We start from the raw sequence: 56,403 nt of genomic DNA on the forward strand, positions 1-56,403 counted from the left end.
GTCTTCGATGGTGCGCACGCGGCGATCCATCATTTCCGTCATGAAGGCCATGCCGAGGCCGATCAGCAAGCCCAGCACGCCGGCGATGGCGGTATACAGCACGGGCTGCGGCGAAGTCGGCTTGATGGGAGCCGTGGCAGGCGTCAGCACCGAGATGTTGGTCTGGCGCGCCTGGCTTTCGAGGCTGGTCTGGGTGAGGCGAGCAGTTACCGCGTCGTAGGCTTTCTGCGCAGAGGCAACGTCGGCCAGCAGCACGGCTGCGTCGTCGCGCTGGCGGCGCATTTCGAGCAGGTGGGCCTTCTGGATCTCGATCAATTGGCGCAGTTGCGCGGCCTTGTCGGTACCGACGTTTTCGCTGGTAGTGAATCCGCTGGCGATATGGGCGGTTTCGGCAGCGAGCTTTTGTTTCAGCATGTTGAGCTCGGCTTCCATGCGCTTGTATTGCGGATGGTTCTTGCCGTAGTTGCCCGCGGCGTCCTGCAGTTTGGCCTCGGCCCGGTCGATGTCGGCCTTGAGGTTGAGGATCAGCGCATTCTGCTGCACCTCGGGCAGCGTGCTGGCGTTGCCGCCGGAGCGCTGCTTGCTGCGTGCGTCTGCCATCACCAGTTCCGCCGCTGTGAGCTGGGCGGTGAGGTCGGCCAGCTTGGCGGTTTCGGCGTCCAGCCGCTCGTCGGTGATCACCATGCCGTGCTTTTGCTGGTAGGCGGAAAGCTTGGCCTGCGCTTTTTCGAGGTCGGCGCGCAAGTCCTTGCCCTGGTCCTTGAACCAGGTGGCGTATTCATGGGCCGGCTCGGTCTTGAGGTCGAGGTTGGTTTCTACATAGGCCTGGGCGAAGGCGTTGGCGACGGCGGCGGAGAAACCGGGGTCGGGCGACGAATAGCTGATCATGATGACGTTGCTATCGCGCGAGGGCTTGGCCTTCATGTCCTTTTGCAGCAAGTCCCCCAGCCATTGGGTTAGTTGACCTTCGCCGCCGGTGTCTTCCATCCACTTTTGGCGTACGGCCGGGTTCTGGTCGAGCTTGAGAATCTTGATCACCTTCTGCACCACGCGCTCGCTGTTGATCACGTCGATCTGCGTGGGCAGGTAGCTCATATCGGCGTTGTACATGGCGATCTGGGCGAGCGGATCTTGCGAACGCATGTCGACGATGAGGTCGGTCTCGGCGCTGTAGCGCGGCGGTAGCATCAGGCTGACGCCCAGGGTGATGCCCATGATGGCGAGCATCGTCAGCAGCGTTATCTTGTAGCGCGCCTTGAGGATCATTAGCATCTGTTGCAGGTTCATGCTGGCCCCTTGGAGGTGGTTTTAGACATAGCAGTCATTCGACGGCGGTTAGAACAGGCTTTCGTCGACGTAGATCACGTCGTTGGCCTGCACCGGATCGTTCGGTTTGATCTTGATAGCGGTGAGATTGCCGTCCGCACCCTTGCGATAGATCTTCATGCCGCGTTCGGTGCCGCGCAGCGTGGGGCCGCCAGCCATGGCGAGCGCCTGCTGCACCGACATGCCGCGCTGGATACGGAACGAGCCGGGACGCTGGGTTTCGCCGTAGATGTAGTAAACGGGCGCTTCGGGCACGTAGATCACATCCCCGGCCGCGACATCGATGTCGTCGTCGGGCTTGTTCTTGAGGAACATGCTGGGCACGTCGACTTCCTTCCGGAAATGCTGGCCGTTACGCCAGCCGGTGATGATGACGGTATCGGAGCCGCCGCCCACGCCGCCTACGCCGTTGATGATGCCGCCAGCGTTAGCCAGCATTTCAGACAGGCGCGTGTTGAAGGTTTCAAGCGGGAAGCGTCCTGGACGATTCACTGCGCCCAGCACCGCAACCTGGTTGCCGCGCACCTGGACCAACACGATGTTGACCTGCGGTTGCTGCACGAAGCCGCCTTTCTTCAAGGCGTCGGCAATGGCTTTTTCCGCCTCGGGGATGGGCATGCCGCCCACCTTGACGCTACCGATGAGCGGGTAGGTGATGGTGCCGCTTTCAGAAACGCGAGTGTCCAGCGTTAAGTCCGGATTCTGGAACACCAGGACGCGGATGGAGTCACCCGGCCCCAGGGTGTAGTCGCCCTGGTCCATCTTGTTGCGCTGCTGGCTTGATGGCTGGTCTTGCATGGCGAGGTCGTTCTGGGCCTGGGCGGCTGGCACGAGGGCAGCGGACAGGCACAGCATGAGGATGGGGGTCATGGCATGGGTTTTCATAGCGGACTCCGTACGGTCGTTGTTACAGGCGTGGGGCTGCTGGCGATGGAAAATGGCTGGTCGTCTGGTGATGCGGCGGGCATACTCATTTCAGCCCCGCGATGGCCTTTTCCACGTTCATGGTTTCGGACTTGGGTTGTTGATTGGTCGGCTGCGCGCTTGCCGGTCCGGCGGCAGGCGGGGATTTTTCAGCCTCGGCCATTTCCGGCGGCTGAGTGCTGGCTTGATTGGTCGACATGGCGGCGAAATCGCCTAGGTATTCGATCTTGGCTGCTGTCTTGAGACGCTCCAGGTCGTTGTTGATGGCGACCTTGGCCTGCTCGTTGGCGAGATAGCGCGGAATCTTCTCCAGCGCAGTCTTTTCGTCCACCGGGGCAGCCTGGGACGATTCCAGGTGCATCACTACCGCAGAGTTGGGCGTCGGTTCGAAGATGCCGGTCTGGCCGTCCTTGAAGGCAGCGAGCTGCGGCAGCACGCTAAGTGGAATCTGCTCTGCGGCACGCGTGCCGGAATGCATGGTGAAGGCGATGTTCTGCTTCTTCAGCCAGGCGGCGATGTCTTCCATGCTCTTGCCCTGGGCGAAGGTCTTGAGTTCGTTCACCGGCGGGTTGGGAGTCTCCAGCGCGATTTCCTGCAACTTATAGACATGACGGTCGGAGAACAGCTCGGGATGGCTCTGGTAGAACTTCCTGGCTTCGTCCTCGGAGGGCTTGGGCAGCCCGGCTACGAGGCGATTCAAATAGGCGCGGGTGAGGATTTCACGGCGTGCCTCGTCGATCTGCATCATCACTTCGGGCGAGCGGTCTATTTTCTGGGCTTCAGCTTGTTGCACTGCCAGCTGCTGATTGACCAGCTTGGCCAAAACGTCCTTCTTCACCTTGTCCACGCTATCGACGGGCACATTGGGAATGTGCGCCAGTGCGTTGTTGACCTGATGGATGGAAATCTCGTCATTGTTGACCTTGGCGACGACCTGGGTCGCCGGTTTCTTGTTCTCGCTACAGGCTGTCATCACGAGGAGTAGAGCCAGTGGGAGCACTTTGCGCAAATTCTGGGCAGGTGAAGCAAGATTCTGTGTTTTCATGGACTTACCAATCGCAGTAGTGGCAAAGAATGGTGACGTTGTACGCCGCCGGTAGGGCTTTCTCTGTTCGATACCGCACACTCTTGTGCCTCTGCCTGAGGCGCGGGTGGGCGGTAGAGCATGAGCCGTGGCTGCTTTATCCCACGGCTGGGCTTGGGATATCTGTGCGGTAGCGTACGGAGGGTGGAAGGGGCGGGGTTTAGCCTGCGAACGTGGCGAATGGAGCACTCTATTTGTGTCTATCGCCGCGACTTGTTCCTGCCTGATTGGAGTCATTAATGAACGTCTTGTTGCCCGTTATTCTTTGCGGCGGCTCCGGCACCCGCCTGTGGCCGCTCTCGCGCGAGAAGCATCCCAAGCAACTCCTCATGCTGGGGGGCGACAATCACACCATGCTGCAGTCCACTGCCCTCCGCATTACCTGCGACGCCATGCCCGATGGTTGGAAGCTGGAGCATCCCCTTGTGGTCGGCCAGGAGGAATGCCGTTTCATGACCGCCGAGCAATTGCGCCAGGTGGACATGACGGCGTCGCGCATCTTGCTAGAGCCGGTCGGCCGCAACACTGCGCCTGCGCTGACCTTGGCTGCCCTGGCAGCGGTGGAGGATGGCAACGATCCTGTGCTGGTCGCCATGCCGGCCGACCATGTAATGCTGCATCCGGAAGTCTTCTGCGAAACGCTGGCGCAAGGTCTTCCGCTTGCCATGGCAGGGCGGGTGATGACCTTCGGCATCGTGCCGACTGCGCCTGAAACCGGCTACGGCTACATCCGCTGCGGCAAACCGATTAACGCAACGCCAGCACAGGAAATCATGAGCTTCGTGGAAAAACCGGATATCGAGACGGCACGGCGCTACGTGGCGGACGGCAACTATTTATGGAATAGCGGTATCTTCATGATGAAGGCTTCGACCTGGCTCAAGCAGATGGACCGTTTCCGCCCGGATATCCTTGCCGCCTGCATGATGGCGATGGCGCAAAGCACGACCGACCATGATTTCACGCGCATCGACAAAGAGGCCTTCGTCGATTGTCCGTCGGATTCCATCGACTATGCGGTGATGGAACGGCTGGTGAGCGCGGATGAAGATGCTATCGGCGCCGTGCTTTCCTTGGATGCCGGTTGGTCGGATGTCGGTGCCTGGAGCGCCCTCTGGGAAATCGGTGACAAAGACAAGGAGGGCAACGTGCTGGCAGGCGATGTGTTGGCGATGGATACGCGCAATTCCCTGGTCCGCGCCGAAAACCGCATGGTGGCCTGCATCGGCATGGACGACACCGTGGTGGTTGAAACTGCTGATGCCGTCCTGGTCGCGCATCGCGATCACCTGCACTTGGTGAAGGACGCGGTCGCGCAGCTCAAATCCGCAGGCCGACCCGAATGCGATGCGCACCGCAAGGTGCAGCGTCCTTGGGGCTATTACGACAGCCTGGACGGCGGCATGCGTTTCCAGGTCAAGCGTATCGTGGTGAGCCCCGGCGCCTGCCTGTCGCTACAAATGCATCACCATCGTGCCGAACACTGGGTGGTGGTCACCGGTACTGCCCGCGTCACCCGCGGCGACGAAAAATTCCTGCTCACCGAAAACCAGTCCACCTACATTCCGCTGGGCACCGTGCATCGTCTGGAAAACCCCGGCGTGGTACCGCTGGAGATCATCGAGGTGCAGTCGGGCACCTACCTGGGCGAGGACGACATCGTGCGCTTCGAGGATTTCTACGGCCGCGACGAGCGCTTGAGCGAACTGATGAGCATGGCGGCGACGACTTCGGTTTCTTCCACGGTGCATCACTGATTTACAGGCATGCCGAGGCTGCATCTACGCGCCACGGCATGTACCCAGACGTCCCCCATTCGGCGCTCCGGCGCCGTTTTTTTGACTGCGACTAGGCTAGAATGGCGCCAAGATTTTCTTGCCTGTTTTTCGAATAAGACTTATCCATGAGTGAATCCGATACGTCCGCGCTTTCGTTGCAGGTACTCGGCCTGTTTCGCATCATTTTCAAATCGTCGAACAAGCATTTCGAAGCCATCGAGAAGGCTGTCGGCTTCAGCGGGGCGCAACTGTGGACGCTATCCGAAATTGCACAGGCGGACGGCATCAAGGTCTCTCATCTTGCTCGGGTCATGTCGCTCCACCAATCCACGGTGAGCAACCTGATCGTTAAGCTGGAAGAACGCCAACTGGTGGACCGGGTGCGTGATGAGAAAGACCGTCGCTCAGTGCGCTTGAAGGCCACCTCCACAGGCCTGGCCGTGCTCGGGCGAGCGCCTGCGCCACTGCGTGGCTTACTACCCGATGCGCTGATGCGGATGCAGCCGGAGCAGTTGGCGGCGCTCAAGACGGCATTGGATACGGTACTGGACCTCATGGAAATCAAGACTGAACGTTATGCCCGCGAGCCGCTCGGCGAGCCTATCACGCTCGATAAATCCTAATCGCGGTTGATCTATGCGCTCGATAAAGCACGGTGTTTACAGCGAAGACTTCAAAGCGAACTTGCAGGCGGCATAAAGCCGGAAGGATCCGAGCCGCCTGATTCGGCGCTTGCGATCTGGTTTACTGCATCCTGCAAACGGCTCACGTCGCTGCCGAGCTGATACAAGCCTTTGCTACTGCTCAGCCAGTGATGGAAGCGCGACTCGTACTCATGCTCGAAAATCAGGTAAAACGGCGTGTGCCGGGCAAGGTTTCTGAAAAAGTGTCCCACTTCTTCGACCACGCTTCCGTAGCTGCCGGCAAATTGCCGATCGACCACCATCACCACGCAACTGTAATCCAGAGATTGACTGCTTTTGCCGACAGCGGTCGAGATCGTCATGGCATCGCATGACCATTTCAAAACCATGAAGTGATGCTGCAACAAGGTGGCAAGTACGCAACTGTCTGAGACGACCAGTGCATATAAGGACATCGTGCACCCCCGATTCCGCGGCAGCCTTGCATAAACTTGCCGCGGGAAAATAAACCCGATTATTCAGAATGTTTGGCTTGATAGTATTGTGCAAATGTAATTGTGGCAAACCGGCCTAGCTTGAGATCGCGGTTATTTCGAGCTTATTCGACTGATTAAAAAAGACTTATGGGCGTTGAAAAAATTACGCTCTTGTGTCTAACGGGCCTTATGTACGCTAGCCGATAGCAGCAGTCTAGCTGTGAGGTAATCTCGCCAAGCTTGAGCTAATCCACTGGAAGGAGGCCATCGTGACGCGGCTGGAACTTTTAAAAAACACTTATCAGCGAGCAGGCCTGGGACGAGTGGAGCGCGAGGGCTCGCAGATCATCAATGAACTGGGCGAACTGATTGCAGACACCTACGAAGCCGAGCCTGCCGACATCGCCGAGTTTTTGGCGGCAGCGATCAATCTGATGCCGCATCTGATCGAGGTGGCGGAAATCGAGCAGGCCAATCTCAAGGATGAAACGCGTCCTGAGGTGATTGCCGCAGTGGGCGCGTTAAGTGCCGTGGACGTACAGCACAAGGCGGTTGGGTGAAGGGTGAAATATCAGTTCCATGTGTCGAGTGCGGCGAGGATGGCCGGATAATCGTATTGGGCGACTAAGCCTTGCAGGCGCTCGCCCAGTGCTGGCGAGCTTTGGGCGATGGCATCCAGGGCAGTGGCGATACGGGCCGTTTCCAGACTGAGCAATGCCTCTTTCAAACGATGACGTAGCGCCGCATCGAGTCCGGCGAGTTCCTCAGCCGTAATGGGCGGTACGATTTCAGGCGTGTCGTCATTTTCATAGCGGTATTGCAGGCCGAGCTGGCGTGCGAGACAGGCGTAGATTTCCTCAAGCCGGTAGGGCTTGCTGACGAAGTCGTCCATGCCTGCACTTTTGGCTTCTTCCTGCTGTTGTTCGAGGACCGAGGCCGTCACCGCGACGATCTTCACCGCATCGCCACCGGGCAGTGCACGGATGAGCCGCGTGGCCTCGATACCGTCCATGACCGGCATCTGGCGATCCATCCAGATGAGGTGAGGATGCCACTCGCTGAACATTTTCACGCATTCCTCGCCGTTGACGGCCAGCTTGGTGGGTAAGCCGAGATCCTGCATCAGCGTGATGAGCAGCAGCTGGTTGTCTTCCTGGTCCTCGGCGATGAGTATGCGGTACTCGGGCTGCCCCGCGGTCACGCCCACTATTTCCGTTTCGCTGGCTGTGTGGCTTGCCAGCGAATGCACCGGAGCGCCGGCAAGCGGTAGTTCCACACTGAATACCGAACCTGCCCCCAATGAGCTGCTGACCTTGATCGTGCCTCCCATGAGGGTCACGAATTGGCGGGTAATGGAGAGTCCGAGCCCTGTACCTTTTCGTGTACCTTGCTCGCCGAGCTGGACGAAGGGGTCGAAAATACGCTTCTGATCCTCCGGCGCGATACCGATGCCAGTGTCTTCTACTTCAATCAGGAGCCGGCCGTCGGCATGGGTGTTCAGTCGCAGCGTTACGTGGCCGGTTGAGGTGTACTTGATAGCATTGCCGAGCAGGTTGATGAGGATCTGGCGGATACGTGCTTCGTCGCCGGTGGCGAAGCGCGGAAAACGGGAAGCCTGGTCGACTTCGAGCCTTAGCCCCTTTTGCGCGGCTTTGATGCGCATCATGTCGGTGACGTCGCGCACCAGGTTGCCGAGGTCAAATCCACTGGATTCCAGCTCGATATGGCCGGTGTCGATGTTCGACATTTCCAGCACGTCATTGATGAGGTTAAGCAAGTGCTCGCCGCTGCGATTGATGATGTTTACGTACTCGTGCTGCTCGGGCGGCAAATGCCCGGTTTTGCTCATGAGGTCGGAAAAACCGAGGATAGCGTTGAGCGGCGTGCGCAACTCGTGGCTCATGTTGGCGAGGAACACGCTCTTGGCGCGGTTGGCCGCTTCGGCTGCATCCTTTGCCAGCTCGAGTTCGGCGGTGCGCTCGCTCACCGTCACCTCAAGGCTTTCACGGTAATGCTTGAGCTCTTCTTCGGCGCGCTTCCGTTCGCTGATGTCGCGGCTGATGGAGAGGTTGTAGACCTCGCCGTCGAATTCGAAATAATTCGCCGTGATCTCCACCGGGAACGTAGTGCCGTCGCGTCTTTTATGTACGGATTCGAACTGCATCCTGCGGCGCTTGATCAATTCCGGCCAGAACTGGTCCCACCGCTCCTGGTTCCATTCCGGGTCGATGTCGTAGACGCCCATGCCCCCGGTCAATTCCTCGCGGCTGTAGCCGAGATTACGAACGGCGCTGAGACTGGCGTAGAGAAAATGGGTGTCGTTATGCCCGAGGAGCAGGATACTTTCGCCGACTTCGTCCAGGGCAAAGCTCAGCAGGCGTAATTGATGCTCGATCTTGGCCTGCTCGGTAATGTCCGTGAACATGCCGAGGGAGCCAATGAACTCGCCTTTTTCGTCGAAAATAGGGGTGGCCGAGGCGCGTACCAGAACCACCTTGCCTGACTTGTGCAAGAAGCGCCGCTGGTAGTTTTCGGAAATGCCTTTGCTACGGTTGTGCATGCGCTGCAGATGGTCCGGCATCTCGGCGACCACGACGAAATCGGACAAGGCATGACCCAGCATTTCCTCCGGGCTGTAACCCAGCAGCGCTGCCATGCGGGCATTGACGAATGCGATGGTGAATCCGGTATCGACCAGACAAACACCTTCGGTCGTGGTATCCACGATGCGCCGATAACGCGCCTCACTATTGCGTAGCGCTTCTTCGGCACTACGGCGCTCTGCGACTTCTTCCTGTAAGTGTCGGTAGGAGCGGTCGCGTTCGGCCGTAAGCGTGGCCACGGTCATGACGGTGATGACGAGCGAAGCAAAAAACCATTGTAGCGATTGCAGACTTTGTTCCTGGCTTTCCAGCGCAAACAGGCCGTAGCCGTGAGCCGCGCCGAAAAAGGCAGCGACAGCGGCGATCAGTGTGACCAGTGCACCGCCCGCCGGCCCGAACCGCAAGGCCACCCATAGCAGGATGGGGATAGGCAGGAACTGTACTCCGAGCGGCGGCGAAACATCGTCGAACACGCTTAAACCCGAGGCGAAGGGAACCACCACCAGCAATAGCCCGAGCAAGGCTGCGAATTCCCAACGGCGCCATGTCGGCGCTTGCAGCAAGATGCCGCGCCATTGCCGCCACGTCATGACCAGTGGTACGCACATGCAGTATCCGAAGAAATCGGCAAGGCTCCAACGAATCCAGAGGGGCAGTAGATCGGTTCCCGAGGACAAGGAGCCAAGTGCACCTATCATGCCGCCGCTCAAGGATGCGGTGATGCCCAGCAGCATCATGGCGACCAAATCCCTGACGCGGTCGAAAGTAAGGCTGCGCATGCCGGTCATCTTGAGCAGGCCCAGCAACACGGTAACTTCGAACACGTTGGCAAAGCTGTAGACCAAGGTGTTGGCAAATGGATAGCCAAGGTTCCGTTCGGCGACAACAAAGACGGGGAAGGCGAGCAGCAGGGTGATGAACCGCGCTCTTTTGTGTACGAGTAGCAGTGCCGAGAACAGCAGGGCATTGGCCGGCCAGAAGGCGGAAATGTTGCTGGGATGCAGGGAGAACAAACCGCCGAGAGGCGTAGCGACGAAGACAACGGAAAGTGCAAGGGCAACTTGCACCCAAGTTTTTTGCAGCCACTCGCTTCGCTTTTGCATTGTTACCAGCCTGTCGCCCCTGTAACGACCATCATCACCCGATTGAAACGCGAACTCAATAGGGGCCTGCGCGGATGATTTCCCTTGTCATAAAGCGGGTGGAAATTGCTGCTGGAGATAACGAATCAAAGCTTGCAGGCGCGAAGGCTGATACTTGCGATTGGGATAGACGATATACAGCGGCAGCGGCTCGGTCTGCGCCGTCGGGAAAAGATCGACGAGGCGTCCCGCAGCCAAGTCGCGCTCCACGTCCAGGTGCGACTTGAAGGCGATGCCCGTGCCTTGCAGCGCCCATTGGCGGACTAAAGCGCCATCGTCGGCAGCGCGGTCGCCGTGTACTTGCACAATTCTCTCCCGACCGTCGAGCGTGAGTCGCCAGTCGTTGAATATCTTGCCGCTGCGGTAGAAGCAGATGCAGTTGTGCTGCTGCAATGCCTCGAAGGTTTCCGGGCGACCCATACGGGCGATGTATTCCGGCGAACAGCACACTACGCGCCGGTTGTCGCAAAGTTTGAGGGCGATGAGGCTGGAATCGCGCATGACGCCGTAGCGCAGTACGAGGTCGATCTGGTTGCGGTAGAGGTCCTGGATGGTGTCGGAAAGATGCATCACCACGCGAATCTGGGGGTGCTCGCGCCGGAACGGCTCCAGTTCTTCGTCGAGGCGGTCACGCCCCAGATCCGATGGGGCGCCGAGGTGGATTTCCCCCGAGAGCGCCTCGCGGCCGCGTTTCAAGTTGGCGATGCCTTCTTCCAGTAATTGCGTGGATTGCACGCAGTATTGCAGGAAGTCTTCACCGGCCTGGGTGAGTCGCAAAGAGCGGGTGGAGCGGGCAAACAGCTGGCTGCCCACCTGGCGTTCCAGACGCTTGATGGCCGCGCTGGCGCTTGCCGGCGTTTGGCCAAGCCCGCGAGCGGAGGCACTGATGTTGCCGGTTTCGCTTACGCGGATGAACAGCTTCAGATCGGCGAGATTGATCACAAAGATTTTCTTCAAAAATTATTTGATATTGAATCAAATAATTAGCTTATTAACAATTTTTTGTTGTAGCGGTACAGTTGTCTTCAACAACATCAACTGGAGTTTCATCCATGTCACAGCTCTTTTCGCCTGTTGCTATCGGTAACCTCACCCTCAAGAACCGCATCGTCATTGCCCCCATGTGCCAGTATTCGGCCGTGAACGGCGAGGCCACCGATTGGCACATGATGCATCTCGGCTCGCTTTCGCATTCCGGCGCGGGCATGCTGATCATCGAAGCGACGGCGGTGGAAGCCATCGGCCGCATCTCGCCGGCCGACCTTGGCTTGTGGTCGGATGCCACTGAAGCGGCGCTTGCACGGGTGCTGAAAGCCGTACGTCAGTATTCGGCCATGCCTATCGCTATCCAGCTCGCCCACGCTGGCCGCAAGGCCTCGTGCAATGTGCCATGGCAAGGCGGTGCGCAGATCGCCCCGGATCAGCCAGACGGCTGGCAAACGGTGGGGCCTTCGGCGGTGCCGTTTGGTGCACACGATAATCCCCCAGTCGAGCTGGATCACGCGGGCGTGGATCGTATCAAGGGGGCTTTCGTAGAGGCTGCGCTTCGTGCGCATCGGCTCGGCATCGACGCCATCGAATTGCATGCCGCACACGGTTATTTGCTGCATGAATTTCTCTCGCCGCTCTCCAACCGCCGCACCGACGGATACGGCGGTTCGCTGGAAAACCGCATGCGTTTTCCGCTCGAGGTGTATGACGCCATGCGCGCCGCACTGCCGGCCAGCATGCCCATCGGCGTGCGTATTTCCGGCACCGATTGGGTGGAAGGCGGTTGGGAAGTGGAGCAGAGCGTGGTGTTTGCCAAACATTTGCGCGAACGCGGTTGTGCCTATATCCACGTCTCAAGCGGCGGCCTCTCGCCCGAGCAAAAGATCCCTGTCGGCCCCAATTACCAGGTGCCGCTGGCGCAGCGCATCCGCGAGGCCACGGGGCTCACGACCATCGCCGTCGGCCTCATTACCGAGCCGCAACAGGCGGAAGAACTGATTGCCAACGGCAGCGCCGACATCATCGGCCTGGCCCGTGCCATGTTGTACGACCCGCGTTGGCCCTGGCACGCCGCAGCCGAGTTGGGTGCCCAGGTCGATGCGCCGCCGCAGTTCTGGCGCTCGCAGCCGCATCAACTCAAACACCTGTTTTCGGAAAGCTGATTTTTTAAAGATTCATCGCAAAGGACCACCATGCTGAATTTCGAGTTTTACAATCCCACGCGCATCGTTTTCGGCCAGGGGCGCTACAACGACCTTGACCGGTTGATCCCGCCGCATGCTCGCGTGCTGGTGCTGTTCGGCGGCGAAAGCGCGCGCAAGAACGGCACGCTGGATATGGTGTATCAAGGGCTGGGCAAGCGCCACGTCGAGAGCTTCGGCGGCATCGAGCCTAACCCGACGTATGAAACCTTGATGAAAGCTGTCGAGCAGGTTCGCGCCAACCGGCTGGATTACCTGCTGGCCGTAGGCGGCGGCTCGGTGATCGACGGCACAAAATTCGTCGCCGCTGCCGTGTTTGCGAGCGGTGACCCGTGGGAAATCCTGTTGAGCCACGGTGCCAACGTCAAACAGGCTTTGCCGTTCGGCACCGTGCTGACCTTGCCCGCGACCGGTTCGGAAATGAACAGCGGCTCCGTCATCACGCGCAGTGACATCAAGGCCAAGCTGTTCTTCACCAATGCCTGCGTGTTCCCGCAGTTCTCGCTGCTCGACCCCACACGCAGCTACAGCCTGCCGCCGCGCCAACTCGCCAACGGTATCGTGGATGCCTACACCCACGTCATGGAGCAATATCTGACTTATCCGGTCAACGCGCTAGTGCAGGACCGCTTTGCAGAAGGCCTGCTCTCGACACTGATCGAAATCGGCCCCAGGGTGCTGGCGAACCCGCAGGACTACGATTTGCAGGCCAATTTCATGTGGACGGCAACGTTGGCGCTCAACGGGTTGATTGGCGCCGGCGTGCCGCAGGATTGGGCGACTCACATGATCGGCCACGAACTCACCGCCTTGTACGGATTGGATCATGCCCAGACGCTGGCCATCGTGTTGCCTGCAATGTTGAACGAACGCAAGGCCGATAAGCGCGTCAAACTGATGCAGTATGCGGAGCGGGTGTGGGGGCTCAAGGAAGGGAGCGAGGAAGCTCGTATTGATGCCGCTATTACCAGGACGCGGGAGTTTTTCGAAAGCCTGGGCGTGCAAACCCGGCTTTCCGGCTACGGTATCGATGCAGAGGCGATTCCACCCGTGCTGAAGCAGCTCGAATCCCATGGCATGGTGCACCTGGGCGAACACCGCTCGGTTGATCTTGATGTAAGCCGCAAAGTGCTCGAAGCCTGTTTGTAAGCTATTCCGGTTTGTAAACCAGCCTGCTGGTAAACCATCCTCCGATCCCTGCCGTGTTCATCCCCTTGCATGGCAGGGACGTTTTTTTGAACTAAGCGTAATGGATTCCTTGTTGAAACGTCTCTTCCTTGACATCAGTTTATTGTTCTCGATAGCGGGGTTCACATGGGCTGGGCCTGACCCCAAGGTCATGGTCCTGGACATCCAGCTCAACGATTTGACCGATCTGCCCAACGCACCGGAAGAGCTGGCGCGCGATGCATTTCTTTCCTCGACATTCCGTCAGCGTCTCGCCGACAAGGGGGTTGCGGTGCTGCCGCCAGCGGAATCCCTCAAAACCCTCGCCGCCCAGAATTCCCCCACCTACCTGTTCGACCGCCCGGCTGAAGCCGCCAAATTAGCCGCACCCAGCGGCGCGGACTACGTGATCATTGGCGTGGCGCTCAAGCCCACCTACCTGTTCGTCTATCCACGGCTGTTGCTGATAGACGTGAAGCAGCAAAAAGTGGTGATGCCGACCTACGCCCAACTCGAAAGCTCGTGGACCGACCAGAACACCACGGCGCGCACGGCAGAATATTTGGCGGGGAAGATTGCGGCCAAGGTAAAGGCTCTTGCAGAGCAATAGTCCAAGCGGTTGAAGCACGATGCCGTGAACTCAGACACAACCTTGTCGACTAACAGTGTTGGCAGAGCACCCATGATCTATAAGAAATAATTATCAGAAGAATATTTATAAACAATTAGATTAATCGTTATCGCTCTCATAGTATGGATCCTGTCGCTTCGACGAACACTAATCAATGACATAGGAGATGTGCCATGAGCAACAAGAAATTGACGACCGCCGCAGGTGCGCCGGTCCCCGATAACCAGAACGTGATGACCGCAGGTCCGCGCGGCCCCGTCCTGTTGCAGGACGTATGGTTGCTCGAAAAACTGGCCCACTTCGACCGCGAAGTCATCCCCGAACGCCGCATGCACGCCAAAGGTTCGGGCGCCTATGGCACTTTCACGGTCACAAACGACATCACCCGATACACCCGCGCCAACATTTTTTCGCAGATCGGCAAGCAGACCGAGTTATTCGCCCGTTTCACTACCGTGGCCGGCGAACGCGGTGCGGCGGATGCCGAGCGCGATATCCGCGGTTTTGCCGTGAAGTTCTACACCAAGGAAGGCAACTGGGACTTGGTAGGCAATAACACGCCGGTGTTTTTCTTGCGCGACCCGCTCAAATTCCCCGATTTGAATCACGCCGTGAAGCGCGATCCGCGGACGAACATGCGCAGCGCCCAGAACAACTGGGATTTCTGGACTTCGTTGCCGGAAGCCTTGCACCAGGTCACGATCGTCATGTCGGACCGCGGCATTCCAGCCACTTATCGCCATATGCACGGGTTCGGTTCGCATACGTTCAGCTTCATCAATGCGGCCAACGAGCGCTTCTGGGTCAAGTTTCACTTCAGGACGCATCAAGGCATCAAGAACCTCACGGATGCGGAAGCTGAAGCCATCATCGGCAAGGATCGCGAAAGCCATCAACGTGATTTATTCGAATCCATCGAGAAGGGCGATTACCCCAAATGGACGCTCTACGTGCAGGTAATGCCTGAGAAGGAAGCCAGTCAGGTGCCGTACAACCCCTTCGACCTCACCAAGGTATGGCCGCACAAGGACTACCCGTTGATCGAAGTCGGCGTGATGGAATTAAACCGCAATCCGGAAAACTTCTTCGCCGAAGTCGAGCAATCCGCGTTCAATCCGGCGGCTGTCGTGCCCGGTATCGGCTTCTCGCCGGACCGCATGCTGCAGGCGCGGCTGTTCTCCTACGGCGATGCGCAAAGGTATCGCTTGGGCGTCAATCATCACCAGATTCCGGTGAATGCACCGAAATGTCCGTTCCACAGCTATCACCGCGACGGGGCGATGCGCGTGGACGGTAATCACGGCGGCACGATCGGATACGAGCCCAATAGCAAGGGCGAATGGCAGGAGCAGCCGGATTTCCGCGAGCCGCCATTGTCTGTGGAAGGGGTGGCCGATCACTGGAACCACCGCGAGGATACGGATTACTTCTCGCAGGCCGGCGACTTGTTCCGTCTGATGACGCCGGAAGAACAGCAGACCTTGTTCGACAACACCGCACGTTCCATCGGCGGCGCGTCGGTCGAGGTCCAAAAGCGGCATATCGCCCATTGCACCCAGGCCGATCCGGCTTACGGTGCAGGGGTGGCGAAAGCCCTCGGCATCGCAGTCTGACGTGCAACCAGGAGAACGATCATGAATCGCAATCGATGGGCAGCAGGACTCTGGCGCATGGCGAGCTTGTTTGCCATCTACGGGGCAGCACATGCCGGTGTTTTGAGCGATCTCGAGGGGCGGGAGGAGGAAACTTGGCTTGGCATCGGCTGAACCCGCAAGATTTCATGAGCCGTCTTTGCGCGGCGCATGAGGAGAGGATCATGAATTTCTTGAGCGGCGATTCATGATCCACCCGAATAGTTGATTTAAACGTTCGGGTATAGTGCAACTCATGCAAGCACGGTGCTTGCAGCAACGTCAAAATTTAATAGGAGATCGATCATGTGGACCAAGCCTGAAGTGACTGAAATGCGTTTCGGTTTCGAAGTGACGATGTACGTCTGCAATCGCTAAGCCGAACGCAGCAGCAGGACAAAACGGCAGCCTCGGCTGCCGTTTTTTTATAAGGCACCTCCTCGGGTGCTTTTTTATTTTCACTCGCCGCTCAGCCTCGGCAGAATTTAGGCCGGGTACGCTCCTCAAACGGGTTGGACCTGTTTCGATGAGGAACTGCGCATGGCTGACTCTTACCTGTCGTCGACGACATCTTTTTCCAACATTCGACCATTACCGAGGGACCACCATTACGACAGTACGCTCGCGCTAATGCGCGATCCGTATCGCTATATCGCCCGGCAATGCGACTTGTTGGGCGCCGATATTTTCGAAACCCGGCTGATATTGCACGAAGCCGTTTGCATGCGCGGCGCAGAGGCGGCAGCGCTGTTCTACGACAGTACGGCATTCCAGCGGCAAGGGGCGTTGCCCTTGCGCTTGCAGCGCACGCTGTTCGGCCGCGGCGGGGTGCAGACGATGGATGGCGAGGCGCATCAGCGTCGCAAGCGCCTGTTCCTCGATCTAATGAGCCAGGAAAACATCGACGCCCTGGGCGAGATATTCGAGCAGCAACTGCTGAAAGCCTTTGGCCGCTGGCGAGCCGAGCCGCAGCTCGTGCTGTATGAGGGGCTCAAGGAAGTCCTTACACGTTCGGTCTGCGCCTGGGCCGGCGTGCCCTTGCTGGAAAGCGAGATCGACCTACGCAAGCAACAACTCAGCGCCTTGTACGAAACCGCCGGCGCTATCGGACTCAAGCATTGGCAAGGCCGCTGGGCGCGCGTCAAGGCGGAGCAATGGGCAGCTGACTGGGTTGAACGCGTGAGAGCGGGAACCGATGAAGTGCCGCAAGGTTCACCTTTGCATGCCATTGCCACGCAGTGCAATGCGGAAGGCCGGTTGTTGGATAAGCGCGTGGCGGCCGTCGAAGTCATCAATCTATTGCGTCCAACGGTTGCGGTCGCGGTGTATCTCTTGTTCGAGGCACATGCCCTGGAGCAGCTCCCTGGATTGGAGGCGCGCTTGCTGAATGGCGGAAGCGTGTTCCGGGACGGTTTCGTCAACGAGGTGCGGCGCTTTTATCCGTTTTTCCCCAGTGTGATGGCCGTGGCGAGGCATGACGTTGCGTGGCAGGGCTATGTCATCCCCAAAGGTTGGCGGGCCGTGCTCGATCTCTACGGCACCTGTCACGATCCTCGAATATGGCAGGAGCCGGAAACCTTTCGGCCGGAGCGATTCAAGGACTGGCGCGACAACGGCTTCAGCCTGATTCCGCAGGGCGGCGGGCAGCATGCCGGAGGGCATCGCTGCGCCGGGGAGTGGGTGACGCTGGAATTGATGAAGCGCTTTGCCCGCTTGTTGTGCGAGCGGTTGGAATACGAAGTGCCGCCCCAGGACTTACAACTCGACATGACACATCTGCCGGCCTTGCCGCGAAGTCGCATCATCATCAGGCAGATCGGTCTTCGGAATTAGCCCATTGATGGGGCTTCAAGCCTGAATCCCCTTGACTCCATTGATCGAGAGGGGCTGGCTCAGTAGCTGCGCCGACGCTGGGCGGCAACGGTGTTGCGTTGCTCCAGATGGCGGAAGGTAATGCGCCCCTTGGAAAAATCGTAGGGTGAGAGTTCCAGCGTAATCTTGTCGCCGGCGAGGATGCGGATATGGTTCTTGCGCATTTTGCCTGCGGTATAGGCCACGATTTGGTGCCCGTTGTCGAGCGTGACCCGGTAGCGGGAGTCGGGCAGGATTTCCATCACCACTCCGCCCATTTCAATCAGTTCTTCTTTGGCCATGTTCGGCCTCCTGTCTTCAAGAAAAATAAAAAGCCCGGCGATGCCGGGCTTTCCGGGATTCGACCGGTCAACCGGTACGAATCTAGTGAGATCGTGCAGCGAAATCAGTCTGCTGCGCGAATATTCGAGGCTTGCTGGCCTTTGGGGCCGGTGGTGATGTCAAAGCTCACGCGTTGATTCTCCAGCAGGGTCTTGAACCCTTGGCCTTGAATCGCGGAGAAGTGAGCGAACAAATCCGCTCCGCCACCGTCCGGCGTGACGAATCCGAACCCTTTGGCATCGTTAAACCATTTCACAGTACCTGTAGACATATCTTGCTTCCTTTAAAGATGAAAATAATGGGGGATTGAGCCCCTGGGGGCGAAGATCAAGAAGGCGGGGAGTGAAAGATAAAACCCGAAAAGCCAGGGAACAGACCAAACAACAACGACACGGACTTGAAAAACGCTCCCGGACTATGCGCCTTATTGGACGGATAAGCAAACTATTTCTAGTTGATTTTTAAAATAAATTTTCCATTAAACGTTTCAGTCCTAGACATAAACGTTTCAGTCCTAGACAAATTAGGCCAGCCGCTTCAGGTCAATCCGCCGTGGGCATGGTTTCCGATTGCACCAGGCGCGTTCCAGCCAGGTAAGGCGGTACGAACGGCTTGGCATGTTTTTCGATGGCTGCTTCCATCGATGCCGCACGGGTTCGCGTCAGGTAGTAGTCGCGACGGGCGGCGATGTTGTGCCATTCGTTGTACTTGGCGAGCACGTCGCGGACGTACTGCTGGGTCTCGGGGAAGGGCGGAATCTTGTTGCGGTAGCGCAGCACGGCGCCCTCGCCGGCGTTGTAGGCGGCAAGCGCCAGGTCGAGCCGATTGTCGAAAGTGCGGATGAGGTAGCTCAGGTAAAGCGTGCCGGCTCGCAAATTGGCCTGCGGAGATTTGGCCGGGTCCTTGATACCGTAGCGCGCAGCGGTTTCAGGCAGCACTTGCATGAGGCCGATCGCGCCTTTCAGGGAGAGCGCGGTCGGGTGATAGCGTGACTCCACAAAAATGACTGCATGCACCAGTACCGGGTCGACCCCCGCCTTAACCGCGGCCTTGGCGATTTCACGGGAGAAGGGCTGTGCGTCCAGGCTTTCGGACAGGGGCGGCGGGGTGGGTTCGGTCAATTCCGCGCGAATCGGTTGCGGGGAGGGCTGTGGCATGGGCGCCGGTTCCGCGGGCCGGTACTTGCGGTCCAGCACATAGCTGCTCCCGCTGTCGCGGGCCATCGGTTGGCTGCCGTTCCATTGCAAGCGGTAAGGGGAGGCGGGCTTGGCTTCCGCGGCTACGAGCACGGCCGGCGGGATGCAAGACAAGACGATTCCGGCCCCGAGCACGGCGGCTCGGCGGAAATGGCGGTTTTCAATAGGCATTCCTGTCCCTCAGCACCACAGTCAGGGTGCGCAAGATGATGTAAAGATCGAGTCGCAACGACCAGTTGCGAAGGTAGGCGAGGTCGTATTCGATACGCACCTTCATTTTTTCCAGCGTGTCGGTTTCGCCGCGCCAGCCGTTGACCTGTGCCCAGCCGGTAATGCCGGGCTTGACCTTGTGGCGCAGCATGTAGCCTTTGATCATGGTGCGATAAAGCTCGTTATGGGCCACGGCATGGGGACGCGGGCCGACGATGCTCATGGTGCCTTGCAGCACGTTGAAGAACTGCGGCAATTCGTCCAAGGAGGTTTTGCGCAGGAAGGCGCCGATCGGTGTCAGCCGCTGATCGTTCTTCTGCGCCTGCTGGATGGTGTCGCCGTCCTCGCACACCGTCATGGTGCGGAACTTGTTGACCAGAATCATCTCGCCATTGAGGCCGTAGCGGCGCTGGCGGAAGATGATGGGGCCGGGGGACGTGAGCCAGATGCCCAGCGCAATCGCGATCATGATGGGCGAGATCAAGATCAGGATGAGGATGGACAGCACGATGTCGCTGGCGCGCTTGACGATGCCGTTGGTACCGGTGAAGGGCGTTTCGCACACGGCGATGACAGGCAGATCACCCACCGAGTCCATGCGGCCCTGCATGAGGTCAGTGACGAAAATATCCGGTACGAAATAGATCGAGGCGGTGGTGTCGCTCAACTCGTCCAGGAGCTTCATGATGCGCGGCTGGGTCGCCATGGGCAGGGAGATGTAGATGATCTCGATGCCGAAACGCCGCACGTACTTGGGTATATCGCCGATGCTGCCCAGCAACGGGAAATCGGCGTGGTCGCCGATGCGTTCCTGTTCGCGGTCGTCGAAAAAGCCGGTGAGCTGGGTCGGGTTGTAGGGGTTTTGATGAATTTCCTTGGCAAGTGCCAGGCCGTGTTCGCTCACGCCGGCGATGATGGCGCGCGGTGGTTCGCCCATGAGCGCCAGTGTCGGGGCCAGCTTGCGTAGCAGGATATAGACGCCGATTTGGCTCAGGGGCGCTGCCCACAGCCACATACGGATAGCACGCGGCTCGAATACAGAGAGATAGCCAGTGGCATGCCCGAAGAACAACAGCAGCATCGCCATGACGGCCCAGCCGAATACGATGTTCTGGATCGCTTTCCACGCCGACATATTGAGCCGCATTTTGCCGGGGAGGGTGAGTGAAAACACCAGCAGCGACAACACCAGATATTCTGGTGTCAATTGGCCTTCGACCCACCACGCGATCACCCAGAGAGACAGCGCAAGCGCCAGCGGGTCGAGCAGAGCGACCGCCAGCATGAGTACGTTGTTCCAGCCTAGCGCGGGGCCGGCGGCGCGGCGGAAGCGGATGGGGACGGTATGGCTAGCCATGGTGGTATGCGCCATGACCCATGCCGTCATGGGAATGAAGTAAAGCCGAGGGTATCTCTTCTGACATATGAAAATCCGATAAAACTAAGTCTCAACGGCTTTCAAAGTAGAGGCATTCAGAAACTCAATCTGTTCGCTTCCGAACATTGATGCGACGGGTTTTAACAGGATTGTCATGAATGACGGTGTAAAAAAAGCGGCGCCTAAGCGCCGCCTTTTCAGGACACCATTGATGCAATCAAGCCATGCCGAGCGGCGTGCCCATGGACAGGTTGCCCAGCTGGCGCTTGGCAACGAAACCCAGGAAGCCCAGGCCGAGCAGCATCATGAGATAGGTGCTGGGCTCGGGGACCGGGGCCGTATCGGCGGCATACAGGTAAACACCACCGTTCAGGCCGACGGCATCGCCGGCGACCTTCCAGTAATAGCTGCCTGCCGCCACGTTATTGACCGAGAGGACGCCGTTGGTGCTGCCCCAGTTGGTGGAGCCCAGAAGCGTGTTGGAGCCACCTTGATACAGCGACAGGGTGCCATTGGTGATGTTGTAGAAGGCGCTGCTGCCGTTGATGCCGGGCAGGTAGAGCGAAACAGCGCTGGAAATCGTGTCGCTCGCCTGGCTCAGCGTGAAGTTGAACACGTCGCTGAAGCTTCCGGCATCATGCGTCACGGAATAAGAATTGGCCGCAGTCGGATCTGCGCCCAAGTCATAGGGGAAGCTGGCACCGTTCAGACTAACGGTAGCAGCCTGGGCGCCGCCGAAAATCCCTGCCAGGATTACAGCCGCAACAGCATGCTTGATTTGGAAATTCATTTTTCATCTCCTGAAAAATATGACGATAACTACCCAAGCGAAGAGCTGAATCTCTACGCTCGGATGTATGCTCGGGCTCGGCAGAATTTCCGTCTGTTCGCTATCGAACTTTAGGGCTGAGGCTCAACCATGTATTCCCGTTTGTGATTTGTCTCGGCTTGCAAGAGCCGTTGCGCCGCGAGTGCCGGGTATTTATGATGGGGTTTTCCCCTGAGTTGTCGGCTTTAAACGCGACCATTTCAAATGACAAAAAGATTACTCATCTGGATATTTGCCCTGCTGATGGGCCTCTCCGTATTGCCTGCGTTTGCCTATTGGCAGGACGATGCCCGCGTGGCCGAGGCGCGAACCGTGTTGAGCGATTGGGAACAACGCTTCGTCAATGCAGTGAACACGCCAGAACTGCAATGGGTGCAGCAGGACCTCACCAACAACCAGACCTACAAGAAGCCGCAGCAGGTGCGTAATTTCCCGCGCTATCTTGCCAAGGTGGATTACACCTACCGGCAACTGCAAGACGCTGAGAAGCAATATGAAACCGCGTTGAAGGCAGTCCAGGCAGACAACAGGGATTTTGTAGATCTCGATTACAAACGCAACCAGGAACTCGATACTGCCTTGTCGACCTGGAACGCTCTGGTGCAGGATGTGGGGGAACCGACGGTGAAGGAGGCGAGCGACGCCTATGCTGGTCAAGAAGCGACCTTGAAAATCTTGACCGACTACTAGATAAAGTCGAGGCGGATGAAACAGTAAAAAAGCGGCGCCATCGGCGCCGCTTTTTTTCGGTCGTTAGGCCATGCCCATGCCGAACGAAGCCCCATTGGATGGGGTTTGGTCCAGCCGGCGCTTAGCAACGAAGCCCAGCAAGCCGAGGCCTGCCAGCATCATGGCGTAGGTGCCGGGTTCCGGCACCGGTGCCGTATCGGCAGCATACAGATAAGCACCGCCGTTCAGACCATCGGCCGTCCCGGTCAACTGCCAATAGTAGTTGCCCGCTGCCAGGTTGTTGACGGCCAGTGTACCGTTGCTGCTGCCGAACACCACGGACGCGACCTTGCTGTTGGAACCAGCGGTACCGTCGCCACCCGGGTCGCTGAACAGCGACAAGGTTGCGCCGGTGATGCTGTAGGTGGATGCTGCACCGTTGATGCCGGGCAGGTAGAGCGACACCGCGCTAGCGATGGAATTGCTCATCTGGCTCAGGCTGAAGTTAAACACATCGGAAAAGCTACCCGATGCATGGCTAACACTGTAGGCGTTGGCTGCCGTAGGATCGGAGCCGAGGTTGACGGTTTGGTCCCCGCCGCTCAGGCTGACAGTTGCGGCTTGGGCGCTACCGAATGCCCCAGCCAAGGCTGCGACTGCGACAGCGTGTTTCAAGTTGAATTTCATTTTGGTCTCCTGAAATGAAAGATAAAGCCACATCAGCAACTGGAAAATCCTGGTTGCCTAGGGATGGATTTTCAATTCAAGGGACTTGGGAGTCTGTTCGCTAACGAACTATGTTATGTGCTTTGCCGAACAAAGCCGCGCGCGGCTTTCAGGCATGATTCCCGCAATTTTATTCAGGAGAATTCCCTGTTTCACAATTAAGCGGCCTGGATTTAGATTGCCTGATTTTTTTACTAAAGTATTGCCGGTGTGGCAAATAAACATCACAATGCTGCCGGTTACCCGAGTTAGGGTTACATCTTAAGAACTATTGTTGGACTTTTCTGCTAACACGATGTTAATTTTGGAGAAGTCGTTGAAACCTTTCCCCTAAATTCGAGCGGAATGAATATGTTGCCAACAGCAAATCGCAGTTTCCGACGCACTACCTCTCGCTTGTTGCGAGCCAATCCCAGCCGCATCGCTCTTGCCGTTGCGGCCACCTTGTTGACCCCGATGGCTGCCCTGGCCGATGCCCAGGACCCCTATAACCTCGTCGCTGGCGCCTCGGTGCGCTACGAAGACAACCTTTTCCGGCTTAAAAATGCCACCCAGGCCGAGCAGCAAGTAGGCAATTCCCAGCGCTCCGACTGGATTTATTCGGAATATGCCGGCATCAAGATCGACAAACCTTACGCCATGCAGCGTTTCCAGCTCGACTTGACGGCGTTTCACAACCATAACCAGACGTACCATTTCCTCGATTTCAACGGCGTAAATTATCGCGGCGCTTGGCTGTGGCAATTGACTCCCCACATCAGCGGCGAGTTATCAGCCAGCCAGAATCAATCGATTACGCCGTATTCCGATTTCCGTGGCCGTGATGCAGCTGCGAATCTCGTTCTTAATCGCCGTAGCGTGCAGACCAATGAATCGCGCGTGTTCAACTTCGACGGCGATATCGGCATGGGCATCCACCTGGTTGGCGCCGCCACCGAGAGCCGTTCGCGCAACAGCCAGAACTCCAGGGCTGTGGCCGACTATGTGCAGGATGGGGGGGAACTGGGCGTCAAATACGTTTCAACCGCCAACAATTCCATTACCCTGGTGCGGCGCGAATCCACGGGCGATTACCGCGGCCGTCAGTTGGATTTTACGGGCCAGTTCGATACCGGGTTCAAACAGCATGAAACCGAGGCGCGTCTTTACTGGATGCTGACCGGGAAGTCTGAAATCCTGGCACGTATGGATTACCTCGAACGCGAGCACGATCATTTCTCGGAGCGCGACTTCTCCGGCATGACGGGCAACCTGACCTATCGTTGGACGCCGACGGGCAAGACCCGTGTAGACTTTACGGCGTATCGCAGCCTCAACAGCTTCCAGGAATTCGTGGATAGCTATTACGTGACCGAAGGCATTACCATCATGCCGGTCTGGGCGTACAGCGCCAAGACCAGCTTCCGCCTCAAGTACGACTATAGCGACCGGGATTATCGCGGCGCGATCATTCCGCTGCCGGCCGGTTTCAAGATGCGCGAAGACCGGGTGCAAAGCCTGCTGCTGGAAGCCGACTGGAAGGCCACGCGTACCATTCTCGTGAGCGGCACCGTGCAGCACGAGGAACGCGATTCCAACGTCAGCGGCTTGGGTTACAAAGCTGATGTGGTGGGTGTAAACGCGCAGCTGCTGTTTTAAGCAGTCGCACACCAAAGCAAAAGGCCTGCGTATTCCGCAGGCCTTTTTGTTTTTGATCCAATGCTCAGTATTCCAGGTGCACCCGTAAGCCCAGCACCGAAACCGGACCGCGATCAGCGTTGTAGGCTGGGTTAGCGATGTACTGGTAATCAAGGCTCAGTCCGACGTGATCATTGGGGTTGAAGGCGTAGTAGGTTTCCAGGATTTTTTCGTCGCGATAGTGCGTAAGCTTGCCGTCCCCGATCAGGATGCCGAGTCCGCCGGCATCGAAATAGCGCCGAGCCTCGCTAGATAGGCCGTTGACCGCAACGGCGAGGCCAACCGTATCCTTGGGGCGGTTCCATCGATTGCCCTGCAACGCCAGGCCGCCGGAGATCGAGCGATTGATCTCGGTAAAATCGAAGGCTTCCTTGCTGCCGTCGTTATAGCTCGCACGGGCAAAGGCGCCCAGGCCGGGACCCAGGCTTTGTTCCAGGTTGATTGCCATACCTGGGCGGGAATCGAATTTCCTTGCTGGAGCGACATCCGGTACGCCGCGGATTGAATGTGCAAGGTGCACGGCGTCGTCGTAGCTCGCCATGCGGCCTCTGTTGACGAAGCCCAGCACCTTCAGTTTTCCGTCATGCCCCAGCCAGCGGTGGCGTTCTTCCAGTTCGCCGATCAAGGCGTACTGGCTGAAATCCTTTTCCAGTCGCGGGCTATTGGGTGTCGTGGAAAGATCGAACAGTCCAGCTCTCACCGTCCACCAATCTTGCGTCCATTCCGCCGCTACTCCATAGCTATAGCCCCAGGCATCTGCGGCGTAATCGAAAGCGCCTGCATCGACGATAGACCAATTGAGAAAGTCGCCGCGCGGGTCGTGCGCATAAGCATTGGTATCGAAAATATCGACGACTGAAAATTTCCCTGCCGTCACCACCAGGTTATTTGCTGTCTTGGTGCCAGCGAGTTGATTCGCATCGGCGGGAACGGTCTGAGTTTCCCCGCCCAGATCGACCGTCTGGCGCAAGAATAGACGCTGCCAGCGCCAATAAGGATTTGTTTTGCCGACTTTATACGCTTCTCCGCTGGGAAAACCTGCTACACCCAAAGTGTTGCTAAGGCCGAACCCCTGGTCGATTTCCGGGTTGACGTACAACTCGGCTCCCTGCCATAGGCGTACGCCTGCAAACAAGGTGATGTCGTTGGTGGTCTTGCGGCTGGCCCCGGCGGTCAAACTATTAGGGCCGCTGTAGCGAGTGTGGAAATTGTCGTGCCACTGTGTGACGTCGGTGAATTGTGCGTGCAAACTGAAACGCTCTTCCTGAATGTCACCGTTCTGGGTTTCGGAATGATCCGCCGGCTCAAGCGCTGCGTCGTCGGCCGCAAGCGTCGGAAGTGCAAATGACCATCCCAGGCAGAGCAGGAGACCGCCTGCGAGGCGAATAGGTGTGAGGGATAGAACAGTCATCATGCGCTAATCGGGGCAGCAAAATTCTTCTAATCTGTCACAGCTTCCTGACGTGAAGATGACAAATCAGTATGAGGGGCAGCGTACTGTCGTGATGGACAACAAAAAGGGGCGAATGCCCCTTGTATGAAGTGAACTAGGCTCCCGCTGGATTCCCCATCTTGGCAGTGTGAATGTCTGCCGTTGGATAACCCGGCATTTTCCGGGTGAGGAAGGGCTCATCCGGGTCCTTGCGTGCCAGTCGGACCGAGCGGCGGCGTTCGCGGGCGTCGCTCCAGATATGGGGGGCATAGTCGGAAACGTGATGCATCTTGCCGTCGCGGCTGACGCTGTAGTTGTTGAAGACGATCATCTCGTTGAGGCGTACCTTGGGTGAGATACGGGTGTACTCGAACAACACGCTACGGACCAGTTCAGACCCCGCGCCGATATGGCTCCCATGGCCGATCCAGGCGGGGCCGACAATCTTGCAACCGGCTTCGATGCGCACGCCGGAGCCTAGGTATACCGGGCCCTCGATGGTCGTGCCTTCCCAGTCGATGGAGGTATTGAGGCCGACCCATAAGCCTTCCCGGATTTGCTTGCCCGGCACGTCCATCTCGGCGACTTCGCCCATCAGCACGCGTTGCAGCACCGCCCAGAAATCAGTGATGTTGCCGATGTCGATCCAGTTGAAAAAGCGTTTTTGCGCATAGAAGGGCAGGCCTTTCTTCACCAGCAGCGGGAAGAGGTCGGAGCCGATGTCGAACTGCGTGTTGGACGGGATCAGGTCCAGCACTTGGGGTTCGAAGATATAGATGCCGGTGCTGGCCTGATTGGAGAGCGCGTCCTTCTGCTTCGGTTTTTCCTGGAAAGAGACCACGCGGCCGTCTTCGTCCGAGATTACCACGCCGTAATCCGACACGCGTTCCCAGGGGACTTCCTTGGTAATCACGCTGGCCAGCGCCCCTTTTTGCTTGTGCTCGTAAAGCGCGGAATGGAGGTCGAGGTCGATTAACGCATCGCCGCACAAGACAATCGTAGTGTCATCGAAGAATCCGCCGAAATCCTGGATTTTCTTGAGGCCGCCGGCCGAGCCCATGGGCAGCGGCACGACATCTCCCTCGTCGTTGGTATGGCCCTCGAAGGAGTAGCCGATCTGGATGCCGAAACGTTGGCCGTCGCTGAAATATTCCTCGATCTTCTTATGCAAATGGCTGACGTTGACCATGATCTCGTTGACGCCGTACTTGGCGAGATGCTCCACCAGGTATTCCATCACCGGCTTGCCCAGGATGGGGATCATCGGTTTTGGAAGATCGAAGGTGAGGGGGCGAACACGGGTGCCTTTACCGGCGGCTAATATCATTGCTTTCATCGATCTGTTTCCGTATTGAGTTGCAAGAGAGGACACTGGGTAAACCAAGCGTCCTATGGCGAAGAACCGGAAGCGACGTTGTGCTTGCGCATGCGGTTGGAACTGGGTGCCGGGGCATGCTGCCCGCGATGCTGGCCGTGCGGCGTGCGCTCAGAGTGTGGCTTCTCCAGCACGTTGGCGTAGTACTCGATATCGGCCCGGTAACAGCGGCAGGCGGCTTCGATCAATCCTTCGCGGTCGAGGATGCGGATTTCGCCGCGGCTATAGCTGATGAGGCCTCGCTGCTGCAGGCTGGTTGCGGCCTTGCTGATGCCCACTCGGCGAACCCCCAGCATGTAAGAGAGAAACTCCTGGGTCAGGTGCAGCACGTCGGAATGTGCACGGTCCTGGGTCATCAACAGCCATCGCGCCAAACGTTCTTCCACCAGGTGAAAGCGCATGCAGGTCGTCGCCTGTGCCAATTGCCGCATGACCACATAAGCATAGTTCTGCAACCGCCTCCGCAAAGCCGAGCTGTATTCCAGTTCGCGCTTGAAGAGCGCGTTGCGCATGCGCAACGCTGTGCCTGTGCCCTGGATCATCACATCGAGCAGGGGGACGTCCATGCTCATCAAGAGGGGCGCGCCGACCATGCCTTCGTTGCCTATCATGCCGACCTCGAGCCGGTCTTTACCATGAGTTGAGGCGATGACGGAGGCGAAGCAGTCCAGCGGAAAGTAAACGAACTGGATGCGCTTTTCTGCTTCGTAGATCAGCTGCGGCGCTTCGAGCGTGACGCGCTCGCATCCGGCCAGCATGTGCATCCTGTCTTTACGGGGTAGGGCTGCCAGGAGTCGGTTTTCAATTACGTCGGGTTTAGAAATGACCATCGCGGAAGTCCGTTCGAGTCAGGGTTCGGGCCACCTTAGCACAGCTCAAGCGGCGGTAATGTTGGGTAGCAAACGGTCGAATTCGCGTTTAACGATGGCGTAGCACTCGCAGGCACGGGCTTCCAGACCCTTGCGGTCGAGAATATGGATGTGGCCGCGCGAGTAGCGGATCAGACCGGCATCTTGCAGGTTGCCTGCGGCCTCGGTAATGCCTTCGCGACGCACGCCCAACATGCTGGCAATCAATTCCTGCGTCATGATGAGTTCGCTGGTCGAGATGCGATCCAGGTTAAGCAGCAGCCATCGGCAGAGCTGCTGGTCTACCGTGTGGTGCCGATTGCAAACAGCCGTTTGTGCCATCTGGGTGAGCAGTGCCTGGGTGTAGCGCAAAAACAGGATTTGACTCGCGGGAGAACGGTCGAACTCTTCCTTGAGGATCGAGCCCTTGACGCGATAGGCGTAACCGGCGCTTTTAACCACGGTCTGGTTGGGCATGGAGTCGCCGCCCATGAGCAGGCAGATGCTCGCCATGCCTTCGCGGCCGATCACCGCGATTTCGGCCGTAGCGCCGGTTTCGAGCAAGTAGATCTTGGACAGGATGCAAGTGGTGGGGAAATAGCCGTAGCGCCATTTCGTCCCCGGTTCCTGCAGGACTTGTCCGAGGGACAGCGAAACCAACTCCATCTCGGGTAATAATCGGCCCTGAACGTCGGCCGGAAGCGAAGCCAGCAGATTATTCAGCGTTGGCGGATGAATCCGCCCCAGTGTCGTTTCCGGCACCGGTGTGTGTGCTGCAAGCATCGAGATCTCCTTGTTCTGGAATTTTCCGATCGATACTAGAGTTAAACCTGTTCAGGTTATGTTCGATACCGCGCTTTTTAAAAAGACTCCTAACAAATTACTCGGATAATCATACCTAGTATTTATTTATATCAATAAGTAATTTTTACTTATTTATGTTCTTTAGCATCTTTTATTTAAAACAATAGGTTTTTTAACTACTTTGCATATCCATATCGCATTAATTTACACAAATGCGCGCTTAGTCATTGAATTGATGAAGGTGTGCGCTTCCGTACAGATTGAGATTGGTGAGCGGCGCATAGTGCGCCTCAGGGATATCGCAATGAAGATTTACGGTTCCCCATTTCCGCAGCTAACTCTCAGAAAGGAAGTGTCACATGTCACTAGGAACAATACTGTTGATCATCGTGGTGCTGTTGCTGATCGGAGCGTTCCCTGCATGGCCGTATAGCACGGGTTGGGGTTACGGCCCCAGCGGCGTCCTGGGCCTGGTGTTGCTCATTCTCATCATTATGCTGGTCACAGGGCGATTGTGACGGCTTGAGGAGACGGCAATGAAGGTATTCCAGGAGTATGTTGCCGCGGTTGTTTTGTCGTTCGTGCTGATTGCAGTGGGGGGATGTGCTTCCGAACCCAAGCAGGAAAGCTCGGGCGAATACCTCGACGACGCCGTGATCACGACCAAGGTGAAGGCGGCCATTTTCAACGAACCCAGCTTGAAAGCTTCCGAAATCAAGGTCGTGACCTACAAGGGTGCCGTGCAACTGAGCGGTTTTGTGGGCTCGGCCGCGGCACGCGACAAGGCGGTGGAAGTGGCCAAGACCGTCAAGGGCGTCAAATCCGTCAGTAACGATATGCAACTCAAATAGCAGTCCGTGCGCCTTGTCCCGTCGACGGGGCGCACTCACCAATTTAATCCTGGCAGAACAAAACCAGGAGTCGAATTCAATCCAGGAGGTGCCCATGGCAAACCAGCAGTTGACCGATGTCAAGACCCTGCGTGCAAGGGCGCGCCAGAATATCGAGGAGGGCGCCGTCACTTCTACTTATCAAGCCGACCGCGCCGCAGTGCTCAAGATGCTAAACGATGCGCTCGCGACCGAACTGGTTTGCGCCTTGCGCTATCGCCGCCATTACTTCATGGCCAAGGGATTGGAGTCTAAAAGCGTGGCTGATGAGTTTCTGGTGCATTCCAATCAGGAGCTGGAACACGCGGACCGTATCGCCGAGCGCATCGTCCAGTTGGGCGGCGCTCCCGATCTTGCTCCCGATACTTTGTCGGGCCGCAGCCATGCCGAATATGTGGAGGCGAAAAGCCTCGTAGACATGATCAAGGAAGACCTGGTGGCGGAGCGCATCGCGATCGACAGCTACCGCGAGATGGTGCAGTTCCTGGGCGAAAACGATTCGACCAGCCGTCGGCTGCTCGAGCAAATCCTCGAGGTCGAGGAAGAGCACGCCGAAGAACTCTCGGATTTTCTACAGGATATGTGTTGCAGCTGAGCATGGGGCTCGGCGACTAAACGAGGAGAAAACCATGACATCAAAAATTCCGGTCTGGCTGTTATGCGCGAGCCTGGCATTCGGATTGGCCGCGTGTAACAAGCCTAGCGGCAACAACGCGTCCGACGGAGCCAACCCGTCGTCGGATAAATCCACGGTCACGGCCAAAATGGATGATGCCGGCATCACCGCCAAGGTGAAGTCGGCGCTCATTGCCGATAGCGACGTCAAAGGCTTGCAGATCAACGTCGACACCAGCAATGGTGTCGTCACGCTGAAAGGCGAAGCCGAGAACCAAGCCCAGATCGATAAGGCCGTTGCTATCGCGCAAAAGACGGACGGCGTTTCCAACGTCGTCAACCAGCTAACCATCAAGAAACTGGAGGGAACACCATGAACTGGGACAGAATCGAAGGTAACTGGCGTCAATTCAAAGGTGACGTCAAACAGAAATGGGGCAAGCTGACGGATGATCAGGTGGACGTCATCGACGGCAGCCGCGAAAAACTTGCCGGCAAGATCCAGGAGGTCTACGGCATTACCAAGGACGAAACAGAAAGGCAGATCCGCGAATGGGAATCTTCCCAAGACAGCCGTCTGCATTAGGCCCAAAGCCTGAAAACAGGCAAAAAAAGGCCGGCAAGTTGATTGACTTGCCGGCCACCCCGCTCCCCGCGTTATTTCCTTATTTGATGTAGACCTTGCGCGTTACCTTGGTCAAATTCCCAGCCGCATCGGCCGCAGTTGCCATGATGTAGTGCGTGCTGCCGGAGACCATCCCCGAAGTACTCCACGGATAGGCGATGGAACCCTTGGCAGACTGCGACTTCAACACGTTGTCGATGTAAATGCGCATCTGCACCACACCCACATTATCCGTCGCCGAAGCCGAGACATAGACCGAACCGCTGACCTTGGTGCCGTCCGTCGAGGGCGTATTCACCGTGGCTGTCGGGAACGTCGTGTCGGCCGTCTTGGTGGTGGTCGATGACGTCGTGGTCGTGCCCGAGGTGTACTCGAAGGCACCGATATCGTAGGCCGCAGCCGCCGGACGAGGTGTCTTGACGTAGTCGTTGGGGACTACGGACAAGGTCGTCGCCTTATCCACCAGCGGGCTGGTCGAGGCCAGTTGGAACCTGGTGGCATCCGTCGCCGTCGTGCCGGCAAAGGTCGGGTTGCTATTCAGACTGTGGGCGTCCTGCTTGGTAGCTGTCTTCCAGGCCGTCAGATCGGTGAACAAGCTGCCCAGGAACAACTGCACGCCGCCTGCGGGACGGTAGAAGTTGTTGTAGTCGCTGGTGTTGTTGACGATGTCCGTGCCGTTGGGCGTGGCCACGATCAAGTCGTACTTGGTGCTGCCGTTGCTGATCAGGTTGTTGTAGACCTTGTTGTTGGTTAGCGTGGCGCCTGAACGCGGCATGCCGCCCACTTCGATGCCGGCATAACCGCTTACACCATACACAGTGTTGTTATAGACGTTGTTGTTGTCGGACGCTGAGACGTAGATCCCGCGGCGCGTGTTGTTCGCGATGACGTTGTTGTAGACCTGGGCAGAGTTACTGACCTCGAGGAAAATCCCTGCATCCACTGGGCCGTTATCGTGAATGTAGTTGTTGCGGATGACGATCTGGCTGCCGCCGTTGGCGTAGTCGAACCAGATGCCGGAAGCATTGTTGTAGGCTACTTCGCTGAACTCAACGGTACCATAAGCTTTAGAAGCTGCCTTGATGCCGCCTGCATGCCAGAACTGGTAGAAGTTGCGGTAGTTGTTGCCGTTCATGTGTACGCCAGCCACACGGAAATTCCAGCTTGCCGGAGCGTTGACGCCCACATCGCCGTTGTTGCTGACTACGGAGTTGATCAGTTGGGCGTTGGTTTGCTGGTAACCCATGCCGACACCGCCGAAGTCCATGGACTGGATATCGCATTGGTCGATCACCGAGTTGGACGTCATTTCCACGCCAGAACCCTGCTTGACGAAGGTGGAGGTCGTGCTGTGACGGAATGCCAGGCCCTTGAGGTAAATGTAGGGCTGCTTCATTTCGAATACGCGAGCACGGGTGCTGACTTCCATCCTGTGCTGGTTGGGGTCGGAACCGTCAGGCAGCCAGACATAGAGGGCTAGTCCTGCCGCGTCGTAATAGAAGCTGCCGGCGACCATGGAACTGACGCCGCTACCTACGGGTTTCGGGTATTCGTAAGTGCTGTACATGCTGTTGGGCATGCCGATTTGCTGCAGAGGCTTGCCGGGTGCGGCGTCGTTGTAATCGACGAACACTTGCTGGCTGTTGATCGTCCAGTTGCTACGCTTCCAGATGTTGCCGCTGTACTGGGTCCAGCCGGTCACGACATCGGAGCCCTTGAGAACAGGCACTTCGCCGTTGTAGCCGGTGACCGTGATGTATTTACCGGCGCTGCCTGCGTTTTTCCAGGCGCTGACCTGCTCGCGATATGTGCCGGCACGGATGTAGACGGTATCGCCGGCCACCGCTGCTTCGATCGCCTTCTGGATGGTTTGGAACGGGCTCGTGACGGACGTGCCGTTATTGTTGTTAGAGCCGGAGTTGGACACGTAATACGACGTGGACCATGCGCTCATCGGGGCGAAACCCAGAACGAGTGCTGCGGGAAGAATTGCCCGGGGGAGCCAGGCGCCGCGAGCCGAAGCCCGGGCAGAGGTGTTATAAGTCATGACCGTTAGATCCTTAACGAAACAAAATTAAGGACTTATCCGGACGTTGGAAAAGCGTGCGAATCAACCTTGAGTATTCAATTTTTCAGCCTGGTGGAGGCTGTTTCTTTTTTTACCGCTATTAATAACTGCTTGTTATTAGGGAATGGACTCTTGTTAGATCGATCGAAGCCGGCAATCCCGCTGTCGTGGCATAAGCCCGTAGACCGGTGATTTTGCGTCTCCATCTTTCGATGGATTTGCCCTTGTTACTACTTCGCATTGATGCAGCAACCTTACCGAGTGATACGGCAAGTGGTAGGCCAAAATTAATAGCTGGTTCGAAGATTTTTCAAGAATTTATTTAAAGCATTGAATTTTTGGTGATTAAGGCCTCCAGTATTTGAAAAATTTCTGGAAAGCGTGTTGCAGTTCGTCGGTGGCGAACTTCAAGGCCGACACATCCATCATGATGACCCGAATTTTCTTATCGGCGTTGTGCTCCTGGTCGAACGAGCGCCCGCGGGTCTCGACATAGATCGGCTCGCTTTCATTACGGCGCAAAATCAGATTATTTGCGCAGACGTCATCCTGGGCTTCGCTGGCTTCGACCAGAAACTGGTTGAAAGAATGCAGCGAATCCGGGTGAATGAAATCGCCCAGCCGGCGGCCTATAAGGACGCCGCGCTCCTTGCCCAGCATGCCCGCGGCACACAGATTCATTTCCAGGATATCGCCCAGGAAGGAAAGGGTGAAATACCCGACCGGCGCATAATCATAGAGATCCCAGTATTTGTCGCGCAACGCCTGTGCTTCCAGGTAAGCCTGCGTCAGCTCCTCGTTTTGCAGTTCCAGCTCAATTTGGTGAACCTGCAATTCGTGCAACAGGCGCATGCGGTCTGTTTCTGCGACGGCCTCTTCGTTGGCGACGCGATTCTTAAGCTGTTCCTCCGCCTGACGGCGCAAGGTGCTGGCCGTTCGTCGTTCCGACGTTCTCCTATCGACTGCCATTTGAGCTCTCCTTTCAGTTTCTTCTAGCGTAGGGCAGCAGGCGGTCATATTCATGTTTGACTACCGCATAGCATTCGCAGACGCGTGTTTCGAGATGGGGGCGATCCAATATCGAGATTTTTCCTCGACTGTAGCCGATGAGGCCGGCATCCTGCAATTTACGCGCGGCTTCAGTGACGGCTTCGCGCCTGACACCCAACAGGCTGGCGATGTTTTCCTGCGTAATGCGGAGTTCGTTGGTTTTGAGTCGATCCTGGGTCAATAGCAGCCAGCGGCACAATCGCTGATCTACCGTGTGGTAGCGGTTGCATACCGCCGTTTGCGCCATCTGGGTAATCAACGCCTGGGTAAAACGCAGGGCGATCTGCTGCAAGCCGCTGCCCAGCTTCATCTCTCGCTTGACGACATCGGCCTTGAGCTTGTAGCCGACGCCTTCGCTCTGCACGATGGCGCGGTGCACTGAGCTGACGACGCCCAGAAATACCGAAACGCCGACAACGCCTTCGTTTCCCGTCATGGCGATTTCGGCCGATGAACCGTTTTCGATGAGGTTAACCAGCGACACGACGCCGGACGTGGGAAAAATAACGAAGTTCTGGGCCAACCCGGATTCGTAGATGACATCGCCGGGCGTCAGCTGTACTTGCTTGAGCTCGGGCAGCAGGCGCTGTCGATCGCTATCCGGCAACGCTGCAAGCAGCAGGTTCTCGGCTGGCGAAGCTAAGGTCAGTGGCATGGGCTGGGTTATCCGTTAAAGGCGAAACGACGGGCACGGCATTCATTTTTCACAAAATAGTAATGAATTCATGAGCTCGACTATGTGCGCCAGCACACTTAAAGCAGGCTGAAAACTAAATTTCTCGAGTTTGAGCTTCACGCTTCGGCAAGGTCTTGCCGGAAGCGATCGTTATTCATTGTTAATGAAACTTTTTCTGAGTTTCAGGCGAGACGTCAATAAAGGTGATCAGGACGCCGTCCACAATGTTTTCCAGGGTACGGTAGGGCAGGATACGGGCGCGGTAATGGCGATTGCCGTCTGCCTCGATCAGTTTGTCGATGTTGACCAGGGAACGCAACACGGTCATGGCATCCTGCGCGAGGTCGGGGTACTGGAGCGCCGTCACCACATCGGTGAGCGGGCGGCCGATATCGCTGGGGATCAACTTGAACAGTTGGGTCGAGGCCGGTGTAAAACGTCGAACCTGGAGCGAGTTATCGAGAAATACGGCGATGATATCGGTGCCGCTAATAAGGTTGACGAGGTCGTTGTTGGCGGAAGAGAGCGCATCCATCTTGGCCTGCAACTCCAGGTTGACAGTGTGCAGTTCCTCGTTGACGGACTGCATTTCCTCTCGTGAGGTACTGAGTTCTTCGTTCGCTGTTTGCAGCTCTTCGTTGATGGTGTGCAGTTCTTCGTAGGTGGCCTTGAACTCCTCCTGCGAGGTCTGCATTTCTTCTCTCGTGGAAAGCAGTTCTTCCTGGGCATGGCGCAGTTCTTCCAGCAGCGAACGCTGATTGGGGTTTTGCCAGTCGGGCTGGATGGACTCGCCCATGTTTTCACCCTGGGCAAACACGACGATGATAGTACCTTGCAGTGCGGTGGGCTTTTCAATTTGCTGAGCCAGGATGGATACGCTGGCTTGGGCACCTTCGACCAGGAGCTTGATCGCCATGCTCTTGATGATGTCGGTCTGGCGCAGCGCTCGTTTTACCGTCATGGTGAGCTCGTGGCGCAGTTCTTCCTTGGCCATCGCATAGATATTCCAGTTCGCCTTGCCGGCCGCCGGTTCCAGGAATCTTCCCGTACGGCCGCTCACGTACAGGATATCGCCGTCGTTATTGATAAGCACGGCGGGCGGTGCGAAGTTTTGCAATAAGAATTGATCGGCTAACACTTGCAGGTTCCCTTCGGCGGCGGCGGTCTTGCGTGCGTCAGCGGCGACATGGACCACGGGGAAATAACGGGGTACGACCTGTTTATCCAGCGGTGAAATGATTTTCTGGTAAAGCCGCGCCTTGTTGTTGGCTGGGCTGAACAACCCGGGCGCGTTGACCGTTTCGGCGGTGCCGACGAGCAGCAGGCCGTTGGGGTTGAGCACGTAATGGAACAGCGGAAAAAGCTTCTGCTGGAGCTCGTGTCCCAGGTAGATCATGAGGTTGCGGCAGGAGATCAGGTCCAGCTTGGTAAAAGGCGGATCCATGATGAGATTCTGCGGCGCAAAGATGACCTTTTCCCGAATCTGTTTGTTGACGCGATACCCTTTGCCTTCCGGTGTGAAGAAGCGTTTAAGCCGTTCCGGCGGTACATCTGCTGCAATATTAGCCGGGTAAAATCCCATGCGCGCTCGCTCGATGGCGTCTTCGTCGAGGTCGGTCGCAAATATCTGTAATGAATAATTACCGTCTGGCGCGAATTCTTCCACGGCTTCGCGGAAAGCGATAGCCAGGCTGAACGCCTCCTCTCCAGTGGAGCAGGCCGGCACCCACGCCCGGAAGTGTTTCCCCGGAGGGTGGCGCGACAGTAAGTCTGGGAACACCTCTTGCCTCAACACATCCCAAACGTGGCGATCGCGGAAAAACGACGTGACCCCGATTAGCAACTCCTTGAACAGCAGTTCCAGCTCTTGAGTATTTTCGCGGAGATATCGCACGTAATTGGCAATGTTTTCGATCTGGTGCAAACCCATGCGCCGCTCGATACGTCGGTACATGCTGCTTTTCTTGTACATCGACATGTCGTGGCCGGTCTGCTCGCGCAGAAGCACCACGATCTTTTCCAACGCACTTTGCGATTTCACTTCCAGCATCTTGTCGCCCTTGGGGATGCGAGTCGTGGTCTGGAGATAATTGATGAGTTGTTTGGGCAACTCGTCCGGCGGGGCGACGATATCTACAACTACCGTTGTAATGGCCGTGCGCGGCATGCTGTCGAAGCGCGCCGTGTCGGGCTCCTGCACCAGCGCCAGACCGCCTCGTTCCTTGATGGCGCGCAGCCCCAGCGTACCGTCTGTCCCCATGCCGGAAAGTACGACGCCGATGGCGTTCTCGTGCTGGTCGTCGGCCAGCGCTCGGAAAAAATAATCCACCGGCATGCGTACGCCGCGGATCGGGACCTGTTCCAGCAATTGGATACGACCATGAAGAATGGACATGTCCTTGCTGGGCGGAATCACGTAAACGCAATCGGCCTGTACCTGCATATCGGTCTCGGCGATTAGCACCGACATCGGCGTCACGCGCGACAGCAATTCCACCATCATGCTTTTCTGGTGCGACGGGTCCATGTGCTGGATGACGACGTAAGCCATGCCGCTCAAGGCTGGCACGTGTTCGAGGAATTGTTCGATGGCTTCGAGGCCGCCGGCGGAAGCGCCGATGGCGACGATCAGGGGAGTAGGTGTTTTTTTCTTATCGGTCGTTGACTCGGCTTGAGCATCCGAAGCGGCCAAGACATGCGTGTCGTTCATCGGGAGTTTTTAATCCTTCTGATCCAGACGAGTGTGAAAACGCGAGTTTTGCACGGAGCGACATCAAGATCAACCTTATTTTAGATGCTTGAATATTTTTATCATTTATATGGGCCAATCAATATAATCATGCGCTTATAAAAATATTTATCGAAAATGCGTTTATGTTCGCTAGCGTACAGAACAGCTCGTGTTTTCCGCGCAATATTGGCTCACACCAGCTGATGCAATATGCATCTCCGGCACGGACCGGAATTCATATTCCATAAGCTGTAATCCCCAAGAACCAGATTCTCAAGGAGATTGACTATGAGTTACGAAGACCGCGACCCGTACGGCATCTACAGCCGCTACAAGACCGACAAGGAAGGCCCCGGCCCTGAACTGATGGGTGCCGACACGCTCATCGGCAACGATGTAGCCAACCACCTCGACGAGGACCTCGGAGACATCAAGGAAATCATGCTGGATATGCGCAACGGCCGCATAGCCTACGCCGTGCTGTCCTTCGGCGGTTTCCTCGGCATGGGCGAGAAGCTTTTCGCCGTTCCCTGGAACGCCCTCAAGCTGGATACCGTCAACAAGCGCTTCATCCTCAATGTCGAGAAGGATCGTCTCGAAAACGCTCCCGGCTTCGACAAGGACGATTGGCCCGACATGGCAGACCAGTCCTGGGCTCGCGAGATCCACACCTACTACGGCACTGAGCCTTACTACTAATTCGCACCGGGCCTACTACTAAATCGAAAGGCCCGGTTAGCGCGAACCGATTATTCGCCCCCCTCCACGCGTTCTCCTTCGCGTGGTTAAGCCCTCACCCACTGAGGGCTTTTTTTTGTCTGGAGGACTCTCGAGCAATCAAAAATAAGGCGAGAGCTTAAAAGCTGGGAATGACTTCCGGCACATGATTTTCGATCTGAGTTGCCATATCCTCGGCGATGGCATCCCAAGCCTCTTCCATTTCAGAGGTCATGTTGATTGGTTGGGGAAAATGGGTGGAGAATACGCCAATTACCAATCCATCCTTGCTCAAGATAGGCGTGGATTGGACGGCATTGAAGTAATTAGTCCCGATCCGGGAGAGCATGAGGGCGAATTTCGGGTTCTGGTTCAGATCGGAAAAACAGACGCGTGAGCCTAGTCGAAACGCCATAGCGCAAATGGTGGAGCCCGTCGTTTCCACGCTCGAGAAATTATCCAGGAAAAAATCATTGAAGCCATGCTGGACGACAATTTCCAGGCACTTGTTGCTGGGGTTGTATATCTGCATGTTTCCCAAAGTAGCGCCCCAGTTGATTGCTGAGTCGAGAAGCTTTTGTAGCCCCGCTTTGCAAACGTCTGAGTGAACGTGCATTTCATTGGCGGTCATTCACTTCTCCTTAAGATTGAAACAACTGCAAGGCCGTCCTGAAAAGGGCGGCACAATTTACCGATGATAGTGGTATTTAGAAGAGATGCTACCTATTATTTCAGCCAGTAGCGGAGCAGATATCGATGTGATGCTTGTTGTTACGGGCGGTCGTCCACGAACGTGACCCCCTCATTAGGATACTCTCCCTGCGGCGTTTCACCCCGTTCCAGAATCGTCAAAAATTCATCGGCATCAACCGGCCTGCCGAAGAAATAACCTTGCCCCTCGCTGCATTGCAACGCCTGCAGGAATGCCAGATGTTCCGTGGTTTCCACACCTTCTGCGATGGTTCGGAGTTTCAGGCTGTCGGCCATGCTGACAATGGCGCGGACGATCGTGGCATCGTCCGTATCGTCGTTGACGTCATGGACGAAAGACTGATCGATCTTGAGGGCGTCGATAGGGAAATGCTTGAGATAACTGAGGTTGTGGTAACCCGTACCGAAATCGTCGATGCTGAGCTGCACGCCCATGTCCTTGAGATCATGTAGGGTGATGGCGATGGTTTCGGCGTTTTGCAGCAGCACGCTTTCGGTGAGTTCGAGCTCGAGCGAGTGGGGCGGCAGGGCGGTTTCTTCCAGGATGCCGGCGAGGTTGGGAAGGAACTCCTTATTGCGGAATTCGGCCGGAGAGATGTTGACCGAAATCGGTAGCAGGGGGAGCCCACTTTGATGCCAGGCTTGTGCCTGTATGCAGGCTTCTCGCAGCACCCATTGGCCGATCGTGCCGATCATGCCGGATTCTTCGGCGATGGGAATGAATTGCATCGGCATCATCAAGCCGTGTTCAGGGTGATGCCACCTTAGTAGCGCTTCGGCGCCGACCAGCTTGCCAGTTTGCAAATCGATACGGGCCTGATATTGCAACCCGAATTCCCGGCGTTCGACGGCACGGCGCAGGTTGCGTTTGAGCGTGTGGCGCTGCACCGCACGGGTGTTGAGTTCGGTGGTAAAAAACTGGTAGTTGTTGCGGCCGTTTTCCTTGGCGTGGTACATGGCGATATCAGCGTGTCGTACCAGGGTGTCGGCACTGTCGCCGTCATCCGGGTAAACGCTGATGCCGATGCTCAGGCCCAGTTCGATCTCGTGGCCGTCTACCATCAAGGGATTGGCGAAACCATCCAGCATTTTTCCGGCCACCTGCGCGGCGTCTTCGGCGTCCTCGATCTCGGCCAGCAACACCACGAATTCGTCTCCGCCCTGACGGCACAAGGTATCCGAACTGCGCACGCAGGATTTTAGCCGCATGGCTACGGTTTGCAGTAGCAAGTCGCCCACGGCGTGGCCCAGCGTATCGTTGACGTGCTTGAAATGGTCGAGGTCAATGAACAGTACGGCGATCGGACTCTGCTGCCGGTGCGCGAGATTAATGGCCTGGGTGATGCGGTCGTTGAGCAGGGAGCGGTTCGGCAAGCCGGTCAGGAAATCGTGCTGGGCCAGATGTGCCATGCGCTCCGCCATCTTGTGCGTTTCGCTGATGTCGCGGCACACGATCACGGTACCGACGATATTCCCTCGTCGGTCGCGGATCGGCGAGGTGGAGTTGTGAATGGGAATCTCCCGGCCGTCGCGGCGGACCAGCAAGCTGGACTTGGATGCCAGGGCAGGCTTGTTTTGCTGCTCGGGCGAAGGCTTGGGCGTGACGATGTTGAGTATTTGGCCCAGGGCCAATCCCACGGCTTCATGCTCAGGCCAGCCTGTCATGCGTTCGGCAGCGGGGTTGAGATAGCTGATTTGCCCCATGGGGTTGGTGGTGATGACGGCGTCGCCGATGGAATTGAGCGTGACTTCGGCGCGTTCCATGTGCTCGTAAAGCACTTCTTCCGTGGCTGCCAGCACCGATTGCGCGGATTTTCGGTCGTCGATATCCATCACGGTCATGAGGTAGCCAATGAGGGAATCTCGCTCGCGGATGGGCGTTGCGATGGCCTTGGCCCATACGCCCAAGCCGTTGCCGCCGCCGAAGCGGAATTCCTCGGAGAAAGCTTGCCCAGTGCTGACGGTCTTGAGCCATTGGGCTTTGATGTGATCCACATCGGTTGAGTGAATACCGAGTAGCCAACCATTGCCGAGAACATATCCCCGGCCGAGGCCCGCCATGCGTTGATAAGCCGGATTGGAATAACGGCACTGCCCTTTGATGTCGAAAATCAGGATGCCAAGGGGCGAAGCTTCGCTAATGCTGCGGAAACTCGCATCGCTCAGGTGCTCGGGGTCGACAATGGGGATGCTGTCGTGCGTGTCGCTAACGGGGCTGCTTGTCTGAGATTCCATGCGAGCGGTTCTCCAGATATTGGGCGCGTTGCGATTTCAGACTGCCGAAATACAACGCATACTGGCGTGTGAATTCCGCTCCGTAGAAAAAAATTTGCGCCGAGTAATAAACCCACAACAACAGGGCAATGACCGAGCCGGCTGCGCCGAAGCTCGAAGTTACGCCACTGTTGCCCAAATATAAACCGATAAGATATTTGCCAAGGATGAACAAGCCTGCCGTGACGGCTGCGCCTATCCACACGTCGTTCCACGAAAGCGGGGTGTCCGGCAGCATCTTGTAGATCACCGCGAACAAGCTGGCGATCACACCGAACGACACGAGCGACGAGATCCACGACAACAGCACGGCGGAGTTGCTCCAGAATCCGCCGACGAAATGCTCCAGCACCGACAACGCGGCGCTGACGATGAGCGAGATCAGTAGCAAGAATCCCAGCACCAGCACCAGGCTGAACGACAGCAAGCGGGTCTTGACTAGGGCGCCGACACCTGATTTCTCCTTGACCTTAGGGGTTGCCCACATTTCGTCGAGGCTGGCCTTGAGCTCGGCGAACACGCTAGTGGCGCCGATAATCAGGAGTACGGTAGCGATGGTGGTGGCGAGCAGTCCCGCATCCTTGTCGCGGGCTGCAGCCAGCAAGGCTTGGACGGCTTGTGCGCCATTTTCGCCCATGAGGCCGCGTATCTGGTTGATCAGCTCGCCCTGCGCGGCATCCGCGCCGAAAAAGTAGCCGGCGATGGCAATGGCCAGCACCAGGATAGGAGCCAAGGAAAATAGCGTGTAGAACGCCAGTGCCGCACCCTTGCTCGAGGCACGGTGATCCATCCATTCCATCAACGCGTCATACAGCAGCTTGAACGCGCATTGGACGCTATTGGGAATGCGATGAAACACGCGCTGGAGCGTTGTAGAAGTCACCTTGGCTCACAAGCGTCATGGATAAAAGTCGGTGTCCACCGGGTAAACGGGCGCAGAAGCCGGTTGGTAATGCTGCTTGCTGCGGAAATTCGATTGCGCCGGAGACGGCCACATGCTGATGATCCGCTGGATCAACGAGGTAGGCCATGCAGTCAGCAGCGAGCGCGCCAATACCACCCCCTCCATGAGGCGAGTGAGGAACCCTGGCTTTTGCTGCATCCTGCCCTGTGCCTGGGGCGCGACACGGCGCGAACGCTTGGGAATCATCCGGATGACGCGATCGAGTATGAACCCGCCGCCGAATGCTGCAAGCAAGACCACGGGCGATGTCACCTTGCGTTTGAACTGCACCACCTTGTGTTTGAACTGGCCTGCCAGATGATGGGCTCGCGCAGCGACCGCTTCGTGGCGCAACAACAGGTGCGCCTCGCGTTCGCGGATCTGATCTTCCAGCGAGGAGCTGTGGTGATGAGGGTGTTCGCTCATGGGAGAGGTTCTCCTGACTGGGCAGGGGCTTGGGACGTGTTTTTACCCGATTGCTCGCGCGGCTTGATGCTTGCGAGCGTGGCCGGCCAGCGCAGATGGTAGCTTTTGTGCTTGATCATCCAGGCAAGCACGGCAGCAGCACCGACGTTCAGCAGCACGATGAGCAGCAACGCTGCACTGGCCCACATGCCCAGGGCCACCAAGATGACGGCCACTGCTGCCAGAAAAGCCAGCCAGGCGCTCACCAGCAGGATGGCGATGGCAATCCCCGCCATGACCATGAACGCCAGGCTTTCGCCCGCCAGCCGGGTTTCCAGCGCCGCGAGTTCGAGATGATCGTGAACCAGGAGACGAATCTCCTTCCACAATCCCTTGATCTCGTCGAGCAGCCCGTGCGTGCCGGGCGGCGGCGCTTCGGGCGCAGTGCTGGAATCGAGGCCGGCGGTGGACATCGTCAGCACTCCGGATTAACGCGAACCGCTGCTCAGCAAACGGCTCAGCAAGAAGCCGGAAGCGACGGCGATACCGATGGCAGCCATCGGATGTTCTTGCACATAGGCGCAGGAACTATCCACGATGCGCGACTGCATATCCTTGAGCTGGCCGCCTTTGACGCTCAGCGATTCTACGGCCTCGTTAGCCGCCCCGGCGATGCTGTCCACGGCGGAATGCGCGCCAGCGGCCATGCGTTCCACGGCAGGCTTGGCCGTGTTCTTGATGGTGTCCTGCACGTCGGATGGGGAGGTGGCGGTATTGAAGTTTCCAGAGGTTTCCATGGCGATTTCCTTTATTTGAAGTTGATCTGAACGCTATCCCTTGCGCTATCAATTGCAACCAAGAGATCCAGGCTCAACCTTAAGCCACAGGGGAAAACCATTCAGTGCGCTAGGATACTTATTCAGGATCGTTTAACGACGGCGTACTTCCTCGGTCTTGGCGCGCTGCCGTTTGAGAATCTGCGTACACTCGTTCTCGAATCCCTTGTCGGGATCGACCAGCGGAATCAGTGCCAGCAGCGGTGTAATCGCTCCCAAGGCCAATGCGCCCAATCCCTTGGTAGCGATGCGTTTCTTGTCGAGGTGCACATCGGGGTCGCCGAAGGTGCCCTGGATGTAGATCGGGCTGGTGAGCGCAATGGGACTGGTTTTTTTGGTCTCCTGGTTGATCACCATGTTCATGCGCTCGTTAGACAAATTGATATCGCCGTCGCCGAAGATGCTGGTGATGCTGGTGTCGAGCAACAGCAGGTTGGTGTTCATTGTTCCGTTGCGCACATTGAAATCGGCGACCCCGCAATTGATGCGGATCGGTTTGTCGCCGGTGATTTTCAACTGCAGGATTTCCAGCAGATGCAGGCTCACTGCCTCCATCATGAGACGGCTGATTTCGCCGCCTGCGATGATTAGCGACATCTTGCCGTTGGAGCTGCCCAGCATGTTGGCGACCGCGTTGCCGTGACCTTTTAAATCGAATGCGCCGTTGATCTCGCCTACGTTGGTGTCTTCGAGCTTCAAGGTAGGAAACATGCGGTTGAGCCGGAAGCGGCTCACATTCATCTTGATGTGCGCCTGGATCGGGTCTTCATGACCGTCCAGCATCACATTGCCTGCCAAATGTCCTCCGGCGATCCCGAAATCCAGCGGTTCCAGCGTGAGCTTGGCGTCGCGCATTTGCAGCCGGGTATCCAGGTTTTCTATCGGCAATTGCTTGGGACGCTCGATACGCTTGGCGTGCAGCTTGACGTCGGCGTCCACCGAGTTCCAGCGCTGGGTCTTGAACGGCACGCTGGGCAAGACGTGGCCCGATGTCTTGACCCGCTTGGCGGGTTTGTCTGCCTTCTCCTCGGTTTTTGCCGTATCGGTCTCGTCCTGCGTGGGGGGCGTTTCGTCGACGGTAATGTCTTGCGTGGACGAGGTCCCGATCACCGGGCCCAAGTCGGCCAGGTCGAGCACGTCGAAGCGCATTTCGCCGTGCATGAACGGGCGCTTGCTGCCTGCATCCACTTGCAGCGTCCCAGCCACGTCGCTATGGCCGATGTTGCCGGTGAAGCTTTCGTAGCGCCACATCTTGCCCTGATGCACGAGCCGTCCCTGTGTGCGGTAGGGGCCGGTTTCCGGCAGGGCGATGCCGATGATGGGGTAGAGCAGCGCCATGCTCTCGCCGCTTAGCGCGATGTTCATGTCGATAGCCGAGAACTGCCGCAGGTTGGTGATGCGGCCGTCGGCAATCAACCCGCTCTTGCCGATTTTGGCGTTGATCTTAAGCGGATAAGGCTTAGCGTCGTCCTGCAATGCCAACACCGGCCCGCCAGTGCCGTCCACAGCCAATGGCAATCGTTTGTATTGACCCGCTACGTTAAACGCGATGCCTTCGCTCCCCGCCTTGCCGTTGGCGTTCTGGGTGGAAAAGTCGGCGCGGATGCTGGTGGCTTCTCGGTCGTCGTCGAAGGTGATGCGGCCTTGTTGCACGCTGATGCGATCGATGGGGATGCTGGTACTCTCGTCACTTTGCTGCTTGTCCAGCAGCCAGTTTTTTTGCCCTTGCCCGCTGATTTCGAGATCGACCGCAGGTTTGTTCAGGCGGACGTCCGGCACATGAATTTTTCGACGCAGCAGGGCGGGAATATCGAGGCTGAAATCCACCTCATCCAGCGTCACCATCTGGCGCTGCTTGGCCCATTCTGGATTAGCAAACGTAACGTTGGAGGTATGCACGCGAAACAGCGGCCATCCGAGATGCACATCGAGATTGCCGTTAATCACCAGCTGGCGTCCGGTCGATTCCGTCACCGTGCGCGCGATGGGGCCGCGCAGCCAGTTCCAGTCGAAGAACACGACCATGAGTGCAACGATGAGGATTAGCGCGAGCAAACCACCTGCGATCCACTTGATAGGGCGGGAGAGGGCCATTGTGGTCGGAAGGGAACAGAAAGGTGTCTTTTTCTAGCACGTCCAGCACGGGCTGCTCGGTTCGGCACCGAACAGAGATGGGGCGTTGGAATTAAGCCGGATACCACACAGTCGCGGCACAGGGCGAGGGGTATGGTCGTGTCGATGCCGGTAACGGCTCGACAACCGGGGCAGATATCCCAAGGTTAATTCAATACATCCAAGCAAACCTCACCCAATGACTAGGAGATCGTCATGAAAGATGCCATGAAAGACAAGGACATGAAGGATAAGGATCAATCCGCAATGCAGAACACGGAAATGGACAGCGAGGAGATGGAAGCACAGGACGCGATTTCGCTGCTGACGTCCGATCACGAACGGGTACAGCAGTTGTTCCAGGAGTTCGAGGAAATCAAGGACGACATGGAAATGGAGGACGAAAAGGCCGACCTGGTCGAGCAAATTTGCATGGAGCTGACCATCCACGCCCAGATCGAGGAAGAGATTTTCTACCCAGCCATGCGCGGCGCGATTGAAGAGCAAGACATCATCGACGAGGCCGACGTGGAGCACGACACGGCGAAATATCTGATCTCGCAGCTCGAATCCATGAAGCCGGGCGACGACCATTACGACGCCAAGGTGTGCGTGCTGGGCGATGTAGTCAACCACCACATCCAGGAAGAGCAAGACGAGATGTTCAGCAAGGCGCAGGACGCGGACATCGACCTGGACGAACTCGGCCAGCAATTGATGGAACGCAAGCAAGAACTGATGCACGGCGAGGAATCGGGCGAGTCGAAATCCAAGCCCAAGAGCCGTAGCGCCGGCGGCAAGAAAAAGGAAAGCAAATCCAGCAGCCATCGCTCCAACGCACATCACTGATGCCCGGAGCGAGCCATTCAACATTATGAAAAGGAGACCATCATGGATGACGATCTAAGAGATGCAACCCATGCGGTCAAACCAGGTTCGCTAGTGACCGGGATATTCCCCGACCGCGAGAGTGCCGAGCGCGCTTACGCTTCTGTCGCCGATCGCGGCTACAGCGAGGATGACGTCAACCTCATGATGTCTGAGGAAACCAGGCAAAAATGCCTGACCGGACACGGCCTGCAAACCGAAATGGGCAACAAGGCCGCGGAAGGCGCCGGTATCGGCGGGGCGATTGGAACGACTATCGGTGCCGTTGCAGGGGCCGTTGCAGCCCTAGGCACTTCGCTGCTGATCCCGGGTCTTGGCATCGCCGTGGCCGGTCCGCTGGCTGTAGGCATGGCCGGGGCGGGCGTGGGCGGCATTACCGGCGGCCTCGCAGGTGCCCTCGTCGGCTGGGGCATCCCTGAAGAACGCGTGAAAGAGTACGAGTCCGGCATCAAGAACGGCGGCATCTTCATGGCCCTCAAACCCAAGGACGAGCAAGACGCCGAATATGTGGAACGCACCTGGCGCGACAACAAGGGCCAGCACGTGTATCACTGAATATGGTTCGTAATGCTTCAAGCCGCCCTTAGGGGCGGTTTTTTTTATTTGCCTCGTCTCGCCTTGGAGCTGCCGTACAGCTTCATCAACGGACTCATGGAAATGCCATGGAAGACAATGGAGGCGACGACAGTGGCGAGGGTGAGTGCGATGAGCAGCTGTGCCGGTTGGAGGGCCAGGCCGTGGTTGATGGCGTAGAGCAGGTAGTAGAGCGAGCCTACGCCGCGGATGCCGAACCACGACATCAGCCATTGCTGGTCGGCGGCTATCTTCATGCCGCGCAGCCCCAGCCATACCGAGAGCGGGCGTATCACCAGGAACAGCAGTGCAGGAAACCAGAACGTGATTTTCGATAGCCCAACATAGGTGAGGATAGCGCCGATGAGGAGTACCACGGTGAGTTCGACGATGTTCTCCAACTGGCTGTTGAAGTTACGCACGGCCTGCATGAGATAAGCCCCGGCGTGGTCGGGGCTGGTGGCGATGGCTTCGCGGGTTTCCTTGTCGGGGAGACCTACGGCCGCTACGGGGACAAGAGAAGCTGGTTTGCTGGAGGTGCGCGATTCCGTGCGTTGCAAGGCGAGTCCGGCGGCGAATACGGCCAGGAATCCGGAGCAGTAGCACAACATTGCGCAGCCGTATGCCAGCGCAATGAGCCCTAGTGAGAGAAATTCATCCAGCCCCACGGCTTCCTGGTATTCGGTGCGCAGGAACAGCACCAGCTTGCCGACCAGCATGCCTAGGCATCCGCCGATAAGCAATCCGCCGCCGAAACCCCACAGCACATCCAGCACTATCCAGCGCCAGCCGAATTCACCCGCCTCGTGCAGGCCAAGTAGGGAGAGGCCCAAGGAGATGAACGCGTAGGCGGTGCCGTCATTCAAGCCGCCTTCCCCGGTCAAGCCAAAACGTACGCGATCGCGGTCGCCGGCTTCTTCCACCTGGACTTCGGAGGCGAGTACAGGATCTGTGGGGGCGAGGATGGCGGCGAGCAGGATGGCTACTCCCGGCGCAAGATGCAGCGCCCAGATGCCCACCAGGCTCAACAGACCCACGGTAATCGCCATGGAGACGAACGCGAGCCTGAGCGGCAGCCACCAGTGCTTGTCCGTCAGTGGTACGCCAAGTTTGAGCCCGCTGGCGAACAAGGAAATCAGCAGGGCGCACTCAGTGAGCCGTTCCAGCACACCGGCGTGGGCAATGGGGTCGGGGGTGAGCAGGTTGAGTCCCCCCGGCCCAAGGCCGTAGCCGACGGCTAGGTAGAACATGGCGGTGCTGACCGGCAGGCGCTTCAGCATGGACCCGGACAGGGTCATCATGATGAGCAGGGTGCCGATGATGAGTGCCCAGACAGCGAACAGCATGCAGGGTGGGTGGGCCGAATACAGCCGTGCTTGAAGGCCCGTGCGGAAGTGACGTGCCTGGCTTCAGCCTGGGATCAGGCCGATGGTTAATGCATCAACAAATAGATGACTACTAGGACGACGGCAGGAACGCCCAGCAGCCATGCGAGAAAATATTTACCCATGATGAACTCCTGTCGGTTTCAGTTGGCAAGGCGGCAACCCCATGGTCGGCGCCTGTTGCCGGTTGCAATTATTTTTCGCTGGCCCGTTGCGCTTCGATCTCGAGCACTACGCGGCGGTTTGGCTGCAAGCACTTGATGGTCTTGGCGTTCTTGGAGCCGTTGCACTGCACGACGGGCTCGGATTCGCCCTTGCCTTGCGTGTGCAGGCGTTGTGCGTCGATGCCCTGGCCAACCAGATATTGCTTGACGGCTTCGGCACGGCGCTCGGACAACTTCTGGTTGTACTGTTCGCTGCCGATGCGGTCGGCGTGACCGGTAATCAGCAGCAGCTCGACCTGCGGGTTATCCTTCATCTTCTGGACGACTTCGCTGTTCAACAGTTGCTTGCCGGCGTCCTTCACCGTGGCTTTATTGAAGTCGAAGAGTACTTCCGCCTGGATCGCGACCTTCTTGAAGGCCGGCTCGTCCGGGCCGACAGCCGCGGGTGGGGGAGCAGGTTGCGGCGGCGGTTCCGGCTTGGTTTCCGGTTGCGGTGCGGGTTCCGGCTCGGCGGCGGCTACGGGTTCCGGCGTCGGCTCGACGGCGGCAGTTTTTTGCGGCTCGCCGAACTTGATGATCAGTCCGACATTGAGGTAAGTGTTGCCCGTCGTGTCGTGGCGGTCGGAGCCGAACAAGCCGCCGTTGGCGCGGCTGCGGCTGTAGACCTGCCGGACATCGGCTTGCAGACCGATGCGGTCGGAGATGTCGTATTGCGCGCCGACGCCGACGTTGGCCATCCAGGAATTCTTGTTGCCGTCGGCGTTGGGGAATCCTGCCGTACCGTTGTAATGGATGTTGTTGTTGGCCATGCCGATCCCCGCCAGCAAAAATGGACGGAAGCGATCCCGGCTGAACATATACATGGCGTCGATGCCAAGAAGGGTCTGCTTGTATCGTCCGCCGGAGTAGCGGCGGCTGTCCTCATCTGCCTGGCTATGGGTGAGGCCCAATTGGACGTCCCAGTGTTCGCTCAATTCCTTGCCGATGCGGATACCGTAATTGGCATTCCAGTCGTCGGCGCGCAATTGACGATCGGTATACATGGCGCCCAGTGTCGGCATCACGTACCACGGCCCCGAGAACATATTGCCGATTCGGGAACCGACAGAACTGTCAGTTGATGCGGTATCGCTGGCACCCGTGTCTGTCCCTGTGGAACTCATGGTGCTGGCGTCGTCTGCTACCGCCATGCCGGTCATGGTCATCAATGCTGCCGCAACAGCAGCGGCCACGTAGTTACGATTCATTTTGGCGTCCCCCTTAGGTTGAAAAATATCCAGCAGACAGCGACGAGAATAAGCAAAGGTTTCTCCCTGAAAAGCATTGAAAATCGTGGTGACACGATGCGGGAAAGCCGAAAGCGTTTCTGTTCGCTTCCGCACGGATGAGATTCGATGCGGCTCTGGCGGGAGTTCAACCACGGTACGGCAAGGGAAAACGGCAATAAAAAAGCCGCAATAAAAAAAGCCGCCCTGGGGCGGGGCGGCTTGCTTGGGTGACAGCAGTCTTGCGATCAGGACTTGGGCAGCAGCACGGCCGTCATGGCATGGATCACGCCGTTGTCTGCGTTGATGCCTTGGCCGACGACCGGCACGTTGTCGATCTTGATGCCTTCGTTGACGGAGAGCGAGACGTTTTCGCCTTCCATCGTCTTGACCTTGCCCGCATCGACGTCGGCCTTGGTCACCTTGGCGTTGATGACGTGAAGCAGTAGCACCTTCTTCAGCGCCTCCTTGTCGTTCATCAACTTGTCGAGCTTGTCCTTGGGCATGGCCTGGAACGCGAAATCGGTCGGTGCGAACACGGTCATCGGGCCGGCAGACTTGAATTGGTCTTCCAGGCCGGCTTTCTTGATCGCGGCCAGCATGGTCTTGAACCCGCCGTCCGTATCCATGACTTCCAGCAGGTTGTCGGCAAAAGCAGAGGTGGAAAGGCCCATGGCGGCGAGCAGGGCGGCGAAGACTACTTTGTGCTTCATGATGTTTCTCCAAAAGGTCTTAATAAAGACGTTGCAGCAATGTCGAGACGAAAAAAAAGGGTGCGTTGCACACCCGAGTGGAGGAGATCCTAGTCACGGTTAGCAAACCAGGATCACGGATGAATACGTTATTGCTCGCCCGGATAGACCAGGTCGACGCGGCGGTTTTCGGCCCAGGAGGCTTCGTCATGACCCAGTGCCTTGGGTTTTTCCTTGCCGAAGCTCACAGTCTCGATCTGCTTGTCCTGCACGCCCAGCACATTCATGGCTTGCTTCACGGCGGCGGCACGCTTCTGGCCGAGGGCGAGGTTGTATTCGCGGCTGCCGCGTTCGTCGGCGTTGCCTTGCAGCGTAATCCTGGCTGAGGGGTGATCCATCAGGTATTTGGAGTGGGCTTCAACCAGGCTTTGGAACTCCGGCTTGACGACGTATTTGTCGTAATCGAAATACACATTGCGATGCGACAAGATGTTATTGGGATCGGTCAGCGGGTTGACCTCGGCTTTGCTAGCTTCGACCGGGGTTGTTTGGGTTTGCGGTGCCGGCGGCGGCGTCTGGGCTTGGGCGACAGGCGGCGGTACAGGTGCAGCCTTCGTTTCCTCCTTCACCGGTTTACTGGAACAGGCCGCCAAAATGCTCATGATAAAGAGCAGGCCAAGCATTTTTTTCATTGATTCTTACCCCCAAAGGAATTGCGTGAGTGATGTTCGTGCGTAAGTACGCGAGCGTACAGACCGAGTGATTTAAATTTAGTTCAAAAATTTTGTCACAAAATATATTTATGTCAATGTATATAAATTTCAGGTTGCGCTAATATCATGGCAAGACAGTCATGACACTTAAGAGCAGGAACGGGAAATTGAACGACGAACAACAAGCGCTTTCCGTACAGGTACTCAAGAAATTCCGGGTAATTTACGGCTCGGTACGGCAGCATTTCAGAGAGATCGAACAGACTTGCGGGGTATCGGGCTCCCAATTGTGGATTTTGCGTGAGGTCGCAGAAAAGCCGGGTATCGGCGTATCAGAATTGGCCGAGCGCCTGTCCATTCACCAATCGACCTGCAGCTTACTGGTTGAAAAGCTAGTGGGACGTCATCTGATTAGCAAGGAGCGCAGTCAGGAAGACCAACGGCGGGTGGGGCTACGACTCACGGAAAATACCCATGCCTTGCTGGCGAAGGCCCCGGGACCGGCAGAGGGCGTCCTGCCCGATGCCTTGATAGGGATGCCGGAAAACGTTCTGAAAAGTCTAGATGCGTCGCTGGGCGAGGTGATTAAACGCCTCAGTGCTGCCGACGATAGCTACGCCGAAAAACCGCTCTCGGATTTGTAAAGCCGGGTTGGCCCCAAGCCCGCCGCGTCTTAAATCGCAATCGGCGCCTTGATGGCCGGATGGTACTGGTAGTCGACGATCTCGAAATCCTCGAACTTGTAATCGAAAATGGACGCCGGCTTACGCTTGATCACCAGCTTGGGCAGAGGGTATGGCTCACGCGATAGCTGCAGATCGACCTGTTCCAGGTGGTTGGTGTAAATATGCTGGTCGCCCCCGCTGATCACCAGATCGCCCACATCCAGGTCGGCTTGCTGCGCGAACATGTGCAGCAGTAACGCATAGCTGGCGATGTTGAACGGCGTACCAAGGAAAGTATCCATGCTGCGCATGTAGAGGTGGCAGGACAGCTTGCCTTCGGCCACGTAGAACTGAAAGAACGTATGGCAGGGCGCCAAAGCCTGCTTGCCGTTCTTGACGTTGGCTTGCGGCGAAATGCTCTCGTCCGGCAAATCAGCTACGTTCCACGCGCTCACCAGCAAACGCCGCGAATTCGGCTTGTTCTTGATTTGTTCCAGCACCTCGCTGATCTGGTCGATGTGCTTGCCGTCCGGCGTTGGCCACGAACGCCACTGATAGCCGTATACCGGTCCCAGGTCGCCATTCTCGTCCGCCCATTCGTCCCAGATGGTCACGCCGTTTTCGTTGAGGTATTTAATATTGGTGTCGCCGTTCAAAAACCATAGCAACTCATGAATGATGGAACGCAAATGCAGGCGTTTGGTGGTGACGAGCGGAAAACCCTCCTGCAAATTGAAGCGCAATTGTTTGCCGAAGGATGAAATGGTCCCGGTGCCGGTGCGGTCGCCTTTGCGCACGCCGTTGTTGCGGATATCTGCAAGAAATTCGAGGTACTGTTTCATGCTGGCCTTCGGGATGAGTTGGTGGTTCAGGAAGGATGAAGTAGACCGTAACACTGGGCCGTCAGTCAAGAAAGCTTTAGCTCGGCAGATATAAAAAAATCTGGCCTGGAATTCCGCAGGACGCGGGTCCAGGCCAGTGCAGGGGGCCGGTAATCCGCCGGCTATGTCTGCCGGTCGGAGAATGCTTTTCGCGTTGGCGTCAGCTGGAGAGAGTTAGCTGAGAACCGTCACGCCGCCGTTGATGACCTTGACGGGGTCGCCTACGGCAAATTCAGGTTTTTCATTCATGGTGACGTTGCGTGTGCTGCCGTCGTTCATGTGGACTTTGACCAGGTACGACTCGGTGGATTTGACCTTTTTCTCGATGGTATGGCCGGCATAAGCACCGCCGCCTGCGCCGAGGATGGTCATGAGCACGTTGCCTTTGCCCTTGCCGACCTGGTTGCCGAGCAAGCCGCCTGCGACACCACCCGCTACCGCGCCCAGGCCGGTCGCCTCGCCGTCCTGCTTTACCAGCTGGATGGAGGCAACCTTGCCGCAGACATTGCAGGCTGCGGGGTGCGCCGCCGTTGCGCCGATGGGCTTGTTGACGCTGTTGCTGCCTGTGGCTTCACGGCTGGCGCTGTGGCTATGCCGAACGGCCGGTTCACTGGTGGGCTTGTCCGCGCTGCTCGATGCAGTTTTATGGTCGCTCGCGCTATTGGTTGTTTCGAGCTTCTTAGCGTCGGCGTCGGATACCGGCATCGCAACCTGGAACGATTCCGTGCCGCTATTCGAACGGGCTGGGTTGATCACTCCTGTAATCGTGGCGATTCCCAGCAGGCTGAACGTCGTCAGGCTGACGGCCGTGATGACCATGAGCGGATGCATTCTGCGTGAATTGGAAAAATTCATGGCGATGCTCCTTTACTTAGTCGTGGCCGTGATGCTTGTAATGACCGAGGTGGCGACCGTTGTCGTGGTGGCCGTGCCAATGGTCATCGTCGTCTTCGTAATAGTTGACGACGCGGACATCGCGGCTGCGTTCGCGCGGCGTGGCAATGGCAACGCCGGTGGCGGCACCGAGTGCGCCTCCCAGCATGGCGCCGTTACGGCCGCCGATGGCGGAACCGACCGCGGCACCTGCACCTCCGCCCAGTGCGCCGCCCAGTACTGCGTCGGCGGAAATGTCGCCAGCGCAAGCCTGGCCTGCGGCACCGGCCAGCAGGACGCTTAATAGCATGTTGCGAAGATGATGGTTCATTTGTGTTCTCCCGATGTTGTGATGCGGTGTTGCATCCGGAGATATAGCAACGGCTGTGCCAGAGTGAATAAATCTATTTATTCCAATGGGTTATGCGGATGGGCCTGTATTCGAGGCTATATTGACCTGTCTCTGTTGGGCGACAGTTTTTGTAGGGCTTGAGCTAACTGGCTGATATGTAATGAAATCCCCCTGTCGGCGAGTTACGACAGGGGGGCGAGTGGGGCTATTCTGCGGTTTCCTTGAATAGCGAGGCGTTGAGCTGGTGACGTTGCAGCAGCTTGTAGAACTCGGTCCGGTTACGCTTGGCGAGACGCGCGGCTTGGGTGACATTGCCGCTGGTCACCTTGAGCAAGCGGGCGAGGTAATCGCGTTCGAAATGGCGTCGCGCTTCTTCGAACGGCAAGATGCTGCCAACGTCGTCGCGCAACGCTTTTTGCACCAGGGTGACGGGAATGATGGGCGTGGTACACAGCACGGCCGTCTGCTCGACGGTGTTCTGCAATTGCCGCACGTTGCCGGGCCAGGGTGCGCCGACCAGGAGTTCCATCGCTTCCGGTGCAAAGCCGTTGATCTCCTTGTTGTACTTGGCGCATAGCTGCGCCAGGAAATAATTGGCGAGCAGCGGGATATCTTCGCGGCGGTCGGCCAGCGACGGGATTTCAAAGGACACCACGTTGAGCCGGTAGTACAGGTCTTCGCGGAAGTTGCCGTTCTTCATCTCAGCAGCGATATCGCGGTGCGTGGCCGAGATGATGCGCACGTCGATATCCACGCTTTGCGTCGCGCCGATGGGGCGCACCTTGCGTTCCTGCAACGATCGCAGCAGCTTGACCTGTAAGGGCAGCGGCATGTCGCCAATTTCATCCAGAAACAGCGTGCCGCCTTCTGCCGCCTGAAACAGGCCCTTGTGGTCGCGCGTGGCGCCGGTAAAGGCCCCGCGGGTATGGCCGAACAGTTCCGACTCCAGCAGCGCTTCAGGAATCGCCCCGCAGTTGATCGCTACGAAAGGCTTGTTGCGGCGAGGGCTGGCGTGGTGGATAGCCTGGGCCAGCAGTTCCTTACCCGTGCCGCTTTCGCCGCGGATGAAAATGCTGGCATCGCTTTCCGCCACCATGTGAGCCTGGTCGAGCAGCGCATTGATTACGGGACTGCGTGTGACGATGCTCTTGCGCCATTCCTCGCTCTTGCCTTGCTTGGTGTTCTCCATGGCGGCACCAGCCGCAAGATGCGTTGCCGCCTCTACCTGGCGCAGCAGTTCCTTGTGATCGAACGGCTTGGTGAGAAAGCCGAACACGCCGCGACGCGTGGCTTCCACCGCGTCGGGGATGGAGCCGTGTGCGGTGAGGATGATGACGGGCAGCGCCGGGTCGTTCTTTCGCAGGGCATCGAACAAGGCCAGGCCGTCCATGCTGCCCATGCGCAGGTCGGTGATGACCAGGCTGGGCTTGGCCACGGCGACCTGTGCCAAAGCTGCTTCGCCGCTGGATGCAGACGCGACTTTATAACCCGCTGCCTGTAAGCGCATGGCCAGCAGCTTGAGCAAATCGGGATCGTCGTCGACGATGAGGATATGGGATGCGGCCGGACTCATTTTGGCTGAACCTCGTGCCGGTCGGAGACGGCCTTGTCGACCGCCAGTAATTCGTCGAGTTTACGTTGCAACATATCGGCTCTCTTTTGTTCGTCTTTCAATTTCTGCGTGAGTTGCGCCGTCGCGTCGTCGGGCTTGACCTGCGGCGTCAGTGCGGTCTTGATCAGTGCAGCCAGGCTGCGCAGGCTTTCGTCGCGGCTGTCGATGGCCTTGAGGTGCTCATTAAGCAAGGCGATGACGCGCGCGTCGTCCCGAGGTCGTGTCAGCAAAGCCATGACGACGATTTGCATGCGACTGTATTCGTCCTTGCGGCGGGCATTAACCTGTAGGTAAGTGCGACGCTGCAATTCCGGCGACATGGCGGCATAGACCTGGCTGAACTTCAGCAGCATGGCAATATTGCTATCAGTCGGGATGATCGCGTTGTTAGGAACACCGGCCGGCCTGGGCCATCCGCCAGGCGAAGACGGATTGTTTTGGGGCTGGAAGTCAGGCGAAACGTTCGACTCCTGGACTGGCGGATTGCTCTGCGACGGAACTTGGGCACAGCCGCTCAGCACCCCAAGTCCGACAATGATCCAATAGATATTTTTCATATTCTCCTCAAATGATGAAGGAAACCCGCGCAGATATTTCGAGTTTCCCGAAGGAGCGTCATCCTTCACGATAGCGCTCCTTGAATCCCCTATGCAATCGTTATTGATGCACGCGTTATTGATTCACGATGCGGCTCATGCCGCGAGGCGGGTGCTACCCTTGGCGAGCGGCAGTGCGATACGGAAATGCGCACC

Annotated in this window: 58 protein-coding genes and 1 riboswitch (2 of these 59 cut by a window edge); of the genes, 21 read left to right on the forward strand and 37 right to left on the reverse strand. The window is 57.5% G+C overall.

The genetic code is table 11. The features are described 5' to 3' along the window. The 3 genes from epsF to NMK_RS12875 form a co-directional block, all read right to left on the reverse strand. Nucleotides 1–1,287, reverse strand: the 5' portion of a protein-coding gene (epsF, locus tag NMK_RS12865) for a chain length determinant protein EpsF (protein ID WP_109016166.1). It extends 117 nt beyond the left edge of the window; only the first 1,287 of its 1,404 coding nucleotides appear in the window; its start codon is at nt 1,285–1,287; its stop codon lies off the left edge, out of view. Nucleotides 1,288–1,335: 48 nt separating this feature from the next. Further along, nucleotides 1,336–2,211, reverse strand: coding sequence for a polysaccharide export protein EpsE (gene epsE / locus NMK_RS12870; protein ID WP_227871482.1), 876 nt, complete (start codon nt 2,209–2,211; stop codon nt 1,336–1,338). Between the two features lie 85 nt (nt 2,212–2,296). Continuing rightward, nucleotides 2,297–3,295, reverse strand: a complete 999-nt coding sequence (locus NMK_RS12875) for an EpsD family peptidyl-prolyl cis-trans isomerase (protein WP_181376280.1) — start codon at nt 3,293–3,295, stop codon at nt 2,297–2,299. A 278-nt stretch (nt 3,296–3,573) separates the two neighbouring features. On the opposite strand from NMK_RS12875, the gene NMK_RS12880 reads away from it, so the two are divergent. Further along, a complete protein-coding gene (locus tag NMK_RS12880) occupies nt 3,574–5,091 on the forward strand; it encodes a mannose-1-phosphate guanylyltransferase/mannose-6-phosphate isomerase (RefSeq protein ID WP_109016168.1) in 1,518 nt (505 codons plus the stop codon). 146 nt (nt 5,092–5,237) lie between these two features. Next, entirely contained in the window at nt 5,238–5,735 is a 498-nt protein-coding gene (locus NMK_RS12885) for a MarR family winged helix-turn-helix transcriptional regulator (RefSeq protein WP_109016169.1), read from the forward strand. A 50-nt stretch (nt 5,736–5,785) separates the two neighbouring features. Here NMK_RS12885 and NMK_RS12890 read toward each other — a convergent pair whose 3' ends face one another. After that, a complete protein-coding gene (locus NMK_RS12890; protein ID WP_109016170.1) occupies nt 5,786–6,211 on the reverse strand; it encodes a hypothetical protein in 426 nt (141 codons plus the stop codon). A gap of 290 nt (nt 6,212–6,501) precedes the next feature. Between NMK_RS12890 and NMK_RS12895 the strand changes: the two genes are divergently transcribed. Continuing rightward, entirely contained in the window at nt 6,502–6,792 is a 291-nt protein-coding gene (locus NMK_RS12895) for a hypothetical protein (protein ID WP_109016171.1), read from the forward strand. 11 nt (nt 6,793–6,803) lie between these two features. On the opposite strand, the gene NMK_RS12900 is transcribed toward NMK_RS12895, so the two are convergent. Continuing rightward, on the reverse strand, nt 6,804–9,938 hold the full coding sequence (locus tag NMK_RS12900) for a PAS domain S-box protein (protein WP_109016172.1): 3,135 nt from the start codon (nt 9,936–9,938) through the stop codon (nt 6,804–6,806). Between the two features lie 87 nt (nt 9,939–10,025). Further along, nucleotides 10,026–10,934 (reverse strand): LysR family transcriptional regulator, encoded by a 909-nt coding sequence (locus NMK_RS12905; RefSeq protein WP_109016173.1) that lies wholly within the window; start codon nt 10,932–10,934, stop codon nt 10,026–10,028. 95 nt (nt 10,935–11,029) lie between these two features. Here NMK_RS12905 and NMK_RS12910 point away from each other — a divergent pair, with 95 nt between their 5' ends. The 7 genes from NMK_RS12910 (at nt 11,030) to NMK_RS12935 (ending at nt 17,431) form a co-directional block, all read left to right on the forward strand. Beyond that, nucleotides 11,030–12,130, forward strand: a complete 1,101-nt coding sequence (locus tag NMK_RS12910; RefSeq protein ID WP_109016174.1) for an NADH:flavin oxidoreductase/NADH oxidase — start codon at nt 11,030–11,032, stop codon at nt 12,128–12,130. A 30-nt stretch (nt 12,131–12,160) separates the two neighbouring features. Next, on the forward strand, nt 12,161–13,318 hold the full coding sequence (locus tag NMK_RS12915; protein WP_109016175.1) for an iron-containing alcohol dehydrogenase: 1,158 nt from the start codon (nt 12,161–12,163) through the stop codon (nt 13,316–13,318). A gap of 112 nt (nt 13,319–13,430) precedes the next feature. Further along, on the forward strand, nt 13,431–13,946 hold the full coding sequence (locus NMK_RS12920) for a DUF2380 domain-containing protein (RefSeq protein WP_227871483.1): 516 nt from the start codon (nt 13,431–13,433) through the stop codon (nt 13,944–13,946). A 194-nt stretch (nt 13,947–14,140) separates the two neighbouring features. Then, a complete protein-coding gene (locus NMK_RS12925; protein ID WP_109016177.1) occupies nt 14,141–15,580 on the forward strand; it encodes a catalase in 1,440 nt (479 codons plus the stop codon). 21 nt (nt 15,581–15,601) lie between these two features. After that, complete coding sequence (locus NMK_RS18905; protein ID WP_265415770.1) at nt 15,602–15,733, forward strand: hypothetical protein; 132 nt, start codon at nt 15,602–15,604, stop codon at nt 15,731–15,733. Between the two features lie 171 nt (nt 15,734–15,904). Next, complete coding sequence (gene pqqA, locus NMK_RS12930; protein WP_081774944.1) at nt 15,905–15,976, forward strand: pyrroloquinoline quinone precursor peptide PqqA; 72 nt, start codon at nt 15,905–15,907, stop codon at nt 15,974–15,976. A gap of 162 nt (nt 15,977–16,138) precedes the next feature. Next, a complete protein-coding gene (locus NMK_RS12935) occupies nt 16,139–17,431 on the forward strand; it encodes a cytochrome P450 (RefSeq protein ID WP_227871484.1) in 1,293 nt (430 codons plus the stop codon). Between the two features lie 59 nt (nt 17,432–17,490). Here the strand turns inward: NMK_RS12935 and infA are convergent, their stop codons facing one another. The 5 genes from infA to NMK_RS12960 all read right to left on the reverse strand — a co-directional run bounded on the left by infA (nt 17,491) and on the right by NMK_RS12960 (nt 21,365). Beyond that, nucleotides 17,491–17,751, reverse strand: coding sequence for a translation initiation factor IF-1 (gene infA / locus NMK_RS12940; protein WP_109016178.1), 261 nt, complete (start codon nt 17,749–17,751; stop codon nt 17,491–17,493). A gap of 104 nt (nt 17,752–17,855) precedes the next feature. After that, on the reverse strand, nt 17,856–18,062 hold the full coding sequence (locus tag NMK_RS12945) for a cold-shock protein (protein WP_109016179.1): 207 nt from the start codon (nt 18,060–18,062) through the stop codon (nt 17,856–17,858). Nucleotides 18,063–18,333: 271 nt separating this feature from the next. After that, nucleotides 18,334–19,158, reverse strand: a complete 825-nt coding sequence (locus tag NMK_RS12950; protein ID WP_109016180.1) for a lytic transglycosylase domain-containing protein — start codon at nt 19,156–19,158, stop codon at nt 18,334–18,336. Further along, entirely contained in the window at nt 19,148–20,479 is a 1,332-nt protein-coding gene (locus NMK_RS12955; protein ID WP_370848829.1) for an undecaprenyl-phosphate glucose phosphotransferase, read from the reverse strand. Before NMK_RS12955 ends, NMK_RS12950 begins: the two co-directional genes overlap by 11 nt. A gap of 313 nt (nt 20,480–20,792) precedes the next feature. Then, a complete protein-coding gene (locus NMK_RS12960) occupies nt 20,793–21,365 on the reverse strand; it encodes an FxDxF family PEP-CTERM protein (protein WP_109016182.1) in 573 nt (190 codons plus the stop codon). Between the two features lie 243 nt (nt 21,366–21,608). Between NMK_RS12960 and NMK_RS12965 the strand changes: the two genes are divergently transcribed. Then, entirely contained in the window at nt 21,609–22,094 is a 486-nt protein-coding gene (locus NMK_RS12965; protein WP_146187206.1) for a hypothetical protein, read from the forward strand. Nucleotides 22,095–22,157: 63 nt separating this feature from the next. Here the strand turns inward: NMK_RS12965 and NMK_RS12970 are convergent, their stop codons facing one another. Continuing rightward, nucleotides 22,158–22,760: an FxDxF family PEP-CTERM protein gene (locus NMK_RS12970; RefSeq protein WP_181376281.1), complete on the reverse strand. Its 603-nt coding sequence runs from the start codon at nt 22,758–22,760 to the stop codon at nt 22,158–22,160. Between the two features lie 390 nt (nt 22,761–23,150). On the opposite strand from NMK_RS12970, the gene epsL reads away from it, so the two are divergent. Then, nucleotides 23,151–24,437 (forward strand): XrtB/PEP-CTERM-associated polysaccharide biosynthesis outer membrane protein EpsL, encoded by a 1,287-nt coding sequence (gene epsL, locus NMK_RS12975; RefSeq protein WP_181376282.1) that lies wholly within the window; start codon nt 23,151–23,153, stop codon nt 24,435–24,437. A 64-nt stretch (nt 24,438–24,501) separates the two neighbouring features. Here the strand turns inward: epsL and NMK_RS12980 are convergent, their stop codons facing one another. The 4 genes from NMK_RS12980 to NMK_RS12995 form a co-directional block, all read right to left on the reverse strand. Then, nucleotides 24,502–25,890: a carbohydrate porin gene (locus tag NMK_RS12980; protein WP_181376283.1), complete on the reverse strand. Its 1,389-nt coding sequence runs from the start codon at nt 25,888–25,890 to the stop codon at nt 24,502–24,504. Between the two features lie 133 nt (nt 25,891–26,023). Beyond that, nucleotides 26,024–27,244 (reverse strand): nucleotidyltransferase family protein, encoded by a 1,221-nt coding sequence (locus NMK_RS12985; protein ID WP_109016186.1) that lies wholly within the window; start codon nt 27,242–27,244, stop codon nt 26,024–26,026. A gap of 53 nt (nt 27,245–27,297) precedes the next feature. Next, on the reverse strand, nt 27,298–28,113 hold the full coding sequence (locus tag NMK_RS12990; RefSeq protein WP_109016187.1) for a Crp/Fnr family transcriptional regulator: 816 nt from the start codon (nt 28,111–28,113) through the stop codon (nt 27,298–27,300). Nucleotides 28,114–28,158: 45 nt separating this feature from the next. Continuing rightward, on the reverse strand, nt 28,159–28,914 hold the full coding sequence (locus NMK_RS12995) for a Crp/Fnr family transcriptional regulator (protein ID WP_109016188.1): 756 nt from the start codon (nt 28,912–28,914) through the stop codon (nt 28,159–28,161). 380 nt (nt 28,915–29,294) lie between these two features. On the opposite strand from NMK_RS12995, the gene NMK_RS13000 reads away from it, so the two are divergent. From NMK_RS13000 to NMK_RS13020, 5 genes are all read left to right on the forward strand, one after another. After that, nucleotides 29,295–29,453 carry a DUF3309 family protein gene (locus NMK_RS13000; RefSeq protein ID WP_109016189.1) on the forward strand — a complete coding sequence of 53 codons (159 nt, stop codon included), beginning with the start codon at nt 29,295–29,297 and terminating at the stop codon, nt 29,451–29,453. An 18-nt stretch (nt 29,454–29,471) separates the two neighbouring features. Further along, nucleotides 29,472–29,786 (forward strand): BON domain-containing protein, encoded by a 315-nt coding sequence (locus NMK_RS13005; protein ID WP_109016190.1) that lies wholly within the window; start codon nt 29,472–29,474, stop codon nt 29,784–29,786. Nucleotides 29,787–29,880: 94 nt separating this feature from the next. Next, entirely contained in the window at nt 29,881–30,420 is a 540-nt protein-coding gene (locus NMK_RS13010) for a ferritin-like domain-containing protein (RefSeq protein ID WP_109016191.1), read from the forward strand. 34 nt (nt 30,421–30,454) lie between these two features. After that, nucleotides 30,455–30,817 (forward strand): BON domain-containing protein, encoded by a 363-nt coding sequence (locus tag NMK_RS13015; RefSeq protein WP_109016192.1) that lies wholly within the window; start codon nt 30,455–30,457, stop codon nt 30,815–30,817. Further along, nucleotides 30,814–31,026, forward strand: a complete 213-nt coding sequence (locus NMK_RS13020) for a CsbD family protein (RefSeq protein WP_109016193.1) — start codon at nt 30,814–30,816, stop codon at nt 31,024–31,026. Before NMK_RS13015 ends, NMK_RS13020 begins: the two co-directional genes overlap by 4 nt. A gap of 79 nt (nt 31,027–31,105) precedes the next feature. Here NMK_RS13020 and NMK_RS13025 read toward each other — a convergent pair whose 3' ends face one another. From NMK_RS13025 to NMK_RS13040, 4 genes are all read right to left on the reverse strand, one after another. Further along, complete coding sequence (locus NMK_RS13025) at nt 31,106–33,112, reverse strand: right-handed parallel beta-helix repeat-containing protein (protein ID WP_109016194.1); 2,007 nt, start codon at nt 33,110–33,112, stop codon at nt 31,106–31,108. Between the two features lie 170 nt (nt 33,113–33,282). Next, nucleotides 33,283–33,366: riboswitch (cyclic di-GMP riboswitch) on the reverse strand. A 112-nt stretch (nt 33,367–33,478) separates the two neighbouring features. After that, nucleotides 33,479–34,102, reverse strand: a complete 624-nt coding sequence (locus tag NMK_RS13030) for a PAS domain-containing protein (protein WP_109016195.1) — start codon at nt 34,100–34,102, stop codon at nt 33,479–33,481. A gap of 13 nt (nt 34,103–34,115) precedes the next feature. Beyond that, nucleotides 34,116–34,838, reverse strand: coding sequence for a Crp/Fnr family transcriptional regulator (locus tag NMK_RS13035; protein WP_109016196.1), 723 nt, complete (start codon nt 34,836–34,838; stop codon nt 34,116–34,118). A gap of 181 nt (nt 34,839–35,019) precedes the next feature. Beyond that, nucleotides 35,020–37,569 (reverse strand): chemotaxis protein CheB, encoded by a 2,550-nt coding sequence (locus NMK_RS13040; RefSeq protein ID WP_109016197.1) that lies wholly within the window; start codon nt 37,567–37,569, stop codon nt 35,020–35,022. 309 nt (nt 37,570–37,878) lie between these two features. Here NMK_RS13040 and NMK_RS13045 point away from each other — a divergent pair, with 309 nt between their 5' ends. Further along, complete coding sequence (locus tag NMK_RS13045) at nt 37,879–38,289, forward strand: PRC-barrel domain-containing protein (protein ID WP_109016198.1); 411 nt, start codon at nt 37,879–37,881, stop codon at nt 38,287–38,289. Between the two features lie 157 nt (nt 38,290–38,446). On the opposite strand, the gene NMK_RS13050 is transcribed toward NMK_RS13045, so the two are convergent. The 7 genes from NMK_RS13050 to NMK_RS13080 form a co-directional block, all read right to left on the reverse strand. Next, the gene (locus tag NMK_RS13050) at nt 38,447–38,938 is read right to left on the reverse strand and encodes a GAF domain-containing protein (RefSeq protein WP_109016199.1); all 492 of its coding nucleotides are present in this window, start codon (nt 38,936–38,938) and stop codon (nt 38,447–38,449) included. Nucleotides 38,939–39,078: 140 nt separating this feature from the next. Then, nucleotides 39,079–41,253: a putative bifunctional diguanylate cyclase/phosphodiesterase gene (locus NMK_RS13055; RefSeq protein ID WP_109016200.1), complete on the reverse strand. Its 2,175-nt coding sequence runs from the start codon at nt 41,251–41,253 to the stop codon at nt 39,079–39,081. Further along, the gene (locus NMK_RS13060; protein ID WP_227871485.1) at nt 41,225–42,175 is read right to left on the reverse strand and encodes a YihY/virulence factor BrkB family protein; all 951 of its coding nucleotides are present in this window, start codon (nt 42,173–42,175) and stop codon (nt 41,225–41,227) included. Before NMK_RS13060 ends, NMK_RS13055 begins: the two co-directional genes overlap by 29 nt. A gap of 15 nt (nt 42,176–42,190) precedes the next feature. Beyond that, nucleotides 42,191–42,661 carry a hypothetical protein gene (locus NMK_RS13065; RefSeq protein WP_109016201.1) on the reverse strand — a complete coding sequence of 157 codons (471 nt, stop codon included), beginning with the start codon at nt 42,659–42,661 and terminating at the stop codon, nt 42,191–42,193. Next, complete coding sequence (locus tag NMK_RS13070; RefSeq protein WP_109016202.1) at nt 42,658–43,113, reverse strand: phage holin family protein; 456 nt, start codon at nt 43,111–43,113, stop codon at nt 42,658–42,660. The genes NMK_RS13065 and NMK_RS13070 overlap by 4 nt, the downstream gene beginning before the upstream one ends. 15 nt (nt 43,114–43,128) lie before the next feature. Beyond that, a complete protein-coding gene (locus NMK_RS13075; RefSeq protein WP_227871486.1) occupies nt 43,129–43,437 on the reverse strand; it encodes a hypothetical protein in 309 nt (102 codons plus the stop codon). 132 nt (nt 43,438–43,569) lie between these two features. After that, complete coding sequence (locus NMK_RS13080) at nt 43,570–45,570, reverse strand: AsmA family protein (protein WP_109016203.1); 2,001 nt, start codon at nt 45,568–45,570, stop codon at nt 43,570–43,572. A 234-nt stretch (nt 45,571–45,804) separates the two neighbouring features. Here NMK_RS13080 and NMK_RS13085 point away from each other — a divergent pair, with 234 nt between their 5' ends. Then, nucleotides 45,805–46,437, forward strand: a complete 633-nt coding sequence (locus NMK_RS13085) for a hemerythrin domain-containing protein (RefSeq protein WP_227871487.1) — start codon at nt 45,805–45,807, stop codon at nt 46,435–46,437. A 42-nt stretch (nt 46,438–46,479) separates the two neighbouring features. Beyond that, nucleotides 46,480–47,031: a hypothetical protein gene (locus tag NMK_RS13090; RefSeq protein ID WP_109016204.1), complete on the forward strand. Its 552-nt coding sequence runs from the start codon at nt 46,480–46,482 to the stop codon at nt 47,029–47,031. 44 nt (nt 47,032–47,075) lie between these two features. On the opposite strand, the gene NMK_RS13095 is transcribed toward NMK_RS13090, so the two are convergent. The 4 genes from NMK_RS13095 to pal form a co-directional block, all read right to left on the reverse strand. After that, entirely contained in the window at nt 47,076–48,395 is a 1,320-nt protein-coding gene (locus tag NMK_RS13095) for a cation:proton antiporter (RefSeq protein WP_109016205.1), read from the reverse strand. A gap of 232 nt (nt 48,396–48,627) precedes the next feature. Then, nucleotides 48,628–49,845, reverse strand: coding sequence for an OmpA family protein (locus NMK_RS13100; protein WP_227871488.1), 1,218 nt, complete (start codon nt 49,843–49,845; stop codon nt 48,628–48,630). Between the two features lie 266 nt (nt 49,846–50,111). Beyond that, nucleotides 50,112–50,576: a fasciclin domain-containing protein gene (locus NMK_RS13105; protein WP_109016206.1), complete on the reverse strand. Its 465-nt coding sequence runs from the start codon at nt 50,574–50,576 to the stop codon at nt 50,112–50,114. A gap of 128 nt (nt 50,577–50,704) precedes the next feature. Next, nucleotides 50,705–51,247, reverse strand: a complete 543-nt coding sequence (pal, locus tag NMK_RS13110; protein ID WP_109016207.1) for a peptidoglycan-associated lipoprotein Pal — start codon at nt 51,245–51,247, stop codon at nt 50,705–50,707. A gap of 188 nt (nt 51,248–51,435) precedes the next feature. Between pal and NMK_RS13115 the strand changes: the two genes are divergently transcribed. After that, nucleotides 51,436–51,912, forward strand: a complete 477-nt coding sequence (locus NMK_RS13115) for a MarR family winged helix-turn-helix transcriptional regulator (RefSeq protein ID WP_227871489.1) — start codon at nt 51,436–51,438, stop codon at nt 51,910–51,912. Between the two features lie 29 nt (nt 51,913–51,941). On the opposite strand, the gene thyA is transcribed toward NMK_RS13115, so the two are convergent. The 6 genes from thyA to NMK_RS13145 all read right to left on the reverse strand — a co-directional run. Then, entirely contained in the window at nt 51,942–52,775 is an 834-nt protein-coding gene (thyA, locus tag NMK_RS13120; RefSeq protein WP_109016209.1) for a thymidylate synthase, read from the reverse strand. A gap of 213 nt (nt 52,776–52,988) precedes the next feature. Continuing rightward, nucleotides 52,989–53,669, reverse strand: a complete 681-nt coding sequence (locus tag NMK_RS13125; protein WP_109016210.1) for a glycine zipper 2TM domain-containing protein — start codon at nt 53,667–53,669, stop codon at nt 52,989–52,991. A gap of 16 nt (nt 53,670–53,685) precedes the next feature. Then, the gene (locus tag NMK_RS13130) at nt 53,686–54,018 is read right to left on the reverse strand and encodes a hypothetical protein (protein WP_109016211.1); all 333 of its coding nucleotides are present in this window, start codon (nt 54,016–54,018) and stop codon (nt 53,686–53,688) included. A gap of 226 nt (nt 54,019–54,244) precedes the next feature. Then, a complete protein-coding gene (locus tag NMK_RS13135) occupies nt 54,245–55,612 on the reverse strand; it encodes a sigma 54-interacting transcriptional regulator (RefSeq protein ID WP_109016212.1) in 1,368 nt (455 codons plus the stop codon). After that, nucleotides 55,609–56,208 (reverse strand): hypothetical protein, encoded by a 600-nt coding sequence (locus NMK_RS13140; RefSeq protein WP_109016213.1) that lies wholly within the window; start codon nt 56,206–56,208, stop codon nt 55,609–55,611. Before NMK_RS13140 ends, NMK_RS13135 begins: the two co-directional genes overlap by 4 nt. Nucleotides 56,209–56,343: 135 nt before the next feature. Then, a protein-coding gene (locus NMK_RS13145) for a HAMP domain-containing sensor histidine kinase (RefSeq protein WP_146187208.1) crosses the window boundary here: on the reverse strand, nt 56,344–56,403 show its end. It continues 1,380 nt past the right edge of the window; 60 of the gene's 1,440 nt are visible here — the last part of the coding sequence; its start codon lies beyond the right edge, outside the window; its stop codon occupies nt 56,344–56,346.

It is taken from the genome of Novimethylophilus kurashikiensis, from assembly GCF_003112435.1.
In the GTDB taxonomy this organism is placed as follows: Bacteria; Pseudomonadota; Gammaproteobacteria; order Burkholderiales; family Methylophilaceae; genus Novimethylophilus; species Novimethylophilus kurashikiensis.

Bases quoted from the DNA above. Each gene is read 5' to 3' on its own strand.
- epsE (WP_227871482.1), bottom strand. From the start codon at position 2,211: ATGAAAACCCATGCCATGACCCCCATCCTCATGCTGTGCCTGTCCGCT.
- NMK_RS12875 (WP_181376280.1), bottom strand. From the start codon at position 3,295: ATGAAAACACAGAATCTTGCTTCACCTGCCCAGAATTTGCGCAAAGTG.
- NMK_RS12880 (WP_109016168.1), top strand. From the start codon at position 3,574: ATGAACGTCTTGTTGCCCGTTATTCTTTGCGGCGGCTCCGGCACCCGC.
- NMK_RS12885 (WP_109016169.1), top strand. From the start codon at position 5,238: ATGAGTGAATCCGATACGTCCGCGCTTTCGTTGCAGGTACTCGGCCTG.
- NMK_RS12890 (WP_109016170.1), bottom strand. From the start codon at position 6,211: ATGTCCTTATATGCACTGGTCGTCTCAGACAGTTGCGTACTTGCCACC.
- NMK_RS12900 (WP_109016172.1), bottom strand. From the start codon at position 9,938: ATGCAAAAGCGAAGCGAGTGGCTGCAAAAAACTTGGGTGCAAGTTGCC.
- NMK_RS12910 (WP_109016174.1), top strand. From the start codon at position 11,030: ATGTCACAGCTCTTTTCGCCTGTTGCTATCGGTAACCTCACCCTCAAG.
- NMK_RS12915 (WP_109016175.1), top strand. From the start codon at position 12,161: ATGCTGAATTTCGAGTTTTACAATCCCACGCGCATCGTTTTCGGCCAG.
- NMK_RS12925 (WP_109016177.1), top strand. From the start codon at position 14,141: ATGAGCAACAAGAAATTGACGACCGCCGCAGGTGCGCCGGTCCCCGAT.
- NMK_RS18905 (WP_265415770.1), top strand. From the start codon at position 15,602: ATGAATCGCAATCGATGGGCAGCAGGACTCTGGCGCATGGCGAGCTTG.
- NMK_RS12935 (WP_227871484.1), top strand. From the start codon at position 16,139: ATGGCTGACTCTTACCTGTCGTCGACGACATCTTTTTCCAACATTCGA.
- infA (WP_109016178.1), bottom strand. From the start codon at position 17,751: ATGGCCAAAGAAGAACTGATTGAAATGGGCGGAGTGGTGATGGAAATC.
- NMK_RS12945 (WP_109016179.1), bottom strand. From the start codon at position 18,062: ATGTCTACAGGTACTGTGAAATGGTTTAACGATGCCAAAGGGTTCGGA.
- NMK_RS12950 (WP_109016180.1), bottom strand. From the start codon at position 19,158: ATGCCTATTGAAAACCGCCATTTCCGCCGAGCCGCCGTGCTCGGGGCC.
- NMK_RS12960 (WP_109016182.1), bottom strand. From the start codon at position 21,365: ATGAATTTCCAAATCAAGCATGCTGTTGCGGCTGTAATCCTGGCAGGG.
- NMK_RS12965 (WP_146187206.1), top strand. From the start codon at position 21,609: ATGACAAAAAGATTACTCATCTGGATATTTGCCCTGCTGATGGGCCTC.
- NMK_RS12970 (WP_181376281.1), bottom strand. From the start codon at position 22,760: ATGAAATTCAACTTGAAACACGCTGTCGCAGTCGCAGCCTTGGCTGGG.
- epsL (WP_181376282.1), top strand. From the start codon at position 23,151: ATGTTGCCAACAGCAAATCGCAGTTTCCGACGCACTACCTCTCGCTTG.
- NMK_RS12980 (WP_181376283.1), bottom strand. From the start codon at position 25,890: ATGATGACTGTTCTATCCCTCACACCTATTCGCCTCGCAGGCGGTCTC.
- NMK_RS12985 (WP_109016186.1), bottom strand. From the start codon at position 27,244: ATGAAAGCAATGATATTAGCCGCCGGTAAAGGCACCCGTGTTCGCCCC.
- NMK_RS12990 (WP_109016187.1), bottom strand. From the start codon at position 28,113: ATGGTCATTTCTAAACCCGACGTAATTGAAAACCGACTCCTGGCAGCC.
- NMK_RS12995 (WP_109016188.1), bottom strand. From the start codon at position 28,914: ATGCTTGCAGCACACACACCGGTGCCGGAAACGACACTGGGGCGGATT.
- NMK_RS13000 (WP_109016189.1), top strand. From the start codon at position 29,295: ATGTCACTAGGAACAATACTGTTGATCATCGTGGTGCTGTTGCTGATC.
- NMK_RS13005 (WP_109016190.1), top strand. From the start codon at position 29,472: ATGAAGGTATTCCAGGAGTATGTTGCCGCGGTTGTTTTGTCGTTCGTG.
- NMK_RS13010 (WP_109016191.1), top strand. From the start codon at position 29,881: ATGGCAAACCAGCAGTTGACCGATGTCAAGACCCTGCGTGCAAGGGCG.
- NMK_RS13015 (WP_109016192.1), top strand. From the start codon at position 30,455: ATGACATCAAAAATTCCGGTCTGGCTGTTATGCGCGAGCCTGGCATTC.
- NMK_RS13020 (WP_109016193.1), top strand. From the start codon at position 30,814: ATGAACTGGGACAGAATCGAAGGTAACTGGCGTCAATTCAAAGGTGAC.
- NMK_RS13025 (WP_109016194.1), bottom strand. From the start codon at position 33,112: ATGACTTATAACACCTCTGCCCGGGCTTCGGCTCGCGGCGCCTGGCTC.
- NMK_RS13030 (WP_109016195.1), bottom strand. From the start codon at position 34,102: ATGGCAGTCGATAGGAGAACGTCGGAACGACGAACGGCCAGCACCTTG.
- NMK_RS13035 (WP_109016196.1), bottom strand. From the start codon at position 34,838: ATGCCACTGACCTTAGCTTCGCCAGCCGAGAACCTGCTGCTTGCAGCG.
- NMK_RS13040 (WP_109016197.1), bottom strand. From the start codon at position 37,569: ATGAACGACACGCATGTCTTGGCCGCTTCGGATGCTCAAGCCGAGTCA.
- NMK_RS13045 (WP_109016198.1), top strand. From the start codon at position 37,879: ATGAGTTACGAAGACCGCGACCCGTACGGCATCTACAGCCGCTACAAG.
- NMK_RS13050 (WP_109016199.1), bottom strand. From the start codon at position 38,938: ATGACCGCCAATGAAATGCACGTTCACTCAGACGTTTGCAAAGCGGGG.
- NMK_RS13055 (WP_109016200.1), bottom strand. From the start codon at position 41,253: ATGGAATCTCAGACAAGCAGCCCCGTTAGCGACACGCACGACAGCATC.
- NMK_RS13065 (WP_109016201.1), bottom strand. From the start codon at position 42,661: ATGAGCGAACACCCTCATCACCACAGCTCCTCGCTGGAAGATCAGATC.
- NMK_RS13070 (WP_109016202.1), bottom strand. From the start codon at position 43,113: ATGTCCACCGCCGGCCTCGATTCCAGCACTGCGCCCGAAGCGCCGCCG.
- NMK_RS13075 (WP_227871486.1), bottom strand. From the start codon at position 43,437: ATGGAAACCTCTGGAAACTTCAATACCGCCACCTCCCCATCCGACGTG.
- NMK_RS13080 (WP_109016203.1), bottom strand. From the start codon at position 45,570: ATGGCCCTCTCCCGCCCTATCAAGTGGATCGCAGGTGGTTTGCTCGCG.
- NMK_RS13085 (WP_227871487.1), top strand. From the start codon at position 45,805: ATGAAAGATGCCATGAAAGACAAGGACATGAAGGATAAGGATCAATCC.
- NMK_RS13090 (WP_109016204.1), top strand. From the start codon at position 46,480: ATGGATGACGATCTAAGAGATGCAACCCATGCGGTCAAACCAGGTTCG.
- NMK_RS13095 (WP_109016205.1), bottom strand. From the start codon at position 48,395: ATGCTGTTCGCTGTCTGGGCACTCATCATCGGCACCCTGCTCATCATG.
- NMK_RS13100 (WP_227871488.1), bottom strand. From the start codon at position 49,845: ATGAATCGTAACTACGTGGCCGCTGCTGTTGCGGCAGCATTGATGACC.
- NMK_RS13105 (WP_109016206.1), bottom strand. From the start codon at position 50,576: ATGAAGCACAAAGTAGTCTTCGCCGCCCTGCTCGCCGCCATGGGCCTT.
- pal (WP_109016207.1), bottom strand. From the start codon at position 51,247: ATGAAAAAAATGCTTGGCCTGCTCTTTATCATGAGCATTTTGGCGGCC.
- thyA (WP_109016209.1), bottom strand. From the start codon at position 52,775: ATGAAACAGTACCTCGAATTTCTTGCAGATATCCGCAACAACGGCGTG.
- NMK_RS13125 (WP_109016210.1), bottom strand. From the start codon at position 53,669: ATGAATTTTTCCAATTCACGCAGAATGCATCCGCTCATGGTCATCACG.
- NMK_RS13130 (WP_109016211.1), bottom strand. From the start codon at position 54,018: ATGAACCATCATCTTCGCAACATGCTATTAAGCGTCCTGCTGGCCGGT.
- NMK_RS13135 (WP_109016212.1), bottom strand. From the start codon at position 55,612: ATGAGTCCGGCCGCATCCCATATCCTCATCGTCGACGACGATCCCGAT.
- NMK_RS13140 (WP_109016213.1), bottom strand. From the start codon at position 56,208: ATGAAAAATATCTATTGGATCATTGTCGGACTTGGGGTGCTGAGCGGC.